Raw genomic sequence first — 57,671 nt, forward strand, 5'->3', positions numbered from 1 at the left:
TCGGTCACCCGCTCGTCGACGAAGCGGCACGGGAGCTCGCGGAGCCCGCGTCCCCGCCACCCGACGGCCGCCGCCGTGTCGTGCTGATGCCCGGCTCGCGCGCGGGCGAGATCCGCAAGATCCTCCCTCTCATGCGGGAGGCCGTTTCCCTCCTCGCCGCCCGGCGGAACGACCTCGACGTGGTCCTCGTGAAGGCCGATTCGGTTTCCGAAGCCCTTCTCGAGGAGACGGGGGGGCCGGCGCTTGCCGGCTGGACGATCGTCTCGGGACCGCACCTGGCGCTCCTCGCGGCGTCGGACGTTCTGGTGGTGGCCTCCGGCACGGCGACCGTGGAAGGCCTGCTGGCCGGCATCCCGATGGTCGTCGTCTACCGGGTCGCCACGATCAGCTACCTCCTCGGCAAGCTCCTCGTCAGGGTTCCGAACGTGGCGATGGCGAACATCCTCTCCGACCCCGGAGACGGCTCGCAGACCGTTCCCGAGCTGATTCAGGGCGCCGCGACTCCGGAGCGAATTGCCGCCGAGGTCGAGCGGTTTCTCTCGGGCCCGGCGCACGCCGCCGAGGCCCGGCGCCGGCTCGCCCTCGGGCGGGAGGACCTCGGGCCGCCGGGAGCGCCTGCCCGGACGGCGGATGCCGTCCTCTCCCTCGTCGGAACGGGACGCGCGTGAAGGACTTCGCCCGCCTCGCGCGCCTCTTCCGTCCGCACGCGAGGGCCGCGCTCGTCGCGGTCCTCGCGATGATCGGCGTCGCCCTCTTCACCACGCTCGTCGCCTACCTCTTCGGCCCGCTCTTCGACCAGGTCCTGTCGCCCGGGCAGGGAGAGGTGGTGAAGCAGGGGCTCGCGGCCGATCCCGCGGCGCGAGGGCTCGGGAAAGCGCTCGCCGCGACCGAGGAGGCGAGGAAGACCACCGTCATCCGCTGGCTGGACGACGGCCTCCTCGACCTCCAGAGAGCCGCCGGAGTCACGGAGGAGAACAGGGGCGTCGCCCTGCCGCTGCTTCTCCTCGTGGCGTTCCTGCTGAAGAACCTCTGTGCCTTCGCGGCGGAGTACCGTTTCAACGCCGTCGGGCTCGCGTTCGTGAGGGACGTCCGCCGACTCGTCTACGAGCGCCTCCTCGGGCAGTCGGGCGCCTTCCACGCGAAGAACCCGTCGGGGGACCTGATATCGCGGGTGACGGGAGACGTGGACCGGATTCAGGGCCTGTTCGGTACGGACCTCGCGGACCTCGTCCAGTCCGTTGCGACGCTCGGCGGCCTCTCGGTTCTCGTCGTCTCCCGCTCCCCGGAGCTGACGCTCATCGCCCTCGTCGTCGCCCCCGCGATCGTCGTGCCGGTCGTCCTGATCGCGAATCGTCTCCGGCGGATATCGAAAGCGGGTCGTGAACGAATGGGCGACCTGACGGGCGTCCTCTCGGAGACTCTCCGCGGCCACAGGGTCGTCCAGGCCTATGGCGCCGAGCGGTACGAGGCCGACCGGTTCGGCGAGGTGAACGAGCGGACGTTCCGCCTCCTCCGGAAGGGCGCGGGGGTGATGGCGCTCTCCTCGCCCCTCGTCGAGACCGCGTCGGTCCTCGCATTCATCGTCCTCCTCGGCTACGCCGGGAAGCGGATCGAGGCCGGGACGATGACGCTCGGCGCGTTCATCTCTTTCGGGGTCGGGCTGGTGATGATGTACCAGCCGTTCAAGCGGGCCACCCGGATCAACCTCGCGCTCCAGCAGGCGCTCGCCTCGGCGCGGCGCCTCTTCGAGGTCCTCGACGCGCCCGTCCTGGTCGTCGACCGGACGGGCGCGACTCCGCTGGCGCCGTTCGAGAGCGGAATCCGTTTCGAAGGCGTGTCGTTCTCCTACCCGGGAGGCCCCGACGTTCTCTCGGACGTCGACCTCGACGTCCCGCGCGGTTCGGTCACCGCGCTCGTCGGCCCTTCGGGAGCGGGAAAGACCACCCTGGCGAACCTCCTGCCCCGTTTCATGGACGTGACCGCGGGGAGGATCGCCATCGACGGCGTCGACATCCGCGACGTGACGCTCGTCTCGCTACGCGGAGCAATGGCCCTCGTGACGCAGGACGTCGTTCTCTTCGACGACACGGTGCGCAGGAACGTCGCGTATGGACGGGAAGGCGTGCCGGAGGAGCGGATACGGGCGGCTCTCGCCGCCGCGAACGCGGAGGAGTTCGTCGACGCCCTGCCGGATGGGCTCGACACGCGGGTCGGCGAAGCGGGCGGACGCCTCTCGGGGGGACAGCGGCAGCGCCTCGCCATCGCACGGGCGCTCCTGAAGGACCCGCCGATCCTGATTCTCGACGAGGCCACCTCCGCCCTCGACACCGAGAGCGAGCGCGCGGTGCAGGACGCCCTCGAGCGGCTCATGGCGGGGCGTACGACGCTCGTCATCGCCCACCGTCTCTCGACGGTGCGGCGCGCCGACCAGATCGTCGTTCTCGAACGCGGCCGGCTCGTCGAGCGCGGCCGGCACGCCGAGCTCCTGGCGCTCGGAGGCGTCTACCGGAGGCTCCACGACCTGGCGGCCTTCGAAGAGGAGAAACCCACGTGAAGTCGATGACCGGTTTCGGGCGCGCGCAGGCGGCCCTCCCCGACGGGACGCAGATCTCGATCACCGTCCGCGGCGTCAACCACCGCTTTCTCGACCTGTCGCTGAAGATGCGCGACGACCTCGGCGCGCTCGAGGCGCCCTTGCGCAAGCTCGTCTCCACGGCCGTCGTCAGGGGTCACGTCGACCTCTCCGTCCGGGTCTTCCGGCCGGCGGGTGGAGCGGTCAGCATCGACGGGACGACGGCGGGGCGGTACGCCCAGGAGTGGAGGCGGCTCGCGGAAGAGAACGGCCTTCCCGCGGATCTGTCGGCGCGCGACATCCTCTCGCTGCCGGGCGTCGTCCGCGTCGCCGAGGACGAGGCGGGGGAGTCTCTCGGAGCCGCGATCCTCGAGGCGACTCGCACCGCGCTCGAGGACTTCGACGCATCCCGCCGCCGCGAGGGCGCGGCGACCGCGGCGGCCCTCGGCGTGGTGCTCGAGCGGCTCGAGGCCGGCATCGCGAGCGTGGCCGAAGCGCGAGAGGGACTGTCCGAGAGGCTCCTGGCGCAGCTGCGCGAGAGGGTCGCAAGGCTCGCCGCCGGCATCCCGCTGGACGAGACGCGCCTGGCGCAGGAAGTGGCCCTCCTGGCCGACCGCGCCGACATCACCGAGGAGATCGACCGGTTCCGCGCGCACCTCGTGGAAGCGAGGCGCCTGATGGACGGCGCTCCTGCCGCGGGAAAGCGGCTCGACGTCCTCGCCCAGGAGCTCCATCGCGAGGCGAACACGAGCAGCCAGAAGGCGCGGGAGCTCCCTCTCACGCGCGTCCTCCTCGACCTGAAGTCGGACGTGGAGGCGCTCAAGGAACAGATCCAGAACGTGGAGTGAGCGTGAGACCCGCAGGAGACCTCTTCATCGTCTCGTCCCCCTCGGGAGCCGGAAAGACGACGCTCATCCGGCGGATCCTGGCCGACCCCGCCTTCGCCGGATCGATCCACTTCTCCGTCTCCCACACGACGCGCGCGCCGAGACCCGGCGAGGTCCACGGCCGCGAATACCACTTCGTTTCGCCGGAGGAGTTCGAATCGCTCGTCTTGCGGGACGGGTTCCTCGAGCACGCCGTCTACGACGGACACCGCTACGGCACGTCGCGCGGAGAGGTCGAACCCCGCCTGGCCGCCGGCATCGACGTCCTCCTCGACATCGACGTCCAGGGGGCGCGCCAGGTCCGCTCCCGCATGCCGGAGGTCGTCAAGGTCTTCGTCTTTCCGCCGTCGCGGCAGGTGCTCGAAGCGCGACTCGAGGCCCGGGGCCACAACTCGCCCGACTCCATCGTCCGGCGCCTGGAGGCGGCCGCCCGGGAGATGGGGGAGTTCGGCGAATACGACTATGCGATAATCAACGATGTCCTCGACGCGGCCGTGGACGAACTGCGGTCCATAGTCGTGGCGCGCCGGTCGAGCCGCCGGAGACGGCAGGAACGCCTCGAGGCGATCCTGAGAACCTTTCCCGCGTGATGCGAACGACCTGCGAACGGGAGACCTGATGACGAACGAAGAGCCCGGAGCCGACACGATGACCGAATCCGCCGAGACGACCCCGAGCACGCCCCTGATCGAGTCGAAGTTCCGGCTCGTTCACATCGCCTCGCGGCGCGCCGAGCAGCTGATGCTGGGCGCCCGCCCGAAGCTCGAGACGAAGCACACGAAGTTCTCGCGCATCGCGCTCGCCGAGGTCGCAGGGGGTCTCGTGAAGTGGCAGATGGGCCAGCGACCCGTCGAGTCCGACGTCGACGTGGAGGGCGTGCCGGCCGAGATGGTCGACCCGCTCCCCCTCATCACGCCGTAGCGCAGCGGCGTGAGCGGAGGCGCCTCACCGGCCCCGCGCGTCCTGCTCGGCGTCAGCGGTGGCATCGCGGCCTACAAGGCCGCCGAGATCGTCCGTCTCCTGGTAGACCGGGGGGCGGGCGTTCGTGTCCTGATGACGCCTGCCGCCCAGCGTTTCATCACACCTCTCACGCTCTCGGTCCTCTCCAAAGCGCCCGTCGTCGCCGATCTCTGGGACCCGGCCTCCGGCGCCGTGGACCACATCGAGCTGGCGCGCTGGGGGGAGGTCCTCGCGGTGGCGCCCGCGACGGCGGATGTCCTCGCGAAGATGGCCCGCGGGATCGGTGACGAGGCACTCTCGACCTACGCCCTGGCCCATCGCAAGGCGATCGTCGTCGCGCCCGCGATGAACACCTGGATGCTGGCCCATCCCGCGACGCAGGAGAACCTCCGGATCCTCCGGGGGCGCGGCGCGGTCGTCGTGGACCCGGAATCGGGAGACCTCGCCTGTGGCGACGTCGGTCCGGGCAGGATGGCGGCCCCGCCCAGAATCGTCGAGGCCGTCCTGGGCGCTTCGAGGGTCTCGCGGAGCCTCGCCGGACGCCGGATCGTCGTCACCGCCGGCCCGACGCGAGAGCCGATCGACCCGGTCCGGTTCCTGACGAACCGCAGCTCCGGGCGGATGGGCTTCGCCCTCGCGCGCGAGGCCGAGAAGCGGGGCGCCGAAGTCGTACTCGTCTCGGGTCCCGTCTCGATCGATCCACCGCCGAACGTGCGGCTCGTGCGGGTCGAAAGGACGGCGGAGATGCTCGAAGCGGTCCTCGCCGAGATGCCGTCCGCGGACGCCCTCGTCATGGCCGCCGCGCCCGCCGACTTCCAGGCCGAGGCGTTCGCGCCCAGGAAGATCAAGAGGGCCGGCGGGATCCCGGAGATCCGCCTGGTGCTGGCCCCCGACATCCTCGCCGCCGTGCGGCAGGTCCGGACCGCCCGACAGGTGGTCGTGGCCTTCGCGGCCGAAACGGACGACCTTGCCGGGAACGCCCGCCGCAAGCTCCTCGACAAGGGGGCCGACCTCCTCGTCGCCAACGACGTCTCCCGTCCCGGGATCGGGTTCGACAGCGAGGAGAACGAGGTTCTCCTCCTGGCCCCCGGCGAATCGGACCCGGTTCCCGTCCCCCGCGCGGCCAAGGCCGTCGTCTCCGCGCGCATACTCGAGCGCCTCGCCGCGCTCCTCGACGAACGATGCCCACACGTACCCGCCGACCACGCCGAAACGACGCCCTGAGCGCTGCCCTCGGGTACTTCAGGGACCTGGGCGTACGGGAGATCCACCTTCCGGGTCATCCTGAGGCACGAGTGCGAGACGACGGGGGCTCGCGCGCCGCGGCCGGTCCGCCGCGGGAACCTCGTGGGGTGGCGCCGCGCCCTGCCGTCGATGCGGGCGGCTCGCAGGACGGCCCCTCCTTCGCGAGCCTCACATCGATTCAGACCGCCGTCGCCGCGTGCCAGCTTTGTGGGCTCTGCCGGACCCGAACGCAGACCGTCTTCGCGGACGGAACGGGACGGAGCCGGCTGATGTTCGTGGGCGAAGCTCCCGGCGCCGACGAAGACGCCACCGGTGTCCCGTTCGTCGGCCGGGCCGGGCAGCTCCTGACGAAGATGATCGAGTCCGGCATGGGGCTCTCGCGGAGCGACGTCTACATCGCGAACGTGCTGAAGTGCCGGCCGCCCGGGAACCGGAATCCGGAGCCTGCGGAGATCGCGAGCTGCCGGCCATACCTCGAGGCGCAGATCGAGCTCGTGAAGCCGTCGGTGCTGGTGGCACTGGGGAAGTTCGCTTCCCAGTTCCTGCTCGCGACCGATGAGCCGATCAGCAGGCTTCGGGGGCGATGGGGCAGCCGGGGTGGAATTCCCGTGATGCCGACCTACCACCCGTCCTTCCTCCTGCGCCAGCCGGAGAAGAAGAAGGAAGCGTGGGAAGACCTGCAGCAGGTCCTGCGCAAGCTGGGCCTCCCGATTCCCGGAAAACGGGGAGAACCGGGCGCGTGAGCGCCCGCGGCTTTCTCGGCCCGCTGATCGTCGGCGCTTTTGCCGCTTTCGGCACCGTCCTCGCCATCGCGCCCCCGCCCGGTTCGAGGGCCGTTGCCGCACTTCCCGCGGAACCGACGGCAGGCCCCGTCGGTTCCGGACGGACATCCGCCGAGGAGCGGGCCGTGTCGGCAGCGCTCGGCTCCGGGCTGCGCCCCGCGACCGACGACGACGCGACGGATTCGGAGAGCCGGGAGGAGCTGCGGATCCTGTACGGCGACTACCGTCCGTACTTCGTCCGGGGTGATTTCGACTCCGACGGACGTCTCGACTTCGCACAGGCTTTCGTCCGCCGGGATGGCCCCGAGCCGCTCTTCGACATCGCGGTGTTCTTCGGCAACGCCGAGGGGTTCTCGGCCCCCGCCTGGGTCGAGCGCGGGCTCCTGCTCTCGGATGGCGACCTGACGGTCGACCGATCCGTTCTCGTCGTGACGGAAGACGTCGAACGCGAGGTGTCCCGGCGCTGGCGGTGGCAGGCCTCCGAAGGCCGATTCCTCGACGTCGACGCCGGAAGCGAAGGCGAAGAAGGCGAACCCTGGACCGAGCCGGACAACCGGCTGGGCACGACGGCCTGACGCCGTGGCTCCGGACGAGACCGCCCGGCGCGTCGCGGTCCTCCTTCCGACCGGGTTCCCCCAGCTCGCAACGTACCGGATTCCCGCGGACCTCGAGCGGCCCGCGCCCGGTACCCGCGTCGCAGTGCCGTTCGGTACGCGCATCCTGACGGGGCTCGTCGCGCCCGGCGAGGCGGTCCCGGCGCCGGACGGAACGACCGAGAGGGACGTGCTGTCGATCCTCGACGAACGGCCTTTCCTGCCGGCGTCGTTCGTCGGCCTCCTGCTGCGGGCCTCGGCCTACTACTTCGCCCCTCCGGGAGAGCTCCTGCGGGCGGCCGTCCCCTCCCGGCTCCTCGACCTCGGGGAGGCCTCGTACGTCCCGACGAGCCGATCGGTCGGTGCCCGGCCCCGGGAGGGCAGGTCCGCAGAGATTCTGGATGCCATCGTGGAGCTCGGCCGGGCCACGCAGCAAGAGCTCTCGGACCGGCTCGGAAGCCGCGGTCTCGCCCGGGCGCTCCGGGCTCTCCTGGACGAGGGCCTCGTCAGGGTCCCGTCAGAGGAGATGCGGGCTGCGAGACCTCCCCTCACGAAGAGCTGGCTCGCGCGGGGGGCCGTCTCAGATCCGCGCCTCGCGCGCCGGCCGAAGCAGAGGAACGCCCTCGCGCATCTCGTCGCGCTCGGCCGGCCGGCATCCGCCGCCGAGCTTCGCGCCGCCGGCGCGACCCCCTCGGTCCTGACGGCCCTCGTGAAGGAAGGCCTCGTCGCGGTCGTCGAAGAGGAGCGATCCGCCGACGCTTCCGTCCACGCGCTTCCTCCGCGGGCGTCCGTCCCCGTCGTTCCGACCGTCGCGCAGAGAGATGCCGTCGAAGCGGTGAGGGCGGCGCTGGCGAGCGGCGTGGAGGCCCGGTTCCTCCTCGACGGAATCACGGGAAGCGGAAAAACGGAGGTCTACCTCGCCGCGCTCGAGGCGTCGATCGCCCTCGGACGGCAGGGAATCCTCCTCGTCCCTGAGATCGCCCTCGCGCCCGGGCTCATCCGGAGGGTCGTGGCCCGCTTCGGCGAGCGGGTCGCCCTCCTCCACAGCGGCCTTTCCGACGGCGAACGCTCCGCGGCCTGGGAACGCACCCGCCGCGGAGAGGTCGACGCCGTGGTCGGGCCGCGCTCGGCCGTCTTCGCGCCCCTCCCGCACCTCGGACTCATCGTGATCGACGAGTCCCACGACGCGTCGTACAAGCAGGCCGAAGCGCCCAGGTACGACGCGCGGACGGTCGCCCGCGTCCGGTCCCACGGCGAGTCGGCCGTCCTCCTCCTCGGGTCGGCAACACCCTCCATGGAGCAGGAACAAGCGGCTCGCGACGGGGGCCTCGTCCGGCTCGTCCTTCCCGGGCGTCCCACCGCGCGAGGCCGCGCAGACGTCGAAGTCGTCGACCTTCGCGGCGAGCCGGCCCGTCCCGGGGACCACGGCCGCGTCCTCTTCGCCCTGCGCACGATCGAGCTGTTGCAGGGGGCCTTCGACAGGGGAGAGCAGGGGATCGTCCTCCTGAACCGCCGCGGCTTCTCCCCGTCGCTGCTCTGCCGGGCCTGCGGGCACGACTTCCGCTGCGGCTCGTGCTCGGTGGCGCGGACGTACCACCGCCGCGGAGAGAGGCTCCTCTGCCACTACTGCGGCGACTTCGTCCCGCGCCCCAGGGCCTGCCCGGCGTGCGGCTCCGAGGTCCTGATGCCGGTCGGCTTCGGAACCGAGCGCCTGGCGGAGCGATTCGAGGAGGTCTTCCCCGGCATTCCCTACGCCGTTCTCGACCGCGACGCCGCGGCGCGACGCGGTGGAGCGGCCCGGGTCCTCGCCGATTTCGAATCGGGATCGGCCCAGGCACTCCTCGGGACGCAGATGGTGGCGAAGGGCCACGACTTCCCGAACGCGACGGTTCTGGCGGTCCTCGACGCGGACGCGCTTCTCTCGTTTCCCGACTTCCGCTCGGCCGAACGTACGTTCCAGCTCGTCACCCAGGCGGCCGGTCGCGTCGGTCGAGGAGACAGGCCCGGAATCGTCGCGGTCCAGACGGCGCGCCCGGAGCACGAGGCCATCGCGGCGGCCGTGGCGCAGGACCACGCCCGTTTCGCGGAGGGGGAGCTTCGCTTCCGCCGGACCTTCGGCTACCCGCCTTTCTCCCACCTCCTGCTCGCGCTCTGGACGGCCAGGGAGCTTCCCGAGGCGGAAGCGGCCGCCCGGACGGGACGGACGGCCATCGGTCTGCTGCCCCGTCTGCGTCTCCTCGGGCCCGCGCCGGCGCCGCTGGAGAGGCTCAAAGGCCTCTATCGCGTCCAGCTCCTGATCAAGTCCGACTCGCGCGAGGCGCTCGCCGAGGCGGGGGAAAGGCTCCGTGAGCTCGACGCCCCACCTCGCCTGGATCGCGACCCGCAGAGTCTCCTGTGAGTGCCGGAGTCCCCCGGTCTGGTACATTCCGGGGGTGAGCGTCGAGAACCGCTTCGAGGAGCCGCTGGAGCGGCTGAGGACGCGCATCGCCGGCCTTGAACGGAATCCCGAGAGTCCTGCGCGGGACAAGGCGATCCGCAAGCTCACGGAACGGCTCGACAAGCTCTCGGGCGAGATCTACGCCAACCTGACGCCCTGGCAGAAGACACTCGTGGCGCGCCACCCGGCACGTCCCTTCACGCTCGACTACGTCCGGATTCTGCTGAGGGACTTCGTCGAGCTCCATGGAGACCGCGCCTACGCCGACGACCCGGCGATCGTCGCCGGCTTCGGTGTCCTCGGCGAGAGAACGGTCGCCGTCGTCGGACACCAGAAGGGGCGCGACACGAAGGAGAAGATCCGCCGGAACTTCGGGATGCCGCGGCCCGAGGGCTATCGGAAGGCCCTTCGCGTCATGAAGCTCGCGGAGAAGTTCCGCCGCCCCGTCCTCACCTTCATCGACACCCCAGGCGCGTATCCCGGCATCGAGAGCGAGGAGCGCGGTGTCTCGGAAGCGATCGCCGTGAACCTCCTCGAGATGTCCCGCCTCGGGGTCCCGATCGTCGCTACGGTGACCGGGGAAGGGGGCTCGGGTGGTGCTCTCGGGATCGGCGTGACCGACGTCATCCTGATGCTGGAGCACTCGGTCTACTCGGTCATCTCTCCCGAGGGCTGTGCCGCGATCCTCTGGAAGGATCAGGCTCGGGCACGCGAAGCGGCGGAGGCGATGCGCATGACCGCTGCCGACTGCAAGGCACTGGGCGTTGCCGACGAGGTGATCCCGGAGCCGGCCGGCGGCGCCCACTCGAACCCCGTCGCAACGATCGACGCGGTCGGACGCGCCCTCGTGCGCCACCTCGACCGCCTCTCGTCGCTCCCGATCGACGCCCTCCTCGAAGCCCGCTACGCGAAGTTTCGCCGCATGGGGGCCTGGGAGGGGACCGCGGCCACCCGGTGACCCCGGCCTTCCCGCCGCCCCGAGTCTCACGCTCCCTTCGGACGCACTCCGCGGACGTGGCGGAGCGCCTCGTGCGGGCGCTGGGGATCCCGGACGCCCTCGCGCGCGTTCTCGCGGCGCGCGGCATCGCGTCGGCGGACGAGGCCCGGGCGTGGCTCGAGCCCGGTATCGAGACCCTTCACGATCCGTTCGGAATGGGCGGCATGCCGGAGGCCGTGGAGCTCCTCGTTCGGGCTGCAAAGCGCGGAGGCCGCGTCGTCGTCTTCGGCGATTACGACTGCGACGGCATCGGCGCCCTCGCCATCCTCACGACGACTCTCAAACGGCTCGGAGCCGACGCGGTCCCGTTCGTGCCGCACCGTCTCCTGGACGGCTACGGCCTGAGGGCCGAGACCCTGCGCCGGGTTCTCGACGAGCACGCTCCCGAGGGCATCGTCACTGTCGACTGCGGCATCACGGCCGTCGATCCGATTCGCGAGGCCGTGGACCGCGGCGTTTTCGTGGTGGTGACCGACCATCACCTCCCTTCCGAGGAGCTGCCGAAGGGCGCCGTCCTCCTCAACCCGAGGATCCCCGGCTGTCCCTACCCGTTCAAGGAGCTCGCGGGTGCTGGCATCGCCTGGAAGCTGTCCGAGGCGCTGCTGCGCACGGATGGAGCCCGGGTCGGGATCAGCGACGGTTCCGTCCGGTCCTGGATGGCCTCCCTCGCCAAGGTGGCGGCGCTCTCGACGATCGCCGACATGGTGCCGCTCACGGGAGAGAACCGGGTCCTGACGTCGTGGGGCCTCACCGGCCTGGCCGAGCCCCGGTCACCCGGCCTGACGGCTCTCCTCGCGCGCTGTTCCGTGAGGGCCGGCAAGAGCCCCTCGGTTCACGACGTGGCCTTCCGGATCGCGCCGCGCCTGAACGCGTCGGGCCGCATCGATCACGCCTTTCGCGCCCTCGAACTCCTGACGACGACCGACCCCGCCAGGGCCAACGTCCTCGCCGACGAGATCGAAGCCGCGAACACCGAGCGGCGGCGCATGCAGGAGAGAGTCGTCGCGGCCGCCTTCGGGAGGCTCGAGAAGACGTTCGACCCCTCCCGGGACGCGCTCGTGGTTGAAGCCGGAACGCCGGAAGAGGGGTGGCATCGTGGCGTCCTCGGGATCGCCGCGTCGAGAGTCGCCCAGGCGCTCCATCGCCCGGTCCTTCTCCTCTCGCGGGACAACGGCCGTGTCGGCGGCAGCGGAAGGACCTGCGGGCGAACGCCCCTCTTCGATCGCCTCGCTCCCGTCGCGCGGAGGCACGCGGCCGACTTCGGAGGCCACCACGCCGCGATCGGTCTCTCCGTCCCGGCGGCGGGGTTCGAGGCCTTTCGCGACGAGGCACAGGCCGCGTTCGCCCAGGCCCGCGACGACGAAGAATGGAGCGTCGTCTACGAGGCCGATACGGTGCTCGCACCCGTGGAGGTGACTCCGGCGCTCGTCGAGGCTCTCACGAGGCTGGAGCCTCACGGAATGGGCAATCCGCGGCCTCTTTTCCTCCTGCCGTCCCTCCGGTGGGACGGACGCGGAAGGCCGGTCGGGGAACGTGGCCTGCGCGTGACGTTCGAGCGCGACGGCCTCCGTCTCGAAGCGGTCGGCTGGTCGCTCGGCACGATTCCCGGGCCGGACCGGAGGGGGGCCTGGGACATCCTCGCGAACGTGTCCCACGACGCGTTCCTCGGCCGGCCGGGACTGACGGTCCTCGACGCAGTCCGGGTGGAGAGCGCATGACGGGCAGGACCCGACGCGTCCTCCGGCGCGCGCTCGCTTTCCTGGCGCTCGGAGGCTTCCCGCTCCTCGTCGTCTTTTCGTACCAGCCCTCGGGTGCCCGGACGCTGGAAGCGCGGGACGAGGTCGCCGAGACCCTCCTGCGCGAGTCGCAGGGAGAGCGCGACCGGCTTCGGTTCGAGGACTTCGACTATTCCGAGAGCGAGGGTGGAGGGGCGGAGGTCTACCGGCTCCGGGCGGCCGAGGCGATCGCGTTCGCCGAGGGCGCCGACAGGATGTTCCGGCTGAAGGACGTCACCTTCCAGAGCCGCGACGCGGCGACGGGCCGAACCGCGATCGTCGCCGCTCCCCGTGCGGAGTTCGTCCCCTCGACCAAGGCGTTCCGGGTCTTCGAGGGAGTACGCATCGATGGGGAAGGGGTCGGCGTTCGAAGCGTGTCCTTCCGGTACGACCCACTCCTCAAGCTCCTCGTCTCGGAGGGCCCCGTCACGGCCCTGCGGGACGGGCTCTTCGCGACGGCCCTCGAAGGTTCCGTCGAGACGGCCGCGGGAGTCGTCCGATTCCGAAAGCAGGTACGCATGAGGGGGGCAGACGAGAGGGGGCGGCGAGTCGCGCTCTCCGCGGACGAGGTCGACCTGAGGCGAGGCGGCGGGTTCTCGGCCCGCGGAGCGGTGGTCCTGAGGACCGACGAGCTTCTCCTGCGGGGCGACGAGGCCGAGCGGGAGCCCGTCGGCGAGGCGGAAGACCTGCGGGCGCACGGCTCCGTCGTCGCAGTGCTCCTTCCCGTTCGTGGACAGGCTCTCACGAGCCTGGTCCGGGCGGAAGGGGATCGCCTGGAGCTAAGGCGCGACGCGACCGGCGCGGCCTCGAGACTGCTGCTTTCGGGCGCCCCTGCGAGACTCGACATCCCTCCCGATGGCCCGTCGGGCGCTCGAAATGCGGTTTCGCCCGACTTCGAGGCATCGCTCGCCGGTGGGACCCTGACGCGCGTGACGGTCCCCGGAAGGCTCTCCATGGCCGAGTCGGCGCCGGAGGCGCGTCACGGCGCGAAGTCACCCCCGGCGGCGCGACTCCTCACGGCGGGCAGCGGGCAGCTCTCCTTCGGACCCGACGGGAGGACGATCGAGACCGCGATTCTGGACGGCGGCGTGACGCTGGCCGAGGGACCGAGGACGTCCGTCAGCGCCCCTCGCGCCACGCTTCGGGCGACGGACGAGAGCGCGGTCTTCGCCGGGACCGTCGACGCCCCGGCGCGCTACGAGGACGAGAAGACCCGCGTCCTTGCGACCGTCCTCACCTGGTTCCGCCGGGACGAGCGGATCGAAGGGGCGGGAAGCGTGAAGACGACCTTTCGGGGCCGCGAGGGGACCGAGATCCTCGGCGCCACGTCGGATGCGCCCGTCTCTTCCGAGTCGGACTTCCTCCGCGTCACCTCGGCGGACCGGAGAGTCCTCCTCACCGGAAACGTCACGGCCTGGCAGGAGGAGAACGTACTTCGGGCGCAGTCCCTCCTTCTCGACGACCGGGACCGATCGCTCCGTGCCGAAGGAAACGTCCGGGCAACCCTCCGGCGGAGAAGGGTCGATCCGGAGACGAGCATCGCCGCCGTCGAGACGGTCGCGGCGTCAGGAAGCGTCCTGACGCACCGCGAGGCCGATCGCCTCGTGCGCATCGAAGGCTCTTCCAGCGTCAGCTCCGGGACGTGGGTGATGAAGGCCGACGTCACGGACGTCGTTCTCGGACCGGAACGAACCATAGACCACGCGGAGGCTCGCGGGAACGTCACGGTCGAGGACCGCGCCGACAAGCGCCGTGGCGAGGGCTCCAGGGCCACCTGGCGACCGCAGGCCGAGGCGATCGCACTCGAGGGGACGCCCGCGACCGCCTTCGACGGAAAGGGAAACCGGATGACCGGAGCTCGCCTGACTTTCCAGAAAGGGAGCGGCCGCGTCGACGTGGAAACGGGACCAGGGATCCCCAGCCAGGGGATCCTGCGACCGGAGGGAATTTGAGCGAGACACGCCCGCGCCTCGCGGCAGAGGGGCTCAAGAAGGTCTACAGGGGCCGCACGGTCGTCGACGGAGTGTCCCTGACGGTGGACGGGGGCGAGGTCGTCGGCCTGCTGGGTCCCAACGGTGCGGGAAAGACGACGACCTTCTCGATCGTCGTCGGGCTGGTGGAGCCGGATGCCGGGCACGTTCTCCTCGACGGAGAGGAGATCACGGAGCTCGCGATGTTCCGGCGCGCCAGGCGGGGCGTGGGCTATCTCCCTCAAGAGGCGTCGGTCTTCCGCAAGATGACCGCCCTCGAGAACCTCGTCGCGATCCTCGAGACGCTGCCACTCCTCTCCCGGAACGAGCGGCTCGAGCGGGCCCACGAGCTCCTCGACCGGTTCAAGCTCTCCCATCTCTCGACGTCCGTCGCCGACACGCTCTCCGGGGGCGAGCGGAGGCGCCTCGAAATCGCCCGCGCCCTGACCCTGTCTCCCCGCTTCCTCCTCCTCGACGAGCCCTTCGCCGGAATCGACCCCATCACGGTCCTCGACCTGCAGCACGTCATCCGGGAACTGGCGACGACCGGCATCGGCATCCTCATCACCGATCACAACGTGAGGGATACCCTCGCCATCGTCGACCGCGGCTACATCATCAACGCCGGCGTGATCTTCAGGACCGGTTCGCCGGTCACGCTGTCCGAGGACCCCGAGGTGCGGCGGGTCTACCTCGGAGACCGCTTCCGGCTGGACTAGAATCGCAGAAGAGATCACGCCGTCCGGCGCGCTTCATTCATCGTGGGACTCGAACAGAAACTCTCCCTCAAGCTCTCGCAGCGGCTCGTCATGACGCCGACGCTGCAGCAGGCCATCAAGCTGCTGCAGATGACGCGTCTGGAGCTCCAGGACGTCGTCACCCAGGAGATCGTCGAGAACCCGGTCCTGGAGGAGGACGAGACCCCGGAATCGCCGTCGGCCGAGGCCGAGGAACCGGTCGCCTCGCAGGAGCGGGAGGACGCGGGGACCGCGGACCGCCCGGGCGAGGGCGCGGACGGTCCCGACACCGCCGGCTCGACCTGGGAAGAGGGAAATGCGGTTCCCCAGGAATCGGCGCCTCCCGAGCCCGCGCCGGGAACGGCCGAGGCGGAGATCCCGGCCGAGTCGACCCAGGAGTCGTCCTTCGAAGCGATCGATCTCGAGTCCTACTTCGGCGACTACCTCGAGGGGAGCTCCTCGACCGCCCCGAGGATGAACGAGGAAGGTGAGGAGTTCTCCCTGGAGAACCGGGCCGAAGCCCCTCCCGGCCTCGATGCCCACCTCGCCGAGCAGCTGGGCGTCTCGGAGGCGGTCCCGGTCGTACGGGAAGCATGCGCCTTCATGATCGGGAACGTGGACGCGGACGGGTACCTGCGCATCACGCTCCCGGAGGTCTGCGCCGCGATCCCGTGTACCGAGGAAGAGGCGGACCTCGCGCTCGCCCTCCTCCAGTCGTTCGATCCGGTGGGTGTCGGAGCCCGGAACCTGCCCGAGTGCCTCCTGATCCAGGCGCGGGCCGCGGGCGTCGCGACGCCCCTCCTCGAGGACCTCTTCACGAACCGGCTCGCCGACCTCGCGAGCAAGGCGGTCCCCGTCCTCGCGCGGCAGATGAACGTTCCGGTCGAAGAGCTCCAGCAGGCGATCGAGGTCCTGAAGCACCTCGACCCGAAGCCCGGGCGCTGCTACGACTCCTCGCGAACGATCTACGTCGAGCCCGACGTCCAGGTCGTGAAAGTCGACGACGACTACGTCGTCCTCTTCAACGACGACGGCCTTCCCCGCCTGAAGATCTCTTCCTTCTATCGCCGCCTCCTCGTCTCGAGCAACGGCTCCTCTCGACGGAGAGGGCCGGAGCTACCTGCGCGAGAAGATGCGGGCGGCCCAGTGGCTCATGAAGAGCCTCGACCAGCGTAAGAGGACGATCGTCAGGGTCGCAGAATCGATCGTCCGCAAGCAGCGCGACTACCTCGACTGGGGTGTGGCGCACCTGCGGCCGCTGATCCTGAGGGACGTCGCCGACGACATCGGGATGCACGAATCCACGGTCTCGCGCGTCGTCTCCAACAAGTGGATGGCGACGCCCCGGGGCCTCCTCCCGATGAAGTTCTTCTTCCACTCGGCGATCAGCTCTTCGGCCGGGGAGGACGTCTCGTCCCTCGCCGTCAAGGGGAAGATCCGCGCCCTCGTCGAAGCCGAGGACTCGGCGCACCCCCTGTCCGACGCGCGCCTCGCCGAGCTCCTCGCCCGCGAGGGAATCCGCATCGCCCGGAGGACCGTCGCGAAGTACCGCGAGGAGCTGCACATTCCGTCCAGCTCGATCCGAAAGGTGGAGCGTGGGCCAGCCGGTCCTCCGGCGTGAGGCCCCAACGCAGGAGTAGCAAGGAGGCACGATGAAAGTCGAAATCACGGCCCGGCGTCTCACCGTCGACGCGAAGACGAAGGACACGATCGAGAAGCGCCTCGACAAGCTCTCCAAGGTCCTCCCCAGGGAGGCCGACGCAAAGGTCGTCATCCGCCTCGAGAAGAGGGGCGTGCTCGTCGAGGTCACGATCTCGGCCCGACAGCGGACCTGGGCCGCGGAGGCGGTGGCGGCCGACCAGCTGACGGCTGCGCAGAACGCCCTCGACCGGGTCGCCGCGCAGGCGAAGAAGACGAAGGCGCGGGTCAAGGAAGAGAAGAAGCACACGACCTCCGCCGTGCGCAAGGCCGTCCCGGCCGCCCCGGCCGAACCGCCCGTCCCCGCGCGCGAGAAGCCGCCCCGGAGCGAGACCTACGAGGCTCGACGGATGTTCGACGAGGACGCCCTGCACGCCTTCAGTCACAGCAAGAAGGACGTTTTCGCCTACCGTGACCCGTCCGACGAGGCCCTTCGCGTCCTCTATCGCCGCAAGGACGGGTCGGTCGTGGTCCTGACCCCGGTCTAGGAAATCCTCGATGCTCCCTACGCCCCCCGAGACGAAGCCGCATGTCAGGGCCGCCGACCTCGAGTTGCCCGCCCTGGCGCCGCTCGGGCTGAAGCTCGTCTCGGGGCGCGCCGGGCTGGACCGTCCGATCGAGTGGCCGCGCGTCCAGAAGCCGGGGCTGGCCATCGCCGGGTTCCTGCCCTACGTCCGGGCGAGGCGGGTGCAGATCCTCGGCGAGAGCGAGTTCGACTACCTGCGGACTCTCTCCCCGCGCGTCGTCAAGGAACGGTTCGACGCCTTCACCGCGCTGGGGATGTCGTGCGTCATCGTCACGAAGGGGATCCGTCCGCCCGCCGTTCTCAAGCGCCTGTGTCAGGAGAGGGACGTCCCGCTCTTCGTGACGCCGCGCCTGACGAGCACCGTCATCGAAGGCCTGACGGCCTTCCTGGAGGAATCCCTCGCTCCCCGCGTGACGCTCCACGGCGTGCTCGTGGAGGTCGGCGGGCTCGGGACGCTCCTCCTCGGCGATTCGGGAGTCGGCAAGAGCGAGTGCGCCCTCGCCCTCGTCCAGCGCGGCCACCGCCTCGTCGCCGACGACCTGGTCGTCGTCAAGCGTTTCCACAACGACGCACTGGTCGGCTCGTCGGCGGGTGTCATTCGGCACCACATGGAGCTTCGGGGCCTCGGAATCGTCAACGTGCCGCTCCTGTTCGGCGTGGCGGCGGTCCTCGAACGGCACACCGTCGAGCTCGTCATCCGGCTGTCCCACTGGGTCGAGGGCGTCGAGTACGATCGCCTCGGCCTCGACGAGGAGACCGAGACGATTCTCGGCGTCGCCGTCCCGCTCGTGAGGATGCCGGTCGCGACCGGTCGTGACGTCGCCCTCCTGGTCGAGATTGCGGCCCGCAACCACCTCTTGAAACGCCGCGGCTACAACGCCGCGAAGGAGATGGCGGCCCGGGTGCACGAGGAGATCGCCCGCCGAAGCGCCTCCGACAGGGAACGGAAACGGCCCCCGCGCAGGCGCCGCCGGGCGGTGGACGCGTGAGCGACGCCGCGAGCGAGCACCACCTCCTCGTCGTCACGGGCCTTTCCGGTTCCGGAAAGTCCTACGCGGCGCACGCCCTCGAGGACATCGGCTACAACACGATCGACAACCTCCCTCTGTCGCTCCTCCGGGGGTTCAGCGAAGAAATGGCGTCGGGGCGAGGGCAGAAGGGGAGGACCGCGGTCGTTCTCGACGTCCGAAACCCGGGCTTCGCGGAGGCGTTCCCCACGCTTCTGGACGACCTTCGAGCCCTCCTCCCCGTCACCGTCGTCTTCCTCGAGGCGGACGACCCGACGATCTACCGGCGTTTCTCCGAGACCCGTCGCCCCCACCCTCTCGCCCAGGAACGAACCCTGACCGAGGCCGTCTCGTGGGAGCGCCACCTGCTCGCCGAGGTAAAAGGGAAGGCCGACCTCGTTCTGGACACGACCGCGATGACGGTCCACGAGCTTCGCTCCGTCCTCGCGGAGCACTTTCGCGCGCCGGGAGACCCGGGAGTGCTCGCGGTGTCGATCGTCTCGTTCGGGTTCAAGCACGGCGTGCCGCCGTCGATCGACCTCTGTTTCGACGTGCGGTTCCTCGCGAATCCCCACTTCGTACCGGAACTGAGGCCCAGGACGGGGCGCGACCCCGAAGTGGCCCGATTCATCGAGGAAGGGGTCGCGACGGGCCCGTTTTACAGGCGCCTCCTGGAGTTTCTTCTCTTCTGCCTTCCCAACTATCGCCGAGAGAACCGTGCGTACCTCACGATCGGCGTCGGATGCACCGGGGGGCGTCACCGTTCCGTTTACGTCGCCGAACGTCTCGGACGGGATCTGGCCGCCGCCGGCTACCCCGTCCGGATCGCCCATCGCGACGACACCCGAGAAGGACCATGAAGAAATCCGAAGAAACGCCCGCGGGGCTCGCGGCAAACGTCGGTCTCCTCCTGCTCTCGCACGGCCCGCTCGCGGACGCGTTGAGGGAGACGGTGAACGTGCTGGAGCCCGAGCAGATCGAGCCTCTGGGGGCCCTTTCCCTGGCGTGGGACGAGGCCCCCGAGAACGCTTCCGATCGACTCCAGAAGGCGATCGCGAAAGCCGACCGGGGGCGGGGTGTCGTCCTCCTGACCGACATGTTCGGCGGCACGCCGTCGAACCTCGCGCTCGCCTTCCTGCAGAAGGGGCGGATCGAGATCGTCACGGGGGTCAACCTGCCGATGGTCATGAAGGCGCGAGCCCTCGCGCGCGAGGGCAAGGACCCTTCGGAAATGGCCCGGACGCTCGTGGAGAAGGGGCGCCGCGCGATCGTCGCGGCCGGGGAGCTGATGGAGACGGAGAAGCGGCCCGCGTGATCGAAAAGACCGTCGTCCTCAAGAACCGGCTCGGCCTTCACGCGCGCGCGGCGGCGAAGCTCGTCCATACCGCCGCCCACTACACGGCCCGCGTGACGCTCTCCAAGGATGGCGAGGACGTCGACGGGAAGAGCATCCTCGGCCTGCTCCTCCTGGCCGCGGGGAAAGGGACTCCCATCGTCGTCCGGACGGAGGGGATCGACGAGGCGGAAGCGATGACGGCGCTGGCGGATCTCGTCGAGAGGCGGTTCGACGAGTCGGAGTAATCCCCCGGAAGGCTACAATCTCGGCTCATGAAGCGGTCCCTTTCGCTCTCCGGGATTCCCGTGTCTCCGGGAATCGCCGTCGGCCGGGCCGCCGTCTGGCTGGCACGTGCCGACTCCTCGCCCCGGAGAGACCTCGATGCCGAGGAGGTCCCAACGGAGCTCGAGAGGCTCCGTCTCGCCGTGGAATCGGGAATCCGGGAGATCGGCGAGATGGCGGGGCAGGTCGAGGAGCGCCTCGGCAAGGAGTACGCCGCGATCTTCCAGGCGCACGCTCTCTTCCTGAGGGACCCATCCTTCCTCGGTCCGATCGAGAAGAAGATCCGGGTGGAGAGGGTGAATGCCGAGTGGGCGGTGGAAGTCGTCGCCGACGGTCTCGCCTCGCGGCTGCGAGACCTGCCCGACAAGGACCTCGCCCTCAGGGCCTCCGACCTCGACGACGTCGCCGCGATCCTGAAGCGGAGTCTCGGAGAAGGGGAGGCGGCCGTCGACCGGCTCGCCTCGCTCACGGGCGACGCGTGCGTCATCGTTGCGGACGAGTTGACCCCCTCCGACGCCGTGCGCATTCCGCGCGACAAGGTCGTCGCTTTCGTCACGGAACGCGGAGGCAAGACCTCGCACGCTGCGATCCTCGCCCGCTCGTTCGGGCTGCCCGCCGTCGTCGCGATACCGAAGCTCCTCGCCTCGATCGGGGACGGGGACCGGCTCATCGTGGACGGTCGGGAAGGGGTCGTCTGGCGGGAGCCGTCGGAGGACGTCCTCACCCTCTTTCGCGAACGCCAGGGCCGCGATGCGACCCGGGAGCGGTCCCTCAAGGAGCGAAGTCTCTCCGGCCTCGCGCGGACGCGCGACGGCGAGGATGTGGCGATCCGCGCCAACATCGAGCTCGCCCGCGAGGTTCCGGACGTGTTCGAATACGGTGCCGATGGCGTCGGGCTCTTTCGCTCGGAGTTTCTCTATCTCTCCGGCGACGGTATGGAGTTCCCCGACGAGGCCACCCAGGCGGCCATCTACCGGGCTGTCGTGTCGCAGCTCGCGCCCCGGCCCGTCGTCATCCGAACGTACGACCTCGGCGGCAAGAAGGGCGCCCGCCACCTGTCCGGCGCCGAAGAGAACCCCGTCCTCGGCCTCCGCGGGGTCCGGCTCTGCTTCAGCCACCCGGAAATGTTCCGGACCCAGCTCCGTGCATTGCTCTCGGTTGCCTCGGAGGGGGACCTCAGAATCCTCGTTCCGATGGTCGCCGGCGTCGAGGACGTGCGCAGGGTCAGGACGTTCGTCGAGGAAGCCAGGGAAGAGCTCCTCGAGCGCGGCGTCAACGTCCCTCACAGCGTACCGATCGGCGCGATGATCGAGGTCCCGTCGGCGGCGATCACCGCCGACCTGATCGCTCCGGAAGTCGACTTCCTCTCCCTCGGAACGAACGACCTGACCCAGTACACGCTCGCCGCGGACCGTGCGAATGAAGCCGTGTCGGACATCTTCAGGCCACATCACCCGGCCATCCTCCGCCTCGTGGCCAGGGTGCAGGACGCGGCCCGCGCCGCCGGGAAGCCCCTCGCCGTCTGTGGTGAGATGGCTGCCGACCCCGCCCTCTTCCTTCTTCTCCTGGGCCTCGGCATCCGTGAGTTCTCGATGGGACCTCGATCCGTGCCTCTCCTGAAGGACGTCGCCCGGTGCGCCTCGGCGGCCGACGCGTCGAGGATGGCACGCGCCGCGCTTTCCCTTTCGACGCCCGATGACGTCGCCGCCCTTCTGGCACGGGAGGCCGAGGCCCTGCTGAGCGGCGACCCTGAGACCCGGGCAGCGGTGAACGCATGAAGACGACCGACCGCATCGTGTCGAAACCGTGGGGAAGCGAACGGGTCTTCGCCGCCAACGGAAGATACGCCGGGAAGCTGATCTCCATCCTGTCCGGAGAGACGCTGTCCTTTCAGTACCACCTCGTGAAGGAAGAGACGATACATGTCCTCGCGGGGACGCTCGGGATGGAGACCGAGATCGAAGGCGAGCGGGTTCTCCTCTCCCTCGCTCCGGGAGAGACCTTTCACGTCACCCCTGGAACCCGTCACCGGATGTTCGCGGCCGCAGGCGACGTCCTCGTCGTCGAGGTCTCCAGCCCCGAGCTGGACGATGTCGTCCGGCTCGAAGACCGCTACGGTCGGGAAGGTACGTCGCAGCCATGAAATATCGTGCGTCACTGGCGATGCTGGCTTCCGCCCTTCTGGCATCCCTCGTCGTTGCGGGCGCGGAGCCGACCCCGACTCCATCAGGAAAGCCGGCCAGGAAGCTAGGTGGAGGGAGCTTCGGAGTTCCTCCCGCGACGTCGCCGACCGCCCTCGCCGCAAGGACCGACACCCTGACAGGAGCCGCAGGAAAGACGCAAGTGGAAGGAACGAGCGGAGGGCAGAAATCACCTCGGAGCATCGTGATAACGAACGAGTCCCTGAGGTCCGGACCTGCGACACCGACTCCCGCGTCGATCAGCATCACGGGATCGGGAAAAGCCAGGCCCAAAGTCAAGGTGCCGCCGACACCAACGGTCGGTCCGGTCGTCATTCCCGAGTACCGGGATGCGAGTGGACGTACGGAAGCGGACTGGCGAAGACTCGCGACGATCGCGCGAGAACGCATCGCAAGTGCGGAATCGGGCTTGTCGGCGGTGCAGGAAGAATCGAAACGCCTCGAGAACGACTTCTACGCGTGGAGTGACGGCAACTACAGGGAGCGCGTCATCCGTCCAGCGTGGGATCAAGCGAAAGAGAAGCTGCGCCTCCTGGAATTGGAGGCCGATTCTGCGCGAACGCGTCTCGTGGAGCTCGAGGAAGAGGCGCGGAGAAGCGGGACGCCTCCTGGATGGCTCCGCTGAAAGACGATCCGACGAGCACCGCTCCGGCCAAAGCGCCGGAGCCGGACATACGAAAAGTCTTCGTCGAGACTTGGGGCTGCCAGATGAACGAGCTGGACAGCCGACGGTTCGTCGGACTGATGTCCAGGGAGGGCTACCTTGAAGTCCCCACTGCCGACGAGGCCGACCTCGTCCTGCTGAACACTTGCTCGGTCCGGGACAAGGCCGAACAGAAGGTCTACGACTATCTCGGGCGGATCGCCGCCCGCAAGCGGCTCAGGCCCGGTCTCCTCCTCGGCGTCTGCGGTTGTGTCGCGCAACAGGAAGGGGAGGAGATCCTCCGGCGCTCACCCGCCGTCGACTTCGTGCTCGGGACCGGGAGGATCGAGCTCCTCCCGGCGATCGTCCGAAGGGTCGAGAAGGAAGGCGACCGGCCCGTGGAAGTCGGCTTCGACATGGACGAGGTCGCCTACACGCCCGGGGCGGTCGCGCGAACGGTTGCCCATCGCGCTTCCATCACGATCATCGAAGGGTGCAACAAGAACTGCACCTTCTGTGTGGTTCCCATGACCCGCGGCCGCGAACGCAACCGCCGAATGGCCGAGATCGTCGAGGAATGCCGGCGTCTCGTCGGCGATGGGGTCGTCGAGATCGAGCTGCTTGGTCAGACGGTAAACGCCTATTCAGACCCGGTGACAGGGCAGGGGCTCGCGCCGCTCCTGAGGGCGATCTCCGCCATCAGCGGTCTCCGCAGGCTCCGATTCGTAACGTCGCACCCAAGGAACTTCGACGATGACCTGATCGCCGCGATGGCCGGGAGCGAAGTCGTCTGCCCGGCGCTCCATCTGCCATTCCAGTCGGGCAGCGATCGGATTCTCGGCCGGATGAAACGCCAGTACACGCGGAACGGATACCTCGACCTCGTCGGTAGACTCCGCGCGGCCATCCCGGGAATCGCAATGTCGACGGACATCATCATCGGGTTCCCAGGAGAGACGGAAGAGGACTTCGCGGCGACCATCGGCGTTCTCGATGCGGTCCGCTTCTCATCGGTGTTCTGCTTCACCTACTCGCCCCGGCCCCGCACGGCAGCGGCTCGATGGGAACAGGACGTCCCGGTCCCTGTGGCACAGGAGCGCCTCGCCCGGCTCAACGACTACCAGCAGGCGCTTCAGCTCCAGGCCAACGAGGCGATCGTCGGCGGCGTCCTCGAGGTGCTCGTCGAGGGCAGTGACAGGACCGGTCAGCGGGTTACGGGTCGATCTCCATTCAACCACCTCGTCCACATCGAAGGTATTCCCGGGACTCCCGCCGGGACCTTCGTGCGAGCCGTGGTCGAAAAGGGCCTCTCCAATTCCCTCCTGGCCCGGCCCCTTCGCCTGGTTCGCCCATCCGAAACGAGCGGCACGAGCGCCGCGTCTTGAATCGCGTCCCTGAGCTTTTCAGATTCGGTGGGGAAGGGGTGTCGTCGTGCTCGTAAGAATGAACGTCAAGGCGCTGATCGTCGACCCCGTTGCGAACATGCCCGTCGTCATCCTGCGCGATGCCGACGACAGAAGCTTCCTCCCGATCTGGGTCGGCGTATTCGAGGCGAACGCAATCGCCCTTCAGCTCGAAGGCGTCAAGACGCCCCGGCCACTGACGCACGACTTACTCAAGGAGACGATTTCGTCTCTGGATGCGGTCGTCGATCTTGTCGTCATCACGAGGCTGCACGAGAACACGTTCTTCGCGGAAATCCACCTCGTTGCCGGCGGACGCACCGTCATCGTCGACAGCCGCCCGTCAGATGCCATCGCCCTGGCGCTCCGGACATCCTCGCCCGTTTTCGTCGCGGAGGAGGTCCTGGAGATGAGCCGGGCGCAGGACGCTTCCGAAGAGGCGCAGAGCCATGAGCGCCTTCGGAAGTGGTTCGAAGAAGCCGATCCGGAATCTCTCGGAAAGTACAAGATGTGACGCCTCTCGGGCGCGCGCGGCAGACGGCCCGGTGATGCTGGCGCCAAGCCATTCGCAGAGAAAGAGTTCCTCTTCACCTTGAGAACCGGCGCTCCAGCCCGTATCCTCGCCAGCTCCCATGATTATCGCGGTCACAAACCAGAAGGGCGGAGTGGGCAAGACGACGACAGCGATCAACGTCGCCGCGGCACTCGCCCAGAAGAAGCTCCGCACCCTCCTCGTCGATCTGGATCCTCAGGGTAACTCAACGATGTCCTATATCGATCGCCGGACGATCGGCGCATCGATGTACGAGGTTCTCGTCGACCCCGAAGTTCCCATCTCCTCCGTCATTAGAGAGACGAACTTCCCGGGCCTCTGGGTGGCCCCCGCGAAGATCTCTCTCGCGAAAGTCGAGTCTAAGCTGATAGGGGAGATCGACGGCCACTACCGCCTCAAGGACAAGATGGCCGAGGTTGCGTCAGCCTACGACGCCATTCTCATCGACACACCCCCTACCCTCGGCATGATCACCGTCAATGCGATGGTCGCAGCCAGCCACATCATCATCCCGATTCAGTCCTCCTACTTCGCACTCGAAGGTACCGACGACCTCCTCGAGACCATCGAGAAGATCAAGAGTCGCCCCAATCCAAGCCTCCAGATTCTGGGCGTCGTGATCACGCTTCACGATCGCCGGACGGTCCTCGGCCGAGACATCCAGAAGCAGATAGACACCGTTTTTCAGGGCAAGCTCTTCAAGACGACGGTGTCGAAATCGATTCGCCTGGAGGAGTCGCCGGCGTACCGAGAATCCATCTTCACCTTCGCTCCAAGATCTACCGGCGCTTCCGAGTACTACAGCCTTACTGAGGAGATACTGGAACGTGTCTAAGCGCCGAGGGCTCCCCGAAACATCCCGGATGCGCCACGAGCCCCACTTCGTCGACCAGCTCTTCAGCGGTGAGGAGATCTCGGTCGGGCGTCGGATAGCCATGAACATCATCGAGGCAAATCCGGACCAGCCTCGAAGCATCCTCGGAGACCTGAGCGATCTGAAGGCCTCAATCGAAGCGAAGGGGGTCTTGGAGCCCATTCTCGTCCGGCCCAGGGAAGATGGCCGCTACACGATCATCTCGGGCGAACGGCGCTTTCGGGCCGCCATGGAGGCCGGACTCAGCGATATCCCTTGTATCGTGCTTGACGTCAGCGACGCCGAGGTTCTCGAAATCGCCCTCATCGAGAACCTCCAGAGGAAGGATCTGAGTCCTCTGGAGGAAGCCGACGGGTACCTCACGCTTCAGGAGAAACACGGATACACGCACGAGCAGATCGCTCGCGCCGTCGGGAAGTCGCGCGTTACGATCACGGAGACTCTCTCACTCGCTCGTCTCCCTCTTCGTGTCAAGGATGAATGTCGGCGCGCCGACATTCGCTCCAAGTCGTTCCTCCTCGAGGTGGGCCGCCTGCCAACGGAGCCCGCAATGCTCGACGCCATTCTCGCGTTCGGTAGCGAGGCGGGAGTCGGAAGGGACGCCGTGCGCTCAGCTCGCCGCGACGTGGAGTCCGGCGAACCTAGCCGCTTTCGTAGTCTCAGGAAGGCCTACGAACTGAACTTCCAACCCCCCAACGCCGAGTACGCCGTCAGCCTGGTCTTTCGAGGCAGTGCCACAGACCGGGGTGAGATTCTCGAATCGCTTCGTAGCCTCCTGCGCAAGATCGAGACGGGGGAGTTGAACCTCGAAGACCACGGGCGCTTCCTGAAGACTGCGTCACCGAAGGCAGTCACGGATGGCACCCCGCAAGGTCCGGCCCCGCGCTGAGCCGTCCGTACCGGAGAGTCGAGGAGCGGCCCTTCGTCCGAGTCTCGTTCGGGCTTAGGAAGGGATAAGGGATCCTTCAGTTGACGAGAGGGCCTTCAATAATCCACTAATCGAGAATCGCTGTTCCGAAGGAAATTCGGAAGAGTCTTCGTACTATTTAACATAATATTTCTTATCGGACGTTGCGATAGGGGCCGACCCAGCTAGAATGTGCCGCCAGAGTCGTTCCTTTCAGGAATCGCAGACCCGGTCTCCTCAATGAAACTGACCGACCGCTACATTCTTCGTGAGGTCTTCGCTCCGACGGCGGTGGCCTTCGTGATCTACACCGGCTTCATGCTGATCCGGGGGCTCGTCCAGTTCAGCGACCTTCTGCTTCAGAGCTCGGATCCTTTCTGGGACATGGGACGGGTCCTCGCGTTCTCGACCCCGCACATCGTCGTCCTCACCCTGCCGATCGCATTCCTTCTCGGAATTCTCGTCGGCGTCGGGCGCCTCAGCCAGGATTCCGAGCTCGTCGCTCTCCGTGCGGCAGGTGTGGATCTCTTATCCCTTTACCGCCCGATCGCCGTTCTGGCCGTCGCGTTCACTCTCGTGACCGGGCTCGTGATGACGAGCGTCGTCCCGTGGACGAACCGGATCCTGTACGGAATGAAGCTCCAGCTTTCCACCTTCGCGATCGCCCAACGCATCCAGCCAGGAGTCTTCAGCCCGGAGTTTGCGGGACGCCGGATCTACGTCGAGCGGGCGTCGCCGGACCGCAGGACGCTCGAGGGGCTCATCCTCACGGACAACTCGAATCCGGCGGACGGCGAACGGCTGACTCTCGCGCGTACAGGCTCTCTCGAGCTGGAGGAATCCGAAGGACGTCTCTGGCTCCGGCTCGAGGACGCGGTGACGCACCACACGGCGGTGGATGCACGGGGATACGACCGGGCCAGCTATCGGACCCAGAGAGTCCTTCTCGACGACACGAACCCGAAGGAACGATTCGCCAAGACGAGACCCGACAAGCAGTTGCGGGAAATGACCCTCGGGGAGCTCATCCATCGTGCGAGGACGACCAAGGACGGCGCGCTGGCTCGCCTCTCCTGGGTCGAGGTTCACAAGAAGTTCTCCTTCCCCGCCGCTTGCCTCGTTTTCGGTCTGATCGGCTTGCCGTTGGGGGTCGTGAATCGCCGTGGCGGACGGGCCGCCGGATTCGCGGTCTCGGCGGCGATCGTTCTCGCCTATTACATCCTCTACGCCTCCGGTGAGTCCCGCGCCGTCAAGGGGACGATCTCGCCAGCCGTGGCGATGTGGCTGCCGAACGCTCTCCTCCTGGCGCTGGGCCTCTATTCCATCCGGCGAATCCGGCACGACCGGACCCTTTTCGAGGGGACTGTTTTCGGCGCCCCGAAGGCGCTTCTCGATCGAATCCTCGCCCGCCATTCAACGGATCGGGGAGCAGGAAGCACCCCGTCGATCGGAGGGCCCGAAAGGGGGACTCCGGGCAGTAGAGGTGTCACGCGGGCGTGGCTCGTCGATCGCTACGTCGCTACGCGATTCCTCCAGCTTTTCGCTCTCGTCCTTGCCTCGATCCTCTCTCTCTACATCCTCATCGAGTATCTCGAGATCTCGAACGACATCGCCAGGGTCCGGCCGCCGGTTTCGGCGATCCTCGGGTACTTCCAGGCGAAAATGGCCCCGATCCTCGTCGACGTCGTTCCCCTGGCGTTCGCAGCCGCGGCACTGATCGCGGTGGCCGGGCTCGTCCGATCGTCGGAGTCGACGGCGCTCCTCGCCCACGGTATCTCCCTGCTTCGTTCCACGGCCTCGATACTCCTCCTCGCGATCCTGGTGGGAGGCGGGCTCCTGGCGTTTTCCGAGACCATGGTTCCGAAGGCCGCAGCCGAAGCCGAGCGTCTTCGGAACGTCCTACTCGGTAAGCCGGCGGCCGCGGTTTCCGACGCCTGGCGGTCCTTCCTCCGGGGAGAAGGCGGCCGGTTCTACTCGGCCCAGACGTGGGACACGCGATCCTCCGCCGTTACAGGGGTCACGGTCTTCGAGGTGGATCCGGCTTCCTTTCGCCTCGCTCGGAAGTCCTATGGTGCACGCGGCCGGATCGTTCCCGGCAAGGGCATCGTTCTCGCCGACGGCTGGACTCGCACGTTTGGCGAGGACGGCGAATCCCTCTTTCTGAAGCAGTCCGGCACGTCGTTCGTCGATGCTCCCGAGGCCGCGAGGACGTTCCTGGCGGGACGGGCCGACCCGAGACAGATGAGCAGCCTGGAGCTCGGCCGTTTCATCCGGATTCGCCGAAAGGCGGGCGCCGACGTCTCCGCCATCTCGACCGGCCTCTACCAGAAGAGCTCCGTTACGCTGGCTCCGTTGCTCCTGACGCTCGTCGGGCTCCCCTTCGCTTTTCGACACGGGAAGAAGGGCGCTGTCGCAGGGATCGGAATCGCCCTGCTCCTCGGCCTCGCCTATCTGGTCCTGGGTGCGGCCCTGGTCAAGGGTGGAGAGACTGGCTCCCTTCCTCCGCTCCTCGCGGCATGGGGAGCCAATCTCTTCTTCTCCCTCGGGGCTGGTTGGGGACTGCTCGGAATCCGGACCTGAACCGTCAGGCTCCGGCCGGAACCGCCAAGCCCGCCGCCTTCGCGAGAGGTTCGGCCAGATCGGTCCGCTCCCACGTGAATTCCGGGAGGTTCCGTCCGAAGTGACCGTAGGACGCCGTCTTCCGGAAGATCGGCCGCTTCAGGTCGAGGTACTCGATGATCCCCTTCGGCGTCAGCTTGAAGTGCTCCCGAACGAGCCCCGGAAGGGTCGTCGGATCGACCTTCTCCGTACCGAAGGTCTCGACGAAGACCGAGACGGGGTCCGCGACGCCGATGGCGTAGGCGAGCTGGACCTCGACCCGGTCGGCGAGTCCGGCCGCGACGAGGTTCTTCGCGATGTAGCGGGCCATGTAGGACGCGGAGCGGTCGACTTTCGTCGCGTCCTTCCCGGAGAACGCTCCCCCGCCGTGCCGGCCCATTCCACCGTACGTATCGACGATGATCTTCCGGCCGGTCAGCCCCGTGTCGCCCTGCGGCCCGCCGATGACGAACCGGCCCGTCGGGTTGATGTGGAACTTCGTCCGGTCGTCGAGGAGCTCCGCAGGGACGACCCTCTTGATGACCTCCTCGCGGATGGCCTCTCGCAGCTCGCTGATCGGGACCGTCTCGGCGTGCTGGGTCGAAACGACGACCGCGTCGACCCGAACCGGGCGGCTCCCCTCGTATTCCACGGTCACCTGGCTCTTCCCGTCCGGCCGCAGCCACTCCAGGTCGTGCGACTTCCGCGCCTCGGCGAGACGCATCGTCAGCTTGTGCGCGAGGGTGATCGGGAGGGGCATCAACTCTTCGGTCTCGCGCACCGCGAAGCCGAACATCAGCCCCTGGTCACCCGCGCCGCCCGGGTCGACGCCCATCGCGATGTCGGGCGACTGCTTGTCGATCGAGGAGAGAACGGCGCACGTCTGGTAGTCGAAGCCGTACTTCGCGCGCGTGTAACCGACGTCGCGGATGGTCTCGCGGACGACCTTCGGGATGTCGACGTACGTCCGGGTGGTGATCTCGCCGGCGATGAATGCTGTCCCGGTCGTGACGAGAGTTTCGCAGGCGACACGCCCGTCCGGGTCGTCGGTGAGGATCGCGTCGAGGATCCCGTCGGAGATCTGGTCGGCGATCTTGTCGGGGTGCCCCTCGGTGACGGACTCGGACGTGAAGAGCGTGCGCGGAAGCGCCATATCTCGTTCTCTCCCTGTTTCGCCTCTGTCGCAGAGGCATCGACTCTTTATCTTATGAGCAGCGTACGGTCGGGTCAATGCTGCTCGGGGAGCCTGTCGGCTCCGCGGGTTCGGGCGCGCGATTCCGGTAGATGTGGAGCGCCGTCGTACCGTAAAGCCGGACAGCCGCTTCCACGGGCGATCCCGGCCAGGGATTCTCCGCGCTCCCCCGCTCCACCACGAACGTCCCACCCGGAGCCAGCGTCTTCCAGAGGCCATCCAGCTCGCCGGTGACCGGATCGGCCCAGGGCGGGTCGAAGAAGACGACGTCGAAACATCCCGGGCGATCGAGCCGAAGAAAGCCCGCTACCGTTCGCGCGAAGACCCGAACACCGTCCGTCCGTCCGAGCGCGGAGGCATTCGCCTCGAGGATCGTCGCCGTGCGCCGGTTGGATTCGACGAAGACGACCTCCCTGGCACCTCGCGACAGAGCCTCGAACCCGAGAGCCCCGGAACCGGCGGCCGCGTCCAGGACCCTCGCTCCGCGTACGTCCTCGCCGAGAATGCTGAAGAGGGCCTCCCGCGCCCGTTCCGTCGTGGGCCTCACGCCGGGCCCGACCGCCAGACGCCGGCCCCGAAACTCCCCCGCCACGATCCGAATCATCGCCGCGCGCCGCCTTCGTCCTCGCCAGAGGGGTCCAGGAAGAGCTTCGGCACGTCCTCGCGCAGGATGATCAGACGCTGAAGCGATCGCACGACCTCGACCATCTCGAGGCTTCTCACGAAGGCGTCGTCCCGATCGATCCGGTATCGCATCCCGTCCGTGCGATGTGTCAGGACGTCTCCCCTGCGCAGTCCGGACGGATCCCAGAGGTCGTCCTGGGAGACCGTCGTTTCGTCGAATCGATCGAGCAGACCCTCGAGAGATCCCCGCGCCCGCCCCAGGACCAGCGGGACACGCGCCAGTTCATCGAACTGGAAGACCCGCGGAGGCGCGGAGTTCCGTCCGACCTCGATACGAAAACGGCGTGGCTTGGCGTCCCCCAGGACGTCGACGTGGTATTCGCTGACGTCCAGCGAAAGGGCCTCGCGGCAAACCTTCCGGATGATCCCGATCTCTTCTTCCGAGAGGACCTTCTTCTTCACCTTCCGGACGCCCTCGTAGGTCTTCACGAGGACGAGGGTGCCATCCCGGTAGAGGGAGAGCCTGTCCTTGCCCGCTCCCTGCTCGACGTCGAGAGAGGCCACCAGAGTCTTGTCTTCCGGGCGGGGTGTCGGTATCGGGAGCGCCGTTGCGGTCGAATCCACGAACCCGTTCCGCGGCGCCTCCACGGCGGTGGGTGTCGCCGGGACGGCTCGTTCCGGATCGAGGGCCAGCGCCAGAGCCAGCAGCAGGAACGTCGTCACCGCGGGCACCCCGCGGTACGCCGGAGAGCCCGGGAGAAGTTGAGCCGCACAGCGACCCGCGCCCGCAAGGCCGGATCTGCGGGCGCCAGGAGCCTGGCCCAGGCCTCGTCTGCAGACAAGGCCCCGGGATGATTCCAGGCGCCAGTGAGCGAGGCCCCCCAACCCTCCACGACCACGTCGAGGACGCCGAGGCGCCCGAGGAGCTCAACGGCCACGCCCCGATTCTCCTCCGAGAGGACCTCCTGGAGCGCCCTCCGGAGCCGATCGCCGGATATCCGCTGGAAGGCGCCGCTCTCGACTCCGATGCGAAGGGCCGCAGCGAAGCCCGGGTCGAGCCCGAAGCCGAGTCGCGCCGCGTAGCGCACGGCCCTCAGAGCCCGTGTCGGATCGTCCGCCAGAGAGCCCTCGTGCAGCAGCCGGAGGTTCTTCCGCTCGAGGTCCCTCTCGCCGCCGAAAGGGTCGAGGAGCATCGCTTCGAGCCCCGGGCCGGAGAAACGGTACGCCATCGCGTGAATGGTGAAGTCCCTTCGGGCGAGGTCCCGGGCGATGGGCGCACCGGCCTTCACGACGGGAAGAGCCCCCGGGTACGGATAGTGCTCGTCCCGCGTCGCGGCGACATCGACCCGCCTTCCGTCCGGCCCTTGCAGAGTCGCCGTCCCGAAGCGATCGTGGCGGGCCTCGACGATCCACCCCGCTTCTGCGGTGAGCGCCGCGACGAACCCCGCTGCCGCGCTCACCGGCCCCTCGAGGGCGACATCCACGTCGACGGGCGGCCGTCGCAGCAGGAGGTCGCGGACGGCGCCGCCTACGAGATAGGCTTCGCGTCCCGCCGTCCGGGCGGCACGGGCGAGCGGGCCGAGGAGGGGCGCGATGGATCCGGCATCCCGCTCGCTCACGAGTGGTCGTAGACGAAGCGGACCGAGCCCGGTCCGAGAAGCCTCTCCAGCGCCTTCGTCATCTCCGGTGTCGGTCGAACCGCCAGCCGTCCGGCGGCTCGTACCGTGACTTCCCAGTGGCCGGCTCGACGCACGGCCAGCGACACCGGCACCGAGCCCGGAGACGACTCCAGGATCTCGCGGACCGAAACGAACGTCTCGTCGAGGGTTCCCGGCAGCGGGGTCGTCAGGCGGACCGCGCAGGCCGCGGCCTCGCGCATCCCCTCGAGCGCCTGGATCTCGCGGGCGATGATCTCGACCGGCACGACGCCACCTCCCTCTTCGGGTTCCGCGGCGCCCGGAGCGGACGACGAACGAACGATGCCCGAGACCAGGACGGGTCGCCCCTCGGCCAGCCAGGGACCAGTCCGCTCGAGGAGCGACGCGAAGATCGTGACCGGGACGGAGCCCGTCAGGTCTTCGAGGACGCCCTTGGCCATCATCTTCCCCTCGTTCTGCCCCTTCTTGATCTGCGTCTTCTTGAGCGATGCGAGGAGGGCGACGATCTTCACGTTCTGGTCGACCTTTGCCGCCGCGTTCTCGGCCGTCACGTCGCCGAAGAGACCGATTTCCTCCTCGAAGCGGGCGAGCGGATGCCCGGTGATGTAGAACCCGAGAGTCTCCTTCTCGTACCGGATCCGCTCGTCCGGGGACCACTCGGGGAGGTCCGGGAACCGATCGGCGTGGTCGTGGGAGGCCTCGTCACCGAAGAGCCCTCCCTGACCCGAGTCGTTCGATTTTCGCTCCGCGGTGGCCACGTCCATGGCGGAGTCGACTCCGGCGGTGAGCGATGCACGGCTCTTCCCGAGCGAGTCGAACGAACCCGAACGGATCAGCGCCTCGATGACCTTTCTGTTGTTCAACCGCACGTTGACACGGCAGCAGAAGTCGGTGAGACCGGCGAACGGGCCGTCTGCGGCCCGCGCCTGGAGTACCGAGTTCACGGCCCCCTCGCCGACCCCCTTGACGGCACCCAGCCCGAACCGAATGGCCTCGCCGTCGGGAGTGAACGACAGCTGGGACGTGTTCACGTCGGGCGGGAGGACCGGGATCCTCATCTCGCGGCAGGCGTTGACGTACTTCACGACGTCCTCGGACTTGCCGGAGGCTGCCGTCAGCGTCGCCGCCATGAAATCCACCGGAAAGTGGACCTTCATCCACGCGGTCTGATAGGCGAGAAGGGCGTAGACGACGGAGTGCGACTTGTTGAATCCGTATCGGCCGAAGGGGAGGATCAGCTCCCAGAGCTCCTCGGCCTTCTTCTTCTGGACGCCGTTCGCCACCGACTTCTTGACGAACTTCTCCCCCTCGGCCTTCAGGAGCGCCTCGTCCTTCTTTCCGATCGCCTTTCGAAGCTTGTCCGCCTCTCCCGGGGTATAGCCGGCGACGGCCCGCGCGGCGAGCATCACCTGCTCCTGGTAAACGAGGACGCCGTGCGTCTCCTTCAGCAGGGGTTCGAGCTGCGGAAGCGGGTACTCGTACTTCTTGCCGCGCCGTCTCTCGATGTAGACCTCGACGGTTCCGGCGTCGAGCGCTCCGGGCCTGTAGAGGGCGTTCAGCGCCGCCAGGTCGCTGAAGACGCTCGGCTGGACGCGCCGCAGAAGGTCCCGCATTCCCGACGACTCGAACTGGAAGATGCCGTCGGTCCGTCCTTCCGAGAAGAGGCGGAATGCCTCCGGGTCGTTCAGTGGAATCGTGGAAAGGTCGACTTTTCGCCCGGTCCTTCTCCCGGCCGATTTCACCGCGTCATCGAGGATCGTCAGCGTGATGAGACCGAGGAAGTCCATCTTCAGGAGCCCCATCCTGTCGACGGACTTCATCTCGAACTGGGTGGTGATCTCGTCGTTGTTGTTCTTGTAGAGAGGGAGGTACTCGACGAGGGGCCGTGGCGCGATGAGGACCCCGGCCGCGTGGACTCCCGCGTGTCGTGAGACGCCTTCGAGCCGCTCTCCGAGGTCGAAGAGCTTGCGGTAGGCCTCGTTTCCGGCGAGCGTGTCGGCGAGCTCCTTCACGCTGTGCCGCGCTTCGCTCAGCGTCACCGGCTTGCCCGGGTTCGCCGGAATCATCGCGCAGAGCTTGTTCACCTCGGCGAGCGGCACGTCCAGGGCCCGCCCGACGTCGCGGATCACGGCCCGCGCCTTCATCGAGTTGAACGTGATGATCTGGCCGACGTTGTCCTTGCCGTACTTCTTCCGGACGTACTCGATGACCTCGCCGCGCCGGCGCTCGCAGAGGTCCACGTCGATGTCGGGCATCGAGATCCGGTCGGGGTTGAGGAACCGTTCGAACAGCAGGTCGTAACGAAGCGGGTCGACCTCGGTGATCCCGAGCGTCCAGGCGACGAGGGACCCGGCGGCGCTCCCGCGCCCCGGCCCGACCGGGATCCCCTCGTCCTTGGCGAACTTGATGAAGTCCCAGACGATCAGGAAGTAGGCCGAGAGCCCCATCTTCTTGATGACCGACAGCTCCCACTCGAGCCGGTCGTCGTAGTCCTTGCGCGGGTGCTTCGTCCGGCCCGCGGCGATGAGCTCGGCGATCGGCGCGAGGCGCCGCTCGAGTCCGTCGCCGGCGAGGTTCTCGAGGTACTCGTCGGGACCGCCCGCCTCCTCGGGGAGGGGGAACGTCGGGAGCTTCAGGCTGGTGTCGACGATGACCTTCGGCGCCACCCGGTCCGCGATGGCGGCGGAGTTCTTCACGGCCTCGAGAGACCAGGGCCGGAACGTCTCGGTCATCTCCCCGGGGTTCTTCACGTAGAACTCCGAGTTGTAGAACCTCATCCGCCGGGTGTCGTTGACGGTCTTTCCCATGCCGATGCACAGGAGGACGTCCTGGGCTTCCGCGTCGTCCCTCTGGAGGTAGTGGGCGTCGTTCGTGGCGACGACGGGGATCCCGGTCTCCCGCGAAAGGCGCAGGAGGTCGGGCATGAGCTGCCGCTGCACCGGAAGACCGTGGTCCATCAGCTCGATGAAGTAGCGGTCCTTCCCGAAGAGGGTCTGATATCTGACGGCCGTGTCCTTCGCGCCGGCGAAGTCTCCCGCGAGAAGCCGCTGGGAGACCTCGGACTTCACGCAACCCGACAGCGCGATGAGGCCGTCGTGGTGCTTCTCGAGGAGCTCCCAGTCCATGCGGGGCTTGTAGTAGAAGCCCGTCAGGAACGCCTCGCTCACGAGGTACGAGAGGTTTCGGTAGCCCTCCGGCGTCTCGGCGAGGAGCGTGAGGTGGTAGTTCCTCCCCTCGCCGTCGACCGTCTTCACCGCCTCGCGGTCGTGGCGGGAGCCCGGGGCGATGTAGGCCTCGACGCCGAGGATCGGCTTCAGGCCGTGCTCGAGCGCTTCCGACTGGATCTCGAACGCCCCGAACATGTTCCCATGGTCGGTCACGGCCACCGAGGTCATGCCGTTCTTCAGGACGTGCCTGATCAGGTCCTTCGTCCGGTTCGCGCCGTCGAGGAGCGAGTACTGGGTGTGCAGGTGCAGGTGGACGAAGTCGGACGACATGCCAGCCGGATTCTAGGGGCGTCCCCGCCCGAATCGACGGAGATCGAACGCCGATCGGGCGCCTACTTCGACGGTTCCGTCCCGGACACGGCCGAGTCGAGCCTCCATCCCCCGCGCAGGCTCGTCGCGCCGCAGTACGTCTTCGTACAGCGGACGTCGTTGAGACAGTCGAGGACCACCGAGCAGGCGTCGTTCGCCGTCGAGCCTTCCGCCACGTCCACGTTCTGCGTGCACTTTCCGGAGTAGGCCCTGTGCGTGAATACGCAGGTCGCCTTCGCGGAAGCCTGCCGGGTTCCTGCCGGCGTCTCGTGCTGCCCGGCCGCTGCACCGGGGACCATCACGGCTGCGAGGGACACCGCTAGAGCGAGGGACGCTGTGGAGTTCGCCGTCGGCCCGAATCTCATGGGGACTTCCTTCCGCCGGGTGAGTCGGCTCCGTACCGATGCACCCGGCAGAGGGAAGTGTAGGGGTTCCCGGAAAGAACTAGTACCGGCCGCGGCCGCCACCGCCGCCGCCGCCGTAGCCACCACCGCCGTAACCGCCGCCGCCGCCGTAGCCACCACGGCCACCGCCGCCGCCGCCGGTACGGGCCTCCTGGGGGCGAGCCTCGTTCACGCGGAGGGTCCGGCCGCCCTGCTCCTGGCCGTTGAGGGCGCTCATGGCGCTCTGGGCGTCGCTGTCGTTCATCTCGACGAAGCCGAATCCCTTCGACTGTCCGGAGTCCCGGTCGGACACCACGCGGGCCGAGTGGACCTCGCCGAAGGCCTCGAAGAGGCCGCGGAGCATGCTGTCATCAGCGGTGTAGGGGAGGTTTCCGACGTAAAGCTTCATTCTCGTTCTCTGGATCCTTGGTCAGTGCGCGCCGAAGCGGGCGGGGTTCTGGAAGTCGGCGCGACCTCGAGCCGACGGGGAACGTCTCGTCACCGTCCTCACCGCCGGTCGGAGTCGGAACGGATCTCTTTCAGCACAACATGCCTTCGACCAGAAGTCAACGCCCTGTCTCCCGCTGCAGTCCTGCAGTCGTTCCGGGAAACCTGTCCTCGCAGAACCGGCCCATTGGCGGCGGATCACTCCCACTCGATGGTCGCGGGGGGCTTCGACGTGACGTCGTAGACGACCCTGTTCACGCCTCGGACTTCCCCCACGATGCGCCGCGCCACTCGGTCGAGAAGGTCGTGGGGCAGGCGCGCCCAGTCGGCGGTCATGTAGTCGACGGTCGTCACCGCCCTCAGCGCCGCGACGTTCTCGTAGGTTCGCCCGTCCCCCATCACGCCGACGGACTGGACCGGCAGGAGGACCGCGAACGCCTGCGCCGTCCGGTCGTAGTCCCCCGAGGCCCGAAGCTCCTCGATGAAGATCGCGTCCGCCTCCTGGAGGATCCGCACCCTCTCGCGCGTGATCTCCCCCGGGATCCTCACGGCGAGCCCGGGTCCCGGGAACGGGTGGCGGTACAGCATCTCCCGGGGAATCCCGAGCTCCTCGCCCAGCCGCCGGACCTCGTCCTTGAAGAGCTCGCGAAGCGGCTCTATGAGCTTGAAGCCCAGCTTTTCCGGGAGACCGCCGACGTTGTGATGCGTCTTGATGACCGCGGACGGTCCGTGGATCGAGACGGATTCGATGACGTCCGGGTAGAGCGTCCCCTGGGCGAGCCAGGCCGCCCCGTCCACGGCCGTCGCGTTCTCGGTGAAGGCGTCGATGAAGAGGCCCCCGATGACCTTCCGTTTCTTCTCGGGATCGGTGACACCCGCCAGCGCCTCGAAGAACCGGTCGGAAGCGTCCACGCCCGTCACCGGCAGGCCGAGATGACGGAAGGACTCCATGACGTGCCGCCCCTCGTCCTTCCGCAGGAGGCCGGTGTCGACGAAGACACCGCGGAAACGCTCCCCCACCGCCTCCCGTATGAGAACCGCCGCGACCGTCGAATCGACGCCGCCGGACAGCCCGCCGAGGACGATCCCTTCCGTCACCGTCGCGCGGAGCTTCGCGACGGCAGAGTCCCGGAAGCTCGCCATCGTCCAGCGGGGCGCACAGCCGCAGGCGTCGTACAGGAACGACTCGAGTATCTCGGACCCGTGCTCCGTGTGCTGGACCTCCGGGTGGAACTGAAGCCCGTACAGGCCCCGCGCCGGATCCTCGAACGCCGCGACGGGGGCGTTCGTCGTCCGCGCGGTCACCGTGAAGCCCTCGGGGACGGTCTCGACGTGGTCCCCGTGGCTCATCCAGACCGTTTCGGTGGGACCCATCGCGCGCAGGAGACGCCCGCCGGACACATCGACCACGGCCCGTCCGTACTCGCGGCCCGGAGCACGCCCGACGCCTCCACCGAAGCGGAGCGCCATCAGCTGCATGCCGTAGCAGAGCCCGAGCACGGGAATGCCGAGATCGAAGACGCCCTGGTCGCCCCTGGGCGCGCCGGCGTCGTATACGCTCGACGGGCCGCCCGAGAGAACGATGCCCTTCGGCGCGATGGCCGCAACGTCGGAGGCCGGCGTCGAGTACGGAAGGACGACGGAACGGACCCGCGCCTCGCGGATCCGTCGCGCGATGAGCTGCGTGTACTGGGAGCCGAAATCGAGGACGACGACGGTGTCGAAGGTGGGCGTCACCGGGCGATCATAGCCCGCGCTCCGGGTCGGATCGGCGCCTCACGAGCCGCGCGACGGCCCTCGGGATCGAAGCGACGAAGGCCAGGAGCAGGCCGGCTCCAACCGCGACGAACGGCACCGCCGCGACGAACGCGGGAGCGACGTTCACACCCCCCGGCAACTCTCCCCCGTGGGCCACGCCGGGAAGCCGTGAACCGGCGAGAGCGGCGAGGAGGAGCGACGCCGCCACGAGGGTCCAGAACGCCTCCGGCGTCAACGTCGCAGGGCGCGGCCCGGGGTGAGCGGGCCGTCGGTCCCTCCTCCAGAGCGCCGCCGCCGCGGAGGCCCCTACGTCGGCCAGGAAGAGGACGACGCCCGACACGAGGTAAGGGACGATGAAGAAGAGAGTCGTCACGACGACGAACCGTGCCGTGGACGACCTGGGCAGGCCCGATCCGAGGACCTCCGCGAGGAAGGGATAGACCGTGAACGAGGAGACGGCCCGCGGCTTCGCCGAGAGGTATGCCAGGAGCGCCGCCAGGTAGGCTGGCGGGGCGAGGATCAGGAAACCGCGAACGGTGCGGAACACATCGGGGAGTATAGGAGCCGAGGCTCAGGAGGCGGGCGCGGTCCCCGTCCAGAGCGCCATCACCTTCCGGACGTACTCCCGCGTTTCGCGATACGGCGGAACGCCGTTGTAGGTCTCCACGGCCGCCTCCCCGGCGTTGTAGGCGGCCAGGACCTTCTCCACTTCGTGCTCGCCGAATCTCTCCGCAAGGCGCGAGAGGTAGAGCGCCCCTCCACCCACGTTCTGTACCGGATCGAAGGACTTCTTCACGCCGAGTCGCCGTGCGGTGGCCGGCATCAGCTGCATCAGGCCTCTCGCTCCTTTCGGCGAAACCGCCCGCGGCTGCCAGTTCGACTCCACGCGGATGACGGCCGCGACGAGGGCCGGATCGAGGCGGTGCGTGGTGGCGGCCTGCTCCACCAGCCTGGCGTACTTACCGGGGGCGGAGTGCTTCGGGCCAGCGGGGGTCCGGATCGACCTCCGCGGCACCGGAGGGCCGTACCGCCTCGACCGGGGGCGAGAAGTAGTCCTTCGGGTCGATCTCGTCGTCCACGATCCGCTCGACCCTTTCCATCGGGAGGACCAGCTCTCCCCCGCCGTAGAGCGTGAGGCGGATCCGCTCGTCGCCCACCAGCTCGTATGCGGTCACCTTCAGGTGCCGCCCCTCCTCGAGGACGACGAGCTCCGCCTCGGCGTACGCCGAGCAGGCGAGGGCCATCAGGGCGACCAGAAGGTGCCTACGCACGGGGGTGGCTCCGGTCGTAGACGCGCCGTACCCGTGCACGAGAGACGTGGGTGTAGATCTCCGTCGTCGCGATGCTCGCGTGGCCCAGCATCATCTGGATGGCCCGGAGGTCGGCCTCTCCGTCGACGAGGTGCGTGGCGAAGGAGTGCCGGAGGACGTGGGGCGACACCGCCGCCGGGTCGAGCCCGGCGTTCCGGGCCGCGGCCTTCAGGACGAGGAAGACCGTCTGTCGCGTCACGGGCTTTGCCCCGGCCCCTGGAAAGAGCCAGGGCGAGGAGGCGGCTCCGCGCCGGGTCGCCCTCGGGCCAGATATCCATCGTGCGACCCAGCGGGCCGAAGAATCGGCGACGGGGACGACCCTCTCCTTCGCGCCCTTCCCCTTCACGACGAGGAACCCATCCGCCAGGTGAAGGGAGCCGAGACGAAGCGTCGCCAGCTCGGAGACCCGGACCCCGCACGCGTAGAGGAGCTCGAGCATCGCCTTGTTGCGGAGCCCTTTCGGGGTTTCCACGTCGGGCGCCTCGAGTAGCCGGTCGACGTCCTCCCGCGAGAGGAGTTTCGGAAGCGTCATCCAGCGGCGCGGGTTCTCGAGCCCCGACGTCGGGTCGGCCGGAATCCTCTTCTCGGCGAAGAGAAATCGGAACAGGCCCCGGAGGGCCGACGTCGCGCGCGCGATCGAACGGGGAGAAGCCCCGTCGGACCGACGAAGCCCGAACCATCGGACGAGGTCCTCCCTCCCGACGTCCGCGGTCGAGAGCCCCTCGCGATCGAGGTGCTGGCCGAAGGCCGTCAGGTCGCGCCGATAGGCCTGCAGGGAGTTCTCCGCGAGACCCTTCTCGACGGCCAGGTGGTCCAGGAAAAGGGGCAGGTCCCGCAGGAAGTACTCGCTCGGAGGGTCTTTGGCAGGCGGCGAGTCCACACGCTGATTCTACGGAGGCCGTCCTGCCGGCGTCGCCGCGGCCTGGTCGCAGGCTCCGGTTCTGCCAACCCTGAACCCCTTAGAATCCGTCTCATGAGCCAGGAACTCGGCATCGTCGGCTACGACTCCTTCCACTTCATCGTCGAGGATCTCGAGAGGAGCCGTCGCTTCTACACCGAGGCCCTCGGGTTCACGGAGGTCGCCCGCGCGTCACGCGAGAAGGTCGAAAAAGGAGGCGAGGAGGCGAGCGTCTTCGGCGCGGGACAGATCCGCGTCCTCGTTTCGACCCCGGCCCGCCCGGACTCGCGCGCGGCCCGCTGGCTTCGGATTCATCCCGACGGCATCTCCTCCCTCGCTTTTCGCGTCCGCGACGTCGATGCCGCGTGGCGTTTCCTCGAGCCCCGCGGCGCGACGTTTCTCTCCGACGTCCAGACTCACGAGGAAGGAGACGGCTACTTCCGTACCTTCTCCATCGCCACGCCCCTCGACGACGTGACGTTCCGCTTCATCGAGCGGCGCGGCAGCTACAGCCCGTTCGCACCGGACTTCGAGCCGGTCGGCGACGGCGTTCCCAGGGAGAACCCGCACGGCTTCGCCACGATCGACCACGTCACGTCGAACGCCTACACGATGCTCCCGGTCGTGAACTGGTATCGGGACGTCCTCGGATTCAGCCGGTACTGGGACGTCGAGTTCCACACCTCCGAGGTCGACGGCGGCCGGAAGATGACGGGGTCGGGCCTGCGGTCGATCGTCATGGCCGACCCTGGGAGCGGCATCAAGTTCGCGACGAACGAACCGATGCGCCCCTACTTCCGCGACAGCCAGATCAATCGCTTCTGCGAGGACCACCACGGGGCGGGCGTGCAGCACATCGCGTTCCTCGTCAAGGAGATCATCCCCGCGGTCGAGAGCCTCAGGGAGCGCGGGGTGAAATTCCTGACCGCCCCCGAGGCCTACTACGACCGCCTCCCGGTCCGGCTCGAAGAAGCGAAGGTCTCGAACGTGGCCGAGTCGATGGAGGCTCTCCGCCGGAACCACATCCTCGTGGACGGCAAGGACGACCGGTACATGCTCCAGATCTTCATGCTCGATGCCGGCGCGCTCTACGGCGACCACCGGGCGGGCCCGTTCTTCTACGAGGTGATCCAGCGGGAGGGGGACAAGGGGTTCGGCTACGGGAACTTCCGGGCCCTCTTCGAGTCGATCGAATCGGCCCAGCGCACCGAACCGAGCCCCCTCGAGGTCGTCGGCTGAGATGATCGACCGGATGCAGCTCGGCGAGGTGCCGCCAAAACCCCACATCGCGTTCCGGTCCTCGTCGGGCGACCTCCGCCACGAGGAGTGCTTCACCCGGGTCGGCTTCGACGGCGAGTTCTCGATCCTCTACCACGAGCGCCCGCCAACGGCCGACCGGACGATCGGACCTGCCGAGCCGGGCCCCTTCGAGCGGAAGGCCCCGAAGTTCGCTCCGGAGGAGCCGCTCAAGCGCCGCCTCGTCCGCGGCGAGAGCGCGCCGCCCGGATGGACCCCCATCTGCGGCAACGCCGACGTCGTCGTCTCGCTGTTCGAGCTCCCCGCCGACGCTCCCTCCGAGGCCGGCCTGGCCAACGGCGACGGTGACGACCTCCTCTACGTCACCTCGGGCCGGGCCACGCTCGAGACGCCCTTCGGAGACCTCGACGTCGAGGAGGGGGACTACGTCCTCGTCCCGCGCAGCGTGGTCCACCGCTGGCGGATTTCCGAGCGGCTTTCGGGAATCGCGTTCGAGCTCCGGGGCGGGTTCCACGTCCCCGCACAGTTCCGCAACCCCGTCGGTCAGCTCCGGATGGACGCTCCGTACACCCACCGCGACTTCAAGCGTCCCGCGTTCCGCGGTCCGCGGCCCGGTCCGCGGGAGATCCTCGTCAAGAAGGGCGATCGTTTCGTTCGCCGCGAGCCGGTGGAATCGCCGTTCGACGTCGTCGGGTGGGACGGCACCGTCTGGCCGTTCGCGTTCCCGATCCTGGCTTACCAGGCGAAGACGGGGCTCGTTCACCTCCCGCCGACGATCCACTCCACGTTCGCGGCCCGGGGGGTCCTCGTCTGCTCGTTCGTGCCGCGCGTCACCGACTTCCACCCCCAGGCGATCCCCTGCCCCTACCCTCACTCCTCGGTCGACTGCGACGAGCTGATCTACTACGTGCGCGGCAACTTCACGAGCCGGCGGGGCGTCGGGCCGAGAGCGGTCTCGATCCACCCCGCGGGAATCCCGCACGGCCCGCACCCCGGTGCGTACGAGGCCTCCATCGGATCGAAGTCGACCGACGAGCTCGCCGTCATGATCGACACGTTCCTTCCCCTTCACGTCACCGAGCAGGGCCTCGCCCTGGAGCACTCCGGCTACCACGACTCCTGGGTCCCGAAAGCGCCGTGAGCGCGACCCTTCGCCTGGGTCTCCTCGGCTTCGGCACCGTTGGCAAAGCCGTCGTCCGCCTCCTGCAGGCCGAATCCGGGAGGCTCCACCGGCAGCTCGGAATCGACCTCCGGTTCGTCGCCGTTGCCAGCCGAGCCCTCGGGCACAGATCCGTGGAAGGCCTGCCCGACGGGGCCCGGATCACGGACGATCTCCTCGCCGTCGCCACGGCGCCCGACGTCGACGTCGTCGTCGAGCTCCTCGGAGGGCTCGACCCGGCAGGTCCGCTTCTCGTCGCGGCGCTCGGGGCCGGCAAGAGCGTCGTCACGGCCAACAAGGCCCTCCTCGCGGCCCGGGGCGCGGAGCTCGCCCGGCTCGCGCGGGACCAGCGCGTCACCCTCGCGTTCGAGGCGTCCGTCGCGGGCGGCGTTCCGATCCTGCGCGCGGTCCGGGAGAGCTTCGCCGGGGACCGCATCGACTCCGTCTCGGGCATCCTCAACGGCACCTGCAATTTCGTCCTGACCGAGATGGCGCGGACCTCCCGGCCCTACGCCGGGGTCCTGGCCGAGGCCCAGGCACTCGGGTACGCCGAGGCCGATCCGGCTGCGGACGTGGAAGGCACCGACGCCGCGTGCAAGCTCGCGCTCCTCGCCAGGCTCGCGTTCGGGCAGGAAGTGCCGCTCGAAGCCGTTCGGACGGAAGGGATCACGCGTCTCCAGCCGGTCGACTTCGTCTACGCCGGGATGCTGGGCCGAACGCCGCGGCAGCTCGGGATCGCGCGCCGGCTGCCCGACGACCGCCTTCTCCTCTCGGTGAGGACGCACCTCGTCTCGAACGACGCGATGCTGGCCCGCGTCGACGGCCCCTTCAACGCCGTCCAGGTCTCGACGGCCCGCGGGGGAGACTTCGTCTTTTCCGGTCGCGGAGCCGGAGGGGATCCCACGGCGACGGCCGTCCTGGGCGACCTCCTCGAGATCGCCCGCCGGGGACGTTCGTCCGGTGTGCCACCCTTCGGGGCCGAAGAGCCCGCCTCTTTCAAGCCAGCCCGTCCCGCCGACTCGGTCGCCCCGTTCTACCTTAGGTTCGTCGTGAAAGACCGCCCCGGGATCCTCGCCGAGCTCGCCTCGGTCCTCGCCCGCCACGACGTGAACGTCGACGCCGTGTTCCAGGCCCCGTGGAGCGGGAAGTCCGCGCTTCCGTTCGTCGTCACCCTCGAGCCCGTCGACGAGGAGCGCCTCGGCCGCGCGCTCGTCGAGCTCGCCGCACTCCCCTTTCACGTCGAGGCGCCGCTCGCCCTTCCGATGACCGCCTGACGCCGCCGCCCGGGACGGCTCCTACTTCCCCTGGATCGAACCGATCTCGAGCACGCGCCGGAGCGGCCAGTCCCCCTCGGAGACCTTCTCGACGCTCCGGAACGTGAGCTTCACGTCGGGCCAGTCGGGGCTCGAGGCGATCGGGATCTCGACGTCCTGCACGTACCCCTTCTCCTTGTGCAGCCACAGGAGGCCTTCTTCGGAACCCAGGGCCGGCCCTGTGATGCTGTATTTCAGGCACGAGATCCCGTCCCGGTCGACGTCCTCCACGTACGCCACCGTCGCCGTGCCGGCAGAAACGAGGAAGTTCGGGCTCTCGGGCCCAACCTTCAGGTTCTCGAGAAGGACGCCGACGTCGACCGAACTCTGCGGTTGCGCAAGGTGCAGCAAGGCAATTCCGAGCGTGACGAAGTCGAGGCTGTAGATATGGGCGGGCAGCTGCACCAGCGGAATGCTGAACGCCGTGGCACCGGGCGCACCCCGGTAGAGCGCCGGGTCCTCGACCGTCATCGCCAGCGCGTCACCGGAGAAGGTCCCGGTCGCGAGCCGCCGTCTGCCGCCGTCCTTCGCCTCGCTCCAGAGCTCGAACTGGCGAAGGGTGAAGGTGGCCCAGTTCATCTCGGCCGTCAGATACCGGCCTTCAGGAACACCCGGCGACACCTGCAGGATCTCGATGCGCTTCTTGTCCGGAACGTAGACGAGAACGCTGCCGCTCTTCGTGCCGGCAAGGTCAGACCGGACGTAGGTGTAGAGCATTCCCTGCTCAACCTTGCCGCTCTTGAACTTGAACTGCTTCACGGACGAGCCGGGCTTGCCCTGCGCCCTCGCCGTTCCGGCTGTCAGCGCCACACCCAGGGCAACTGCGAAGACCGCCCGATTCACCCTCATGATCCCCTCCTCTGAGGCCTCCTGGCCCCCTCCCCGACACCCGCCCTCGCGAGAGACACGAACGTAGCGGAGATCGCCCGACCGTTCAAGAGAAAAGCAGGACCAGGACGGGCGAGTCCAGCGGGGCTCCCCCGCTATCATCGGTCGGAGGCTTCCATGGCCATCAGGCTTCTCATCACCGGCGGCACGTTCGACAAGGACTACGACGAGCTGGCCGGAAAGCTCTACTTTCACGACACCCACGTCCACGAGATGCTCAAGCTCGGCCGGTGCCAGCTGGAGATTCGCGTCAGGACCGTGATGATGGTCGACAGCCTCGAGATGACCGATTCCGACCGGGAGATCATCAAGGGGGTCTGCGAGAAATCCGAGGAGGACCAGATCGTCGTCACTCACGGCACCGACACGATGGCCGAGACGGCCAGGGTCCTCGGAGAGGCCGCCCTCCCCAGGACGATCGTCCTGACCGGGGCGATGATCCCGTACGCCTTCGGCAGCTCCGACGGACTCTTCAACCTCGGGAGCGCGCTGTCGTTCGTCCAGGTCCTTCCGCACGGGGTCTACGTCGCCATGAACGGAATGGTCTTCCCCTGGGACGACGTTCGAAAGAACCGGGACCTCGGGGTGTTCCAGAAGCTCGCTTGAGCATGAGGGGCATCGAGCAGATTCCGGCCCTCTACGATGCCGGCCTCGGCCTCCTCGAGGCGACCGGCCTCGGACGCTGGCGGCGCTGGCTCGCGTCCGGCGCGCGAGGGCGGGTCATGGACCTCGGGTGCGGAACGGGCCGGAACCTGCCCCTCTTCGAAGGCGGCGTCCACCCGTTCGGTCTCGATCCGTGCATCGAGACCCTCCGGGCGGCCCGTCGGAGGCGACCCGGGGTCCCCATCGTTCTCGGTACGGCCGAACGACTCCCGTTCCGCTCCGGTGCCTTCGACACGGTCGTCTCGGGCCTCGTCTTCTGCTCCGTCTCGGAGCCCCCTCGCGCTTTCGCCGAGGTCCGGCGCGTCCTCGCCCCCGGCGGCACGTTCCGGATGCTGGAGCACGTCCGGGCAACGACCCCGATTCACGCCCGGCTTCAGGACGCGGTCCAGCCTCTCTGGACGCGTCTCACCGGCGGTTGCCGGCCCAATCGCGACACCGAGGCGGCCCTCCGGACCGCGCAGTTCCAGGTGGACGAAGCGTCCCGCCGGGCGAGCGGAACGATGCGCCGGCTCGTCGCGCGCCCCTGACGGGCACGACGATCTGCGGAGCATTCCGGTCTCCTTGGCGGTACGATGGCCGGCCGCGCCGGGCCGGGGGTGGCGAGGCGCGCCGAAGGGAGAGACCCGTCATGTTCAGCGACTTCAACGAGGCGAAGTCCTTCGTCGAGAAGCGGTCCGTCGAGATGGTCGACATGAAGTTCTGCGACCTGTGGGGCCGCTGGCACCACGTCACGATCCCGGCATCGGGATTCGCGCCGGTCCTCATGGAGAAAGGGGTCGCGTTCGACGGCTCCAGTGTCGGCTTCAAGTCGGTCAGCTCGGGTGACATGGTCCTCGTCCCCGACCTCGCGACCGGTTTCCTCGACCCGTTCTGGGAAGTCCCGACGCTGTCGTTCATCTGCACGACGCTCGAAGCCGACACCCGCGCCCTCTTCCCCTACGACCCCCGTTCGATCGCCCGCCGGGCCGAGGAGTTCCTCCGCGCCAGCGGCGTCGCGGACGAGAGCCACTGGGGTCCGGAGTTCGAGTTCTACGTCTTCAACGGCGTCTCCTACGAGAACGGGATGAACGTCGCCGCCTACCGCGTCCAGTCCTCCGAGGGAGACTGGAACTCGCACGAGCTCGGCAGCGGCTACACGATCCCGAAGCACGGCGGATACCACGCGATCCCGCCGCAGGACCAGCTGTTCAACTTCCGGACCAGGGTCTGCAAGCTCCTGTCGCAGATGGGCGTCGAGGTGAAGTACCACCACCACGAGGTGGGCGGCCCCGGCCAGTGCGAGATCGAGATCCCGATCCTTCCGATGATGAAGGCGGCCGACGCCGTCATGATCGTCAAGTACGTCACGCGGATGACGGCGAGCCAGCTCGGGCTGACGGCGACGTTCATGCCGAAGCCGCTTTACGGCGAGGCGGGCTCCGGGATGCACTTTCACCAGCGCCTCCTGAAGGGGGGAAAGAACCTCTTCTACGACGCCGAGGGCTACGGCGCCTCGAGCGTCGCGGAGCGCGCCTACATCGCCGGCCTCCTCCAGCACGGCGGCGCCGTCATGGCCTTCACGAACCCCTCGACGAACTCCTACCGCCGCCTCATCCCCGGTTACGAAGCGCCCATCAGCGCCGTCTTCTCGCTCGGCAACCGGAGCGCGGCCATCCGGATCCCCAAGTACGCGAACCGCCCCGACAACGCCCGCTTCGAGTTCCGTCCGCCCGACGCGACGTCGAACCCCTACCTCGCCATCGCGGCCCAGCTCCTCGCCGGGATCGACGGCATTCGGAAAGAGCTCGACCCCACGGCGCTCGGCTTCGGCCCCGTCGACGACGACATCTTCACCTGGGATGCCGAGCGCCGCGCGACGATCAAGGCGCTTCCCACCTCGCTCGAGAGCGCGATGGAGGCTCTCGAGGCCGACAACGCCTTCCTCCTGGAGGGCGGCGTCTTCAACGACGACCTCATCGAACGCTGGACGAAGAAGAAGCGAGCCGAGGAGCGCGAGGTGCGAAACCGCCCGCACCCCTACGAGATCGAGCTCTACTACGGTCTCTGAGGCCGGCCTCCGCCTCCCCGGCCCCTCGTTCCGTTTCGAGCGGGCCCGTCAGAGCGTCGCGAGCGCCGAGAGAGCGCGCGATGCGCGGTCGATCTTCCGCCAGACGGGGATCCCGCCGCGCTGGAGCACCTGCACGAAGTCGTCGTAGAGGCGCCCCGAGTCGACCGAGACGGCGATCGGCTTCCCCGTCTTCCGAAACAGCGCGAGGAGCTCGCCGGGGAGCGAGCCGGGCGAGTGGATGTTCTCCTGGTGCGTCCCCCCGGCCAGGTCGGGAGAGAGGTTGTCGAGCGCGGGCGTCACCGGGATCGGAGAGACGAGGAGCACGTCGACGCCGTCGTCCTCGGCCATCGCTTCCGCGGCGGCGACGAACTGCCGGGTCGTCGCCATCGGCGTCGCGTCGACGGGATTGTCCGCGTGGGCGATGGAGGGGAGGCAGGCGGCGAGCCTGGCCTTCGTCTCGTCCGAGAGGCGGGCCGGAACGAGGCCGTAGAGCTTGTCGAGGACCGAGGAGCACTCGAAGCCGGCGTTCGACAGGACCGCCACGCGGTTGCCGCGCGGGAGCCGGTCGAAGAGCATCGTGAACGCCTTCGTGTAGTCCTCGAGCATGTCGAGAGTCTGGGCGACGACGACTCCGGCGCCTTCCATCAGCGCCTGCGCCACGGCGTAGTCGCCCGCGAGGGATGCGGTGTGGCTCTGCGTCGCTTCCGCCCCGAGAGCCGTCTTTCCCGCCTTGAAAGCGAGGACCCGCCGGCCCTCTGCGCGGAGCCGCCGTGCGAGGTCGACGAAGCGCGCGCCGTCGAGCGGCTTGAAGCCCTCGACGTAGCAGGCGACGACCTTCACCGACGCGTCCGGCAGGAGAGCCTCGAGAAAGTCCGACACCGTCAGGTCCATCTGGTTGCCGTACGAGATCGACGCCTTCGGAAAGATGATCCCGTCGAGGTTCGACGTCAGGGAGACGAGGTAGGCGCCACTCTGGCTCACCGCCACGAGCCGGTCGCCCGGCGCGTCGTGGAACGGGAGCTTGTATTGCGGCAGGAAGAAAGTGTTGTACTGATGCTTGGAGACGATTCCGAGGCAGTTCCCGCCCAGAAGCACCGGGCCGTCGCCGGGCCCGGACCGGGACGAGCGGACAGCCGCCACGATCTCGTCCTCGAGCCCCTGCTTCCCCGTCTCGGCGAAGCCACCCGGGATCAGGATGATCGACTCGGCCAAGCCCGTTTCGGCGAGCGCGCGGATCGCGTCCCGCGCCCCTTCGGCCGGTATCGAGATCACCGCGAGATCAACCGGCTGGGGAAGGTCGGCGACCGTCCGCACACACGGGACCCCGTCGATCGTCTCCTCCTTCGGATGGACGGCCCAGAGGCGGCCGTACCGGATGCCCTCGGACGCCTTGAGGTTCCTGAGGATGATCCGGCCCGGGTTCATCGCCGTGGCCGACGCCCCGAGGACGGCGGCGCTCTTCGGCTCGAGGAGGTTCTTCACCTTCCGTAAGGGTCGTGTCGGCAGGACGGCCGTCGATCGCCCGATCCGTCCCTTTCCGTCGACGGCGATCCAGCGACCGTCGGCGGCGAGGAGGAGCGGGTTCACCTCCAGCTCCTCGAGCGTCATCGGGTCGGCCTCTCCCGCCTGCGCCGCCGCGCCGAACGCCGTGGCGACGGCCCCGAGCCTCTCGAGGCGCTCCGCCGTCGCGGCGAGGTCGAGGGGCGGGTGCGAGTGGGCGCGACTCGGCCGGAACAGGAGCGCGACGGCGGCGTGCGCCGCGGCCGCACGCTCGAGTCCTTCGCGGACCCTCCCCGGCTGGAGGACGACGGTCGACGTCCCGCCGCTCACGTCACCGAACCACTCGGTCAGGACGCCCCCGAGGCCGAGGACGAGTACCGGGCCGAACGCCGGGTCCTGCTTGAGGGAGAGGAGCGTTTCCGAAGCAGGCGAGCCGCCTTTCGCCTTTACCTTTTCGACGACGAGAACCCCCGAGCGGACCGCGTCCGGCATCCGCCGGCCCACGTCGTCCCAGACCCGGCGCGCCGCGGCGCCCACCGCTACGGGCTCGGCGGCTGAGATGGCGACACCCCCGACGTCGGACTTGTGGAGGATCTCCGGGGAGACGATCTTGAGGACGACCTCGCCGGGCGCCGTTTCGAGGAGGCTGGCCACCTCGTGAGGAAGGGCCGGTCCCGGCTCCCCCGCCCAGTACGCGAATCGCGGGACGTCGAGGCCGGCGGCCTGGAGGACCGCGTAGACCTCGTGCTCGAGGAGGGCGCTCCGCCCGGCCTTCCGGACCCGCGCCAGCACGTCTCGCACCTTCTCGATCATCTCGTCGAAACCCCCGGTGAAGGAAAGTAACATGTCGCCGACCGCCATGACGCCGACGATCGAGAAGAGGCTCCAGGATCTCCGCACGCTCCTCGAGGTGGCGCAGGCGATGACGGGCATCCGGCAGCTGCAGCCCCTCCTCGAGCTCATCGTCGCCTCGGCCACCCGGCTGGTCGACGCCGATCGGACGAGCCTGTTCCTTCTCGAGCCCGACGGCAGCCTCTGGACGCGCGTCGCGCAGGACTCGACCGACATCCGGCTCCCCCCCGGATTCGGCATCGCCGGCATCGTCGCCAGGACGGGCGAGACGTTGAGCATCGCCGACGCCTACGAGGACCCGCGCTTCTCCCGGGACGTCGACGTGAAGACCGGCTACCGTACGAGGAGCATCCTCTGCGTTCCGCTCGTGACTCCGTCGGGCTCGGTCGTCGGCGTCATCGAGGCGATGAACAAGAAGGGGGAGATCCCCTTCGACGCCGACGACGAGGAGAGCCTCCGGGCCCTCGGCAGCCACGCCGCCGTCGCTCTCGACACCCAGCGCCTCCTCGTCGGCGAGCTGAAGCGGGAGCGGATGGAGAGCGAGATCGAGCTGGCGCGAAAGATCCAGGAGAACCTCCGTCCGCGAAAGCTCCCGGAACCTTCATGGCTCCGCCTCGCCGCCTGGCAGGAAACCGCGGAGAAGACCGGGGGCGACTACTACGACGTCATGGAGGCCCCGCTGGGCTCCTTCGACCTCCTGGTCTGCGACGTTTCCGGACACGGGCTCGCCTCGACCGTCCTCATGTCGGCGGCCCGGGCCTACCTGCGCGCCCTCCACCTCGTCGAGAGCAACCCGCAGAAGCTCATCGAAAAGCTCAACCGGCTGATCTCGCCCGACATCCCCGACGACGCCTTCGCGACCCTCGTCGCCTGCCGCATCGGTCCCGGCGGCGATGCCTGCTATGTCTCGGCCGGTCACCTCCCGCCCCTCGTCTACCGCCCGCGGAACGGGACGTTCGACGCGCACGAGGAGACCGACATCGTCCTCGGGTACTCGGTCGACTCGACCTACCGCGCGCACCAGATCGACCGCCTCGAGCGTGGCGACCTCGTCGTCCTGGCGACCGACGGCCTTTACGAGGCCGCGAACCCCGAGGGGCTGCTCTGGGGCCTCGACGCCGTCCGCGACACCATCGCCGCCGCCGCGCACGAGGGGGCGCACGGTGTCATAGAGGCTCTTCGCGCCGGGGTGTTCGGGCACTCCGAGAGGCTCTTCCTCGACGACGACATCACCCTGCTCGTCGCCGAGAGGCTATAGCCCGCCGATCGCACCCGCCCGGACCTTTCCGCCGGCTCAGTCCGCGGCGATCACCGGGCTCGCAGCCACGGGAAGCGTCACGGTGAACGTCGTCCCCTCGCCCGGGGTGCTCTCGACGGAGAGCGCTCCGCCCATCCGCTCGCAGAGCTCCCGAGAGATGGCCAGGCCGAGGCCGGTCCCGCCATGCGCCGCCGCGATGGACCCGTTCGCCTGCTGATAGGGCCGAAAGGCCCTTTCCGCCTCGGCCGGTGTCATTCCGCACCCCGTGTCGCGGACGTGGAAAGAGACGGTCCCGCCCGCGGCCGACGCCCCGAGCGCGACGAGACCGGCCTTCGTGAACTTCGAGGCGTTGCCGACGAGGTTCAGGAGGACCTGCCGGAGACGCGTTTCGTCGGCGAGAACCCACCCCTCGCCGTTCACGGCGAGATAGAGCCGGTTACCCCCTCGCTCGACGAGAGGAAGGGTCGCCGCAGCCACCTCGCCGAGAACCCGTACCGCGTCGACGGGCTCGGTCCGGAGCGGGACGCTGCCGTGCTCGAGCCGCGAGAGGTCGAGGACGTCGTCGAGAAGGGCGAGCTGGTGGAGCGCGAGGTCCCGGACGCGCTCCGCGTCGGTCAGGCAGGAGGACCGCGGCCCTCCCGCGAGCCCCTCGCAGAGCAGCTCCGCATACCCGAGGACGCAGTTCAGCGGCGTTCGGAGCTCGTGCGCCAGCCAGGCGGCGAGTCGGGCCTTTTCGGCGGCCAACTCCTTTACGACCTCGCACGAACCACAGGCCCCCGACGCCTCCGGGCCCGTCCTGCCGAAGCCCGGGCGCGGGAACGCGCCGGACTCGTCCGTCGGCCCGTCAGGCCCCGTCCTCCCGCAATCTGCCTGGCACGGCATGCTGCCCTCCCGGCGCGGAGCCCCGGCCCTCCGGCCTCCCTGCATCGCTCCGAACGAGCCTCACTATCCGACGCCGCGCCTGACGTGCGCATCCCCCGAACGGGTTAGGCCCCTGCGAACCCCAGGGCAGCACGCAGGCGGTTCTTCAGGTGGACGCCGTCCCGGCTCGGCAGCGTGCGCCCCAGGGCCTCGGCACGCACCAGGACCTGCGCGAGGGCGCAGCCGTCCCGCGCACGGACACGTTCGGCAAGCGGCTGCACGCCGTCGGCGGACGCGATCTCCCAGGCCCGGTCGAAACCGCACGCGAGCGCGACGGCAGCGAGGCTCGTACCGAGGCTCGTGTGGCTCTCCTGCATGCCGGTTTCCCCGTAGTGCCCGTTGTCGAGGACGACGACGGTGAGGTTTCCCGGCCGCTGCGCCCCGATGGTCGCGAGCGCCCCGAGGCCCATCAGCTGCTCGCCGTCGCCGGTGAGGACGATCACGCTGCGGTTCGGCTGCGCCAGCGCCAGCCCCAGGCCCATCGCCGCCGCGCCGCCCATAGCGCCCCAGAGGTAGAAGGACTCGTCCCGGTCGCCGGCAGCGAACAGGTCGTACGCGGGCGCTCCGAGACCGGCGATCACGAGCGCGGACGGGCAGGCTGCCACCAGCTCCGCCACGAACGGGCGCCGGTCGACGGTCCGGTCCCGGGCCGTCACCGGCTCCCCCAGTCCTTGCGGCCGATCAGGCTCTGGGAGAGGAGCACGGCGACCGCCTCCCCCGCCTCGAACGCCGCTTCGAGGGCGTCCCGGACGGTCTCGCCGACCCTTTCCGGCTCGTCGACGCGCCGCACGGCGACGCCCATATCCTCGAGGACCTTCGGCGTCGCCCGTCCCATCGGCACCTGCCAGCCGTTGAACTCTTCCCACTCGCCGCGCATCGTCACGAGAGCGACGAAGGGGAAGCGGCACGCGCTGACGAGCGAGAGCATGTTCACGCAGTTGCCCACGCCGCTCGACTGCAGGAGGAGGACGGCGCGCTCGCCGCCCAGCCACGCGCCGCACGCCAGCGCGACGCCCTCCTCCTCGGTGGTCAGGACGATCCCCCGCATCTCCGGATCTCCGAGGACCCGGGAGATGACGTGCGCGTGGCCCGCGTCGGGAACCCAGGCGACCTGTCTCACGCCGGAGCCTTTCAGGAGCCCGAAGATCTCCTCCTGCCAGGCCGTCTTCGCAACGTCGTTCATGCCTTCACTCCGCCCGCAGATTCTCCACGGGGTCGAGCCCCGCGGCGCGGCGCGCCGGGACGACGCCGGCCACGAGTCCCACGGCGACCGCCATCCCGAGCGCGGCGGCGGCGTAGGCCGGCGGCGTCGTGAACGGCACCGCCGGCAGAACGAGCCGGACGAGGCCCCCGAGGGCGACCGCAACCGCGATCCCGGCGGCTCCGCCCGCCGCCGAGAGGAGCGCCGCCTCGGCGAGGAAGAGGTTCCGCACGTCGTCCCGGGTTGCGCCGAGGGCCTTCAGGAGCCCGATCTCGGACGTCCGCTCCCCCACGGCGATCCACATCATCGTCAGGATCCCGATCGCGCCGACGAGCAGTGAGATCGCTCCGATGCCGGCCACGGCCGCGCTCACGACGGCGAAGACCCGCCCGAAGGAGTCGAGCATCTCCCCCTGCGTCATGACGGTGAAGTCCTCCTCGCCGCCGTGCCGCGCCTTCAGGACGCGCTTCACGCCGGCGACGACCGTCCCGGGCGGCAGGCCGGGGGTGAAGAGGGCGTCGATCTCCATCACGTGGGCGTGATCGAACACCTGCTGCGCCGAGGCGACGGGGACGTAGACCGCGTCGTCGAGGGTGAGGCCCGCGAACTGTCCCACCGGGGCCATGACGCCGATCACGAGGAAGCGGTGGCTTCCTACCCGGATCCTCCGGCCGATCGCGTTCTCCTCGCCGAAGAGCTCCGACTTCAGCTTCGGACCGAGGACGGCGACGGGCGTCGCCCGCCCGAGCTCCGAGTCGGGGAGGAAGCGTCCGAGCCTCACCTCGAAGCTCCAGACCTCGGAGGCGTCGCCCGAGGTGCCGTAGACGAAAGCGTCGCGACTGCGCTCCCCGGACGAGATCCGCGCCGTCCCGAAGACGACCGGCGCGACCTTCTCGATTCCCGGCACGGCCTTCAGCGCCTCGGCGTCGGCGAGCGTCAGCGGACGCGTCGTTCCCCCCACCGCCCCGGCGATCCCGTGGGTCTCGATCTTCCCCGACGTGACCGCGAGGAGGTTCGTTCCGAACTGCGAGAACTCCGCGAGGATGGACCGGCGGGTCCCCTCGCCGAGCGACGTCAGGAGGACGACCGACGCGATGCCGATGACGATCCCCAGGACGGTCAGCGCCGACCGGAGGCGGTGGGCCGTGACCGAGCCGAGGGCGAGGCGGAGAACGTCGGCGAACGTCACGTCAGCGCCTCGCGAGGGCGACGATCGGCTCGAGCCGGGCCGCCCGCCGGGCCGGGAGAACTCCGGCGACGAGCCCGACGGTCACCGAGACGACGAGAGCGGCGACGACGGCCCAGACCGGCGGCTGGACCGGGAAGTCGGGGTAGAGGCCGCGCAGGAGGAGCGTGCCGCCCCAGCCCGCGAGGAGGCCGAGCACGCCTCCCGCGGTGGAGAGAAGAGCCGCCTCGACGAGGAAGGCGTGGAGCACCTGGCCCCGGCTCGCCCCGAGCGCCTTCAGGAGGCCGACCTCCCGCGTCCGCTCCGACACCGAGACCAGCATGACGTTCATGATTCCGACGCCCGCGACGGTCAGCGAGACCGCCGCGATCCCGGCGAGCGCCGCGGTGAGGATCGCGAGGACCTTCCCGAACGTCTTCATCACCGCGTCCTGCGTCAGGACGGTCACGTCCTCCTGCCCGCCGTGCCGGTCCCTGAGGACCGCGAGGATCGCGGTCTTCGCACCTTCGACGTCCCGCGCCGAGCGGGCCTCGCAGAGGACGCGGAAGACCGAGCGCCGGTCGAACATCCGGAGGTGGTGGCCGATCGGGACGAGGACCACCTCGTCGAGGTCGAGGCCGACGGAGACCCCGCGCGAGGCGAGGACGCCGGTCACCCGGAACTTCTCCTCCCCGAGCCGGAGCCTCTCTCCCACGGGCGAGCGGCCCGGGTAGAGCTCTTCCGCCACCTTCGCGCCGACGACGCAGACCCGCGGGGCACGGGCGGGGTCGCCCGGCGGAATGAAGCTCCCTTCCCGCAGCTCGAGCCGCCGGACGCGCTTCCACTCGGCGGTGACACCCGCGACGGTCAGGTCGCGGCTCCGCTCCTCGAACCGGGCCGTCAGCCCCCCCACGGAGAGGGGCGCGACGGAGGAGAGAAGGGAGACGCGGCGGCGGAGCGCCTCCACGTCGTCGAGCGTCAGGTCGTTCGGGACGCCCCCGGCCACCGGCACGATCCCGGTCGTCTCCGACTTCCCCGGCAGGACGATCACGAGATTCGACCCGAGGAGGGCGAACTCCCCGGTGACATAGAGCCGGGCCCCTTCGCCGAGGCTCGTCAGGAGGACGACCGACGAGACGCCGATCGCCACGCCGAGGAGCGAAAGGGAGGTCCGGAGCCGGTGCCCGCGGAGCGCCCCGGCGGCGAACGCGAGGAGGTCGCCGCCTCTCACGCGCCGCCGTCTCCCACGACGCGCCCGTCGGCGAGGCGCACTTTCCGCGGCGCCCTCGCGCCGATGCCGGGGTCGTGCGTCACGACGAGGAGCGTCCGTCCCCCGGCGTTCAGCCTTTCGAGAAGCGCCACGATCTCCGCACCGGAGGCGCTGTCCAGGTTTCCTGTCGGCTCGTCGGCCAGGATGAGCCCGGGACCCGTGACGACGGCCCGCGCGAGGCAGACGCGCTGCTTCTCTCCCCCGGAGAGCTGATCGGGGCGGTGGCGGCTGCGCTCCGTCAGGCCGACCGAGGCGAGCGCCTCGGTAGCCCGGGCGAGCCGCTCGGCGGGCGGGACGCCGCCGAGGACGAGCGGCAGGCCGACGTTCTCGAGCGCCGTCATCCGCGGAACGAGGTGGAACGACTGGAAGACGAACCCGATCCGCTCGCGCCGGAGCCTGGAGAGCTCGTCGTCCGAGAGCGCCGCCACCTCGCGCCCCTCGAAGCGGTAGGAGCCGGCCGTCGGGCGGTCGAGCCCTCCGAGGAGTGAGAGGAGCGTCGACTTGCCCGAACCCGAGGGTCCCATCACCGCGAGGTACTCCCCCGCCGCGATCGAGAGCGTCACGTCCCTCAGGGCGTGGACGGGCCTTCCGCCCACGTCCCAGGTCCGCGAGACGCCCGAGAGCTCGATCACCGGGCCTCCTCGGCCCGCGCCCGCGCCCCCTCCTTCACCTCGGACCGGTCGAGCGACGTGACGACGGTGTCCCCCTCGGAGAGCCCCGACACGACCTCCGCCCACTCGGCTCCCCTGAGCCCCGTCTCCACCTTCGCGGAAACGAGCGTCCCCTTCGAGAGGAGGAGCGCTCTCCCTCCCGGGAGAAGGGCGTAGGACGGCACGCGGAGGACGTCCTCCTTTCGCGCGAGGACGACGACGACGTCCGCCGAGGTCCCCGGGAGGAGAGTCTTGCCGAACGCCGCGTCCTCCAGGGCCACCTCCACCTCGAACGTCCGGTTCTGTTCCCTCTGGTCGAGGACGTAGTCCGCGATGCGGGAGACCTTTCCCGCGAACGTCCGTCCCGCGTAGGCGTCGAACGTCACGCGCACGGGGACCCCCGCCTTCACGCGCCCCACGTCCACCTCGTCGAGCGGAGCGCTGACGTACGTGTCGTCCGGGTCGAAGAGCTCCACGACCGCCGGGATCGGGAGGCCCGGCGGGGAGGGCGTGACCCACTCCCCTTCCTCCGTCGACAGCTCCGCCACGACCCCGTCGAACGGGGCCAGTAGAACGGTCTTGCCGAGGCCGACCCGCGCCACCTCCAGAGAGGCCCGGGCCTGCCCCACGCGGGCCCGCGCCGCCTCGCAGGCGGCCGCCGTCATCCCGGCCTCCGTCTGGGCCCTCTCGAGGAGCCCGAGCGAGAGGACGTCGTCCTTCGCGAGCCGCTCGCTCCTC

56 protein-coding genes (2 of these 56 only partly in view) are annotated in these 57,671 nt (G+C 69.0%); 35 read left to right on the top strand and 21 right to left on the bottom strand.

Annotated features, from left to right (window positions below; genetic code table 11):
- The 28 genes from lpxB to IPN03_01480 all read left to right on the top strand — a co-directional run.
- Positions 1-668: the 3' portion of a lipid-A-disaccharide synthase gene (gene lpxB / locus IPN03_01345; protein MBK9372400.1), read on the top strand. It extends 478 nt beyond the left edge of the window; only the last 668 of its 1,146 coding nucleotides appear in the window; the start codon falls outside the window, past its left edge; its stop codon occupies positions 666-668.
- Positions 665-2,554 (top strand): ATP-binding cassette domain-containing protein, encoded by a 1,890-nt coding sequence (locus tag IPN03_01350; protein ID MBK9372401.1) that lies wholly within the window; start codon positions 665-667, stop codon positions 2,552-2,554. Before lpxB ends, IPN03_01350 begins: the two co-directional genes overlap by 4 nt.
- Positions 2,551-3,420, top strand: coding sequence for a YicC family protein (locus IPN03_01355; GenBank protein MBK9372402.1), 870 nt, complete (start codon positions 2,551-2,553; stop codon positions 3,418-3,420). The genes IPN03_01350 and IPN03_01355 overlap by 4 nt, the downstream gene beginning before the upstream one ends.
- Entirely contained in the window at positions 3,417-4,049 is a 633-nt protein-coding gene (gene gmk / locus IPN03_01360; protein ID MBK9372403.1) for a guanylate kinase, read from the top strand. The genes IPN03_01355 and gmk overlap by 4 nt, the downstream gene beginning before the upstream one ends.
- A gap of 28 nt (positions 4,050-4,077) precedes the next feature.
- Complete coding sequence (rpoZ, locus tag IPN03_01365) at positions 4,078-4,380, top strand: DNA-directed RNA polymerase subunit omega (GenBank protein MBK9372404.1); 303 nt, start codon at positions 4,078-4,080, stop codon at positions 4,378-4,380.
- Positions 4,381-4,389: 9 nt separating this feature from the next.
- Positions 4,390-5,643, top strand: a complete 1,254-nt coding sequence (gene coaBC / locus IPN03_01370; protein ID MBK9372405.1) for a bifunctional phosphopantothenoylcysteine decarboxylase/phosphopantothenate--cysteine ligase CoaBC — start codon at positions 4,390-4,392, stop codon at positions 5,641-5,643.
- Positions 5,601-6,407: a uracil-DNA glycosylase gene (locus IPN03_01375; protein ID MBK9372406.1), complete on the top strand. Its 807-nt coding sequence runs from the start codon at positions 5,601-5,603 to the stop codon at positions 6,405-6,407. The genes coaBC and IPN03_01375 overlap by 43 nt, the downstream gene beginning before the upstream one ends.
- Positions 6,404-7,021, top strand: coding sequence for a hypothetical protein (locus IPN03_01380; GenBank protein ID MBK9372407.1), 618 nt, complete (start codon positions 6,404-6,406; stop codon positions 7,019-7,021). The genes IPN03_01375 and IPN03_01380 overlap by 4 nt, the downstream gene beginning before the upstream one ends.
- A 4-nt stretch (positions 7,022-7,025) precedes the next feature.
- Entirely contained in the window at positions 7,026-9,437 is a 2,412-nt protein-coding gene (gene priA, locus IPN03_01385) for a primosomal protein N' (protein ID MBK9372408.1), read from the top strand.
- Positions 9,438-9,462: 25 nt separating this feature from the next.
- Positions 9,463-10,434 carry an acetyl-CoA carboxylase carboxyltransferase subunit alpha gene (locus IPN03_01390; protein MBK9372409.1) on the top strand — a complete coding sequence of 324 codons (972 nt, stop codon included), beginning with the start codon at positions 9,463-9,465 and terminating at the stop codon, positions 10,432-10,434.
- A 56-nt stretch (positions 10,435-10,490) separates the two neighbouring features.
- Positions 10,491-12,191 (top strand): single-stranded-DNA-specific exonuclease RecJ, encoded by a 1,701-nt coding sequence (gene recJ, locus IPN03_01395; GenBank protein MBK9372410.1) that lies wholly within the window; start codon positions 10,491-10,493, stop codon positions 12,189-12,191.
- A complete protein-coding gene (locus IPN03_01400; GenBank protein MBK9372411.1) occupies positions 12,188-14,200 on the top strand; it encodes a hypothetical protein in 2,013 nt (670 codons plus the stop codon). Before recJ ends, IPN03_01400 begins: the two co-directional genes overlap by 4 nt.
- On the top strand, positions 14,197-14,937 hold the full coding sequence (gene lptB / locus IPN03_01405) for an LPS export ABC transporter ATP-binding protein (GenBank protein ID MBK9372412.1): 741 nt from the start codon (positions 14,197-14,199) through the stop codon (positions 14,935-14,937). Before IPN03_01400 ends, lptB begins: the two co-directional genes overlap by 4 nt.
- Positions 14,938-14,979: 42 nt before the next feature.
- The gene (locus tag IPN03_01410; GenBank protein MBK9372413.1) at positions 14,980-16,131 is read left to right on the top strand and encodes a hypothetical protein; all 1,152 of its coding nucleotides are present in this window, start codon (positions 14,980-14,982) and stop codon (positions 16,129-16,131) included.
- Positions 16,109-16,576 carry a hypothetical protein gene (locus tag IPN03_01415; protein ID MBK9372414.1) on the top strand — a complete coding sequence of 156 codons (468 nt, stop codon included), beginning with the start codon at positions 16,109-16,111 and terminating at the stop codon, positions 16,574-16,576. Before IPN03_01410 ends, IPN03_01415 begins: the two co-directional genes overlap by 23 nt.
- 31 nt (positions 16,577-16,607) lie before the next feature.
- Positions 16,608-17,141, top strand: coding sequence for an HPF/RaiA family ribosome-associated protein (locus IPN03_01420; protein MBK9372415.1), 534 nt, complete (start codon positions 16,608-16,610; stop codon positions 17,139-17,141).
- A gap of 10 nt (positions 17,142-17,151) precedes the next feature.
- Positions 17,152-18,168 (top strand): HPr(Ser) kinase/phosphatase, encoded by a 1,017-nt coding sequence (gene hprK / locus IPN03_01425; protein ID MBK9372416.1) that lies wholly within the window; start codon positions 17,152-17,154, stop codon positions 18,166-18,168.
- Entirely contained in the window at positions 18,165-19,046 is an 882-nt protein-coding gene (gene rapZ / locus IPN03_01430; GenBank protein MBK9372417.1) for an RNase adapter RapZ, read from the top strand. The genes hprK and rapZ overlap by 4 nt, the downstream gene beginning before the upstream one ends.
- Positions 19,043-19,501 carry a PTS sugar transporter subunit IIA gene (locus tag IPN03_01435; GenBank protein ID MBK9372418.1) on the top strand — a complete coding sequence of 153 codons (459 nt, stop codon included), beginning with the start codon at positions 19,043-19,045 and terminating at the stop codon, positions 19,499-19,501. Before rapZ ends, IPN03_01435 begins: the two co-directional genes overlap by 4 nt.
- Positions 19,498-19,767: an HPr family phosphocarrier protein gene (locus tag IPN03_01440; GenBank protein MBK9372419.1), complete on the top strand. Its 270-nt coding sequence runs from the start codon at positions 19,498-19,500 to the stop codon at positions 19,765-19,767. Before IPN03_01435 ends, IPN03_01440 begins: the two co-directional genes overlap by 4 nt.
- Positions 19,768-19,794: 27 nt before the next feature.
- Positions 19,795-21,582 carry a phosphoenolpyruvate--protein phosphotransferase gene (ptsP, locus tag IPN03_01445; GenBank protein ID MBK9372420.1) on the top strand — a complete coding sequence of 596 codons (1,788 nt, stop codon included), beginning with the start codon at positions 19,795-19,797 and terminating at the stop codon, positions 21,580-21,582.
- On the top strand, positions 21,579-21,947 hold the full coding sequence (locus IPN03_01450; protein MBK9372421.1) for a cupin domain-containing protein: 369 nt from the start codon (positions 21,579-21,581) through the stop codon (positions 21,945-21,947). Before ptsP ends, IPN03_01450 begins: the two co-directional genes overlap by 4 nt.
- Positions 21,944-22,630: a hypothetical protein gene (locus tag IPN03_01455; GenBank protein ID MBK9372422.1), complete on the top strand. Its 687-nt coding sequence runs from the start codon at positions 21,944-21,946 to the stop codon at positions 22,628-22,630. The genes IPN03_01450 and IPN03_01455 overlap by 4 nt, the downstream gene beginning before the upstream one ends.
- An 83-nt stretch (positions 22,631-22,713) precedes the next feature.
- Positions 22,714-24,033, top strand: coding sequence for a tRNA (N6-isopentenyl adenosine(37)-C2)-methylthiotransferase MiaB (gene miaB / locus IPN03_01460; GenBank protein MBK9372423.1), 1,320 nt, complete (start codon positions 22,714-22,716; stop codon positions 24,031-24,033).
- A gap of 46 nt (positions 24,034-24,079) precedes the next feature.
- On the top strand, positions 24,080-24,565 hold the full coding sequence (locus IPN03_01465) for a bifunctional nuclease family protein (protein MBK9372424.1): 486 nt from the start codon (positions 24,080-24,082) through the stop codon (positions 24,563-24,565).
- Positions 24,566-24,683: 118 nt separating this feature from the next.
- Positions 24,684-25,439 (top strand): ParA family protein, encoded by a 756-nt coding sequence (locus IPN03_01470; protein ID MBK9372425.1) that lies wholly within the window; start codon positions 24,684-24,686, stop codon positions 25,437-25,439.
- Between the two features lie 28 nt (positions 25,440-25,467).
- Complete coding sequence (locus IPN03_01475) at positions 25,468-26,367, top strand: ParB/RepB/Spo0J family partition protein (protein MBK9372426.1); 900 nt, start codon at positions 25,468-25,470, stop codon at positions 26,365-26,367.
- Between the two features lie 258 nt (positions 26,368-26,625).
- Positions 26,626-28,965 (top strand): LptF/LptG family permease, encoded by a 2,340-nt coding sequence (locus IPN03_01480; GenBank protein MBK9372427.1) that lies wholly within the window; start codon positions 26,626-26,628, stop codon positions 28,963-28,965.
- A gap of 4 nt (positions 28,966-28,969) precedes the next feature.
- Here IPN03_01480 and IPN03_01485 read toward each other — a convergent pair whose 3' ends face one another.
- The 12 genes from IPN03_01485 to IPN03_01540 all read right to left on the bottom strand — a co-directional run bounded on the left by IPN03_01485 (position 28,970) and on the right by IPN03_01540 (position 40,729).
- Positions 28,970-30,136, bottom strand: coding sequence for a methionine adenosyltransferase (locus IPN03_01485; protein ID MBK9372428.1), 1,167 nt, complete (start codon positions 30,134-30,136; stop codon positions 28,970-28,972).
- A 52-nt stretch (positions 30,137-30,188) separates the two neighbouring features.
- Positions 30,189-30,779, bottom strand: coding sequence for a 16S rRNA (guanine(966)-N(2))-methyltransferase RsmD (rsmD, locus tag IPN03_01490; protein MBK9372429.1), 591 nt, complete (start codon positions 30,777-30,779; stop codon positions 30,189-30,191).
- On the bottom strand, positions 30,776-31,522 hold the full coding sequence (locus tag IPN03_01495) for a hypothetical protein (GenBank protein MBK9372430.1): 747 nt from the start codon (positions 31,520-31,522) through the stop codon (positions 30,776-30,778). The genes rsmD and IPN03_01495 overlap by 4 nt, the downstream gene beginning before the upstream one ends.
- Positions 31,519-32,418 carry a CCA tRNA nucleotidyltransferase gene (locus IPN03_01500; protein ID MBK9372431.1) on the bottom strand — a complete coding sequence of 300 codons (900 nt, stop codon included), beginning with the start codon at positions 32,416-32,418 and terminating at the stop codon, positions 31,519-31,521. Before IPN03_01500 ends, IPN03_01495 begins: the two co-directional genes overlap by 4 nt.
- On the bottom strand, positions 32,415-35,954 hold the full coding sequence (dnaE, locus tag IPN03_01505; protein MBK9372432.1) for a DNA polymerase III subunit alpha: 3,540 nt from the start codon (positions 35,952-35,954) through the stop codon (positions 32,415-32,417). Before dnaE ends, IPN03_01500 begins: the two co-directional genes overlap by 4 nt.
- 62 nt (positions 35,955-36,016) lie before the next feature.
- The gene (locus IPN03_01510) at positions 36,017-36,310 is read right to left on the bottom strand and encodes a hypothetical protein (GenBank protein MBK9372433.1); all 294 of its coding nucleotides are present in this window, start codon (positions 36,308-36,310) and stop codon (positions 36,017-36,019) included.
- A 127-nt stretch (positions 36,311-36,437) separates the two neighbouring features.
- Positions 36,438-36,785 carry an RNA-binding protein gene (locus IPN03_01515; protein MBK9372434.1) on the bottom strand — a complete coding sequence of 116 codons (348 nt, stop codon included), beginning with the start codon at positions 36,783-36,785 and terminating at the stop codon, positions 36,438-36,440.
- Between the two features lie 236 nt (positions 36,786-37,021).
- Entirely contained in the window at positions 37,022-38,560 is a 1,539-nt protein-coding gene (gene guaA, locus IPN03_01520; protein ID MBK9372435.1) for a glutamine-hydrolyzing GMP synthase, read from the bottom strand.
- Between the two features lie 7 nt (positions 38,561-38,567).
- Complete coding sequence (locus IPN03_01525; GenBank protein MBK9372436.1) at positions 38,568-39,128, bottom strand: hypothetical protein; 561 nt, start codon at positions 39,126-39,128, stop codon at positions 38,568-38,570.
- A 24-nt stretch (positions 39,129-39,152) separates the two neighbouring features.
- The gene (locus IPN03_01530; protein MBK9372437.1) at positions 39,153-39,596 is read right to left on the bottom strand and encodes a lytic transglycosylase domain-containing protein; all 444 of its coding nucleotides are present in this window, start codon (positions 39,594-39,596) and stop codon (positions 39,153-39,155) included.
- Complete coding sequence (locus IPN03_01535; GenBank protein MBK9372438.1) at positions 39,541-39,852, bottom strand: hypothetical protein; 312 nt, start codon at positions 39,850-39,852, stop codon at positions 39,541-39,543. Before IPN03_01535 ends, IPN03_01530 begins: the two co-directional genes overlap by 56 nt.
- On the bottom strand, positions 39,845-40,729 hold the full coding sequence (locus IPN03_01540; protein MBK9372439.1) for a site-specific tyrosine recombinase XerD: 885 nt from the start codon (positions 40,727-40,729) through the stop codon (positions 39,845-39,847). Before IPN03_01540 ends, IPN03_01535 begins: the two co-directional genes overlap by 8 nt.
- 135 nt (positions 40,730-40,864) lie before the next feature.
- On the opposite strand from IPN03_01540, the gene hppD reads away from it, so the two are divergent.
- The 3 genes from hppD to IPN03_01555 are packed head-to-tail and all read left to right on the top strand — an operon-like array spanning position 40,865 to position 44,479.
- Positions 40,865-42,028 (top strand): 4-hydroxyphenylpyruvate dioxygenase, encoded by a 1,164-nt coding sequence (hppD, locus tag IPN03_01545; GenBank protein MBK9372440.1) that lies wholly within the window; start codon positions 40,865-40,867, stop codon positions 42,026-42,028.
- 1 nt (position 42,029) lies between these two features.
- Positions 42,030-43,187, top strand: coding sequence for a homogentisate 1,2-dioxygenase (locus tag IPN03_01550; GenBank protein ID MBK9372441.1), 1,158 nt, complete (start codon positions 42,030-42,032; stop codon positions 43,185-43,187).
- A complete protein-coding gene (locus IPN03_01555; protein MBK9372442.1) occupies positions 43,184-44,479 on the top strand; it encodes a homoserine dehydrogenase in 1,296 nt (431 codons plus the stop codon). The genes IPN03_01550 and IPN03_01555 overlap by 4 nt, the downstream gene beginning before the upstream one ends.
- Before the next feature lie 21 nt (positions 44,480-44,500).
- Here the strand turns inward: IPN03_01555 and IPN03_01560 are convergent, their stop codons facing one another.
- Positions 44,501-45,367 (bottom strand): hypothetical protein, encoded by an 867-nt coding sequence (locus IPN03_01560; protein ID MBK9372443.1) that lies wholly within the window; start codon positions 45,365-45,367, stop codon positions 44,501-44,503.
- 156 nt (positions 45,368-45,523) lie between these two features.
- Here IPN03_01560 and IPN03_01565 point away from each other — a divergent pair, with 156 nt between their 5' ends.
- From IPN03_01565 to glnA, 3 genes are all read left to right on the top strand, one after another.
- The gene (locus tag IPN03_01565; protein ID MBK9372444.1) at positions 45,524-46,012 is read left to right on the top strand and encodes an asparaginase; all 489 of its coding nucleotides are present in this window, start codon (positions 45,524-45,526) and stop codon (positions 46,010-46,012) included.
- A gap of 2 nt (positions 46,013-46,014) precedes the next feature.
- Positions 46,015-46,596 (top strand): class I SAM-dependent methyltransferase, encoded by a 582-nt coding sequence (locus IPN03_01570; GenBank protein MBK9372445.1) that lies wholly within the window; start codon positions 46,015-46,017, stop codon positions 46,594-46,596.
- Between the two features lie 101 nt (positions 46,597-46,697).
- Positions 46,698-48,116 carry a type I glutamate--ammonia ligase gene (gene glnA / locus IPN03_01575; protein MBK9372446.1) on the top strand — a complete coding sequence of 473 codons (1,419 nt, stop codon included), beginning with the start codon at positions 46,698-46,700 and terminating at the stop codon, positions 48,114-48,116.
- Positions 48,117-48,164: 48 nt separating this feature from the next.
- Here the strand turns inward: glnA and IPN03_01580 are convergent, their stop codons facing one another.
- Complete coding sequence (locus IPN03_01580) at positions 48,165-50,462, bottom strand: acetate--CoA ligase family protein (protein MBK9372447.1); 2,298 nt, start codon at positions 50,460-50,462, stop codon at positions 48,165-48,167.
- Here IPN03_01580 and IPN03_01585 point away from each other — a divergent pair.
- Positions 50,461-51,726: a SpoIIE family protein phosphatase gene (locus IPN03_01585; GenBank protein MBK9372448.1), complete on the top strand. Its 1,266-nt coding sequence runs from the start codon at positions 50,461-50,463 to the stop codon at positions 51,724-51,726. The two genes, IPN03_01580 and IPN03_01585, sit on opposite strands and share 2 nt — an antisense overlap.
- Positions 51,727-51,762: 36 nt before the next feature.
- Here the strand turns inward: IPN03_01585 and IPN03_01590 are convergent, their stop codons facing one another.
- From IPN03_01590 to IPN03_01620, 7 genes are all read right to left on the bottom strand, one after another.
- Complete coding sequence (locus IPN03_01590; GenBank protein ID MBK9372449.1) at positions 51,763-52,470, bottom strand: HAMP domain-containing histidine kinase; 708 nt, start codon at positions 52,468-52,470, stop codon at positions 51,763-51,765.
- A 242-nt stretch (positions 52,471-52,712) separates the two neighbouring features.
- On the bottom strand, positions 52,713-53,303 hold the full coding sequence (locus IPN03_01595; protein ID MBK9372450.1) for an aldehyde dehydrogenase: 591 nt from the start codon (positions 53,301-53,303) through the stop codon (positions 52,713-52,715).
- Positions 53,300-53,830, bottom strand: coding sequence for a phosphonopyruvate decarboxylase (locus tag IPN03_01600; GenBank protein ID MBK9372451.1), 531 nt, complete (start codon positions 53,828-53,830; stop codon positions 53,300-53,302). Before IPN03_01600 ends, IPN03_01595 begins: the two co-directional genes overlap by 4 nt.
- Positions 53,831-53,834: 4 nt before the next feature.
- On the bottom strand, positions 53,835-55,037 hold the full coding sequence (locus IPN03_01605; protein ID MBK9372452.1) for an ABC transporter permease: 1,203 nt from the start codon (positions 55,035-55,037) through the stop codon (positions 53,835-53,837).
- Position 55,038: 1 nt separating this feature from the next.
- Positions 55,039-56,244 (bottom strand): ABC transporter permease, encoded by a 1,206-nt coding sequence (locus tag IPN03_01610; GenBank protein ID MBK9372453.1) that lies wholly within the window; start codon positions 56,242-56,244, stop codon positions 55,039-55,041.
- Positions 56,241-56,915 (bottom strand): ABC transporter ATP-binding protein, encoded by a 675-nt coding sequence (locus tag IPN03_01615; GenBank protein MBK9372454.1) that lies wholly within the window; start codon positions 56,913-56,915, stop codon positions 56,241-56,243. Before IPN03_01615 ends, IPN03_01610 begins: the two co-directional genes overlap by 4 nt.
- A protein-coding gene (locus IPN03_01620; GenBank protein ID MBK9372455.1) for an efflux RND transporter periplasmic adaptor subunit crosses the window boundary here: on the bottom strand, positions 56,912-57,671 show its 3' portion. It continues 389 nt past the right edge of the window; the window shows 760 of its 1,149 coding nt (coding positions 390-1,149); its start codon lies off the right edge, out of view; it ends in the stop codon at positions 56,912-56,914. The genes IPN03_01615 and IPN03_01620 overlap by 4 nt, the downstream gene beginning before the upstream one ends.

It is taken from the genome of Holophagales bacterium, from assembly GCA_016719485.1.
Classification (GTDB): domain Bacteria; phylum Acidobacteriota; class Thermoanaerobaculia; order UBA5066; family UBA5066; genus UBA5066.

What these genes read in the sequence shown, in the direction of transcription:
- dnaE (MBK9372432.1), bottom strand. Translation starts at nt 35,954, where the DNA reads ATGTCGTCCGACTTCGTCCACCTGCACCTGCACACCCAGTACTCGCTC.
- rpoZ (MBK9372404.1), top strand. Translation starts at nt 4,078, where the DNA reads ATGACGAACGAAGAGCCCGGAGCCGACACGATGACCGAATCCGCCGAG.
- IPN03_01420 (MBK9372415.1), top strand. Translation starts at nt 16,608, where the DNA reads ATGAAAGTCGAAATCACGGCCCGGCGTCTCACCGTCGACGCGAAGACG.
- IPN03_01565 (MBK9372444.1), top strand. Translation starts at nt 45,524, where the DNA reads ATGGCCATCAGGCTTCTCATCACCGGCGGCACGTTCGACAAGGACTAC.
- glnA (MBK9372446.1), top strand. Translation starts at nt 46,698, where the DNA reads ATGTTCAGCGACTTCAACGAGGCGAAGTCCTTCGTCGAGAAGCGGTCC.
- IPN03_01585 (MBK9372448.1), top strand. Translation starts at nt 50,461, where the DNA reads ATGTCGCCGACCGCCATGACGCCGACGATCGAGAAGAGGCTCCAGGAT.
- miaB (MBK9372423.1), top strand. Translation starts at nt 22,714, where the DNA reads ATGAACGAGCTGGACAGCCGACGGTTCGTCGGACTGATGTCCAGGGAG.
- ptsP (MBK9372420.1), top strand. Translation starts at nt 19,795, where the DNA reads ATGAAGCGGTCCCTTTCGCTCTCCGGGATTCCCGTGTCTCCGGGAATC.
- IPN03_01415 (MBK9372414.1), top strand. Translation starts at nt 16,109, where the DNA reads ATGAAGAGCCTCGACCAGCGTAAGAGGACGATCGTCAGGGTCGCAGAA.
- IPN03_01400 (MBK9372411.1), top strand. Translation starts at nt 12,188, where the DNA reads ATGACGGGCAGGACCCGACGCGTCCTCCGGCGCGCGCTCGCTTTCCTG.
- IPN03_01470 (MBK9372425.1), top strand. Translation starts at nt 24,684, where the DNA reads ATGATTATCGCGGTCACAAACCAGAAGGGCGGAGTGGGCAAGACGACG.
- IPN03_01435 (MBK9372418.1), top strand. Translation starts at nt 19,043, where the DNA reads ATGAAGAAATCCGAAGAAACGCCCGCGGGGCTCGCGGCAAACGTCGGT.
- IPN03_01580 (MBK9372447.1), bottom strand. Translation starts at nt 50,462, where the DNA reads ATGTTACTTTCCTTCACCGGGGGTTTCGACGAGATGATCGAGAAGGTG.
- IPN03_01480 (MBK9372427.1), top strand. Translation starts at nt 26,626, where the DNA reads ATGAAACTGACCGACCGCTACATTCTTCGTGAGGTCTTCGCTCCGACG.
- IPN03_01550 (MBK9372441.1), top strand. Translation starts at nt 42,030, where the DNA reads ATGATCGACCGGATGCAGCTCGGCGAGGTGCCGCCAAAACCCCACATC.
- IPN03_01375 (MBK9372406.1), top strand. Translation starts at nt 5,601, where the DNA reads ATGCCCACACGTACCCGCCGACCACGCCGAAACGACGCCCTGAGCGCT.
- IPN03_01560 (MBK9372443.1), bottom strand. Translation starts at nt 45,367, where the DNA reads ATGAGGGTGAATCGGGCGGTCTTCGCAGTTGCCCTGGGTGTGGCGCTG.
- IPN03_01600 (MBK9372451.1), bottom strand. Translation starts at nt 53,830, where the DNA reads ATGAACGACGTTGCGAAGACGGCCTGGCAGGAGGAGATCTTCGGGCTC.
- hppD (MBK9372440.1), top strand. Translation starts at nt 40,865, where the DNA reads ATGAGCCAGGAACTCGGCATCGTCGGCTACGACTCCTTCCACTTCATC.
- IPN03_01455 (MBK9372422.1), top strand. Translation starts at nt 21,944, where the DNA reads ATGAAATATCGTGCGTCACTGGCGATGCTGGCTTCCGCCCTTCTGGCA.
- rsmD (MBK9372429.1), bottom strand. Translation starts at nt 30,779, where the DNA reads ATGATTCGGATCGTGGCGGGGGAGTTTCGGGGCCGGCGTCTGGCGGTC.
- IPN03_01570 (MBK9372445.1), top strand. Translation starts at nt 46,015, where the DNA reads ATGAGGGGCATCGAGCAGATTCCGGCCCTCTACGATGCCGGCCTCGGC.
- IPN03_01515 (MBK9372434.1), bottom strand. Translation starts at nt 36,785, where the DNA reads ATGAAGCTTTACGTCGGAAACCTCCCCTACACCGCTGATGACAGCATG.
- IPN03_01450 (MBK9372421.1), top strand. Translation starts at nt 21,579, where the DNA reads ATGAAGACGACCGACCGCATCGTGTCGAAACCGTGGGGAAGCGAACGG.
- IPN03_01475 (MBK9372426.1), top strand. Translation starts at nt 25,468, where the DNA reads ATGCGCCACGAGCCCCACTTCGTCGACCAGCTCTTCAGCGGTGAGGAG.
- hprK (MBK9372416.1), top strand. Translation starts at nt 17,152, where the DNA reads ATGCTCCCTACGCCCCCCGAGACGAAGCCGCATGTCAGGGCCGCCGAC.
- IPN03_01485 (MBK9372428.1), bottom strand. Translation starts at nt 30,136, where the DNA reads ATGGCGCTTCCGCGCACGCTCTTCACGTCCGAGTCCGTCACCGAGGGG.